Below are 57,671 nucleotides of genomic sequence, written 5' to 3'. Positions count from 1 at the left end.
CTTTTCTGCAACAATGGCGCCAGAAATTACAGAACTAACGAAACAATTTTTACATTCTCCCGTATCTGTTGAAGTTACAAAAGCTTCCTCAACAGCTACCACAATTACACAACGGCTTGTCAAATCTGGAAATAAATCATGGGATAAAAGAGCGGTTTTACGAGAGCTTATCCAAAATGAAGGTGCAGAGCTTCAAAATGCAATCATTTTCTGTAATCGAAAGAGAGATATTTCTGAACTTTTTAGATCGCTCATCAAACATAACTTTAATGTAGGGGCACTTCATGGAGATATGGACCAATATTCGCGCATGAACACCCTAGCTGATTTTAAAAATAATAAACTTACACTTCTTGTTGCTTCTGATGTTGCTGCCCGTGGACTCGATATTCCAGCTGTAAGTCATGTATTTAACTATGATGTTCCTACACATGCTGAAGACTATATCCATCGAATTGGTCGTACAGGGCGTGCAAATCGTAGCGGAAAAGCCTTTACAATCGTTACAAAAGCTGATCAAAAATATATCAATGCCATCGAGGAAATGAGTAATGAAAAAATTGAATGGCTCAATGGAGATCTCTCAACTTTAATAGCCGATGATCAAACAGAAGATATTGTTGTAAAGAAAAAATCTTCAAAACCATCAAAGAAAACTACTCCAAAAGAGACTGTTGCTCACACTAAAAAATCTGTAGAAGAGAATAAAACAGAATATATCAAAAATGCAAATAATAAGGAGAAGCCATCTGAGCAACAACGCTCACGAAAAAATAAGAATTACACACCTATTGGATTTGGTGATGATATTCCTGCTTTCATGCTTATAAAAACGTGTAAATAAACCCGTTCTCTACTCTCTTTTAGAGTGAAATGAACGAAATACTTTTAAAAAATCCGCTCTTATTTCCTAGAGAGCCTTTCCGTTACCTTTTCACGCCCTAAAAGCTGCAAAATTTTTCCCATTTCAGGTCCATGATCCATGCCCGTAAGTGCCTGACGTAATGGCATAAATAAAGCTTTTCCTTTTCGACCTGTTTTTTCTTTTAATGCTGTTGTCCAAATTTTCCAACTTTCCTCATTCAAAGCACCTTCAGGTAAGAAATCGAGTGATTGGTGCACAAAAGCACGATCCTCTAGTGCTACTGTATCAAAATTCTGTTCATCATGAATGATTTTCCACCAAAAAACAGCATCATTGACTTTATTAATATTGCTTCTTATCGCGTTCCAGAAATATTCCGCCTTATCTCCCTCAATAGAAAGTTTTTTAAGGCGCATTTTTACTTCCTCATAGGTTAACTCATGGACAAGATGACTATTCAAAGCAAGAAGATCAGCAATATCAAATTTTGCAACGGATCTTGACGTATCTTGGAGATTAAAATGCTCTAAAAGCGCAGCTTGATTGGGATAGGGATGCACATTTTGCGATGTCCCAATCAAAACGGCAAGGCATTGAACAGCTATAGATTCAAATCCTTCTTCCCGTAGAGAACGAATAGAAAGATCATTATTACGTTTTGAAAATCCTTTTCCTAAAACTGTCGCCAATAAATTGGTATGAGCAAAAACCGGTAATTCTGCATTAAGAGCTTTAAAAAGAGCAATTTGAGCGCCTGTATTTGTAATATGATCATCCCCACGAATAATATGCGTAATAGCCATATCTACATCATCAACAATAGACGGCAATGTATAAAGATAGGTTCCATCTTCACGAATAAGAACAGGATCTGAAAGAGAAGCTAAATCAATCGTCTGCTTTCCCTTTATTGCATCATTCCAGCAAACTTCTGTTCGCTTTGTGTGTAAAGGATCACTTTCAAAATTAGGAAGAAGAAAACGCCAATGGGGTTTACGACCTTGTGATTCAAAGTTTTTTCTCTCTTCTGTTGTCAACTTCAATGCTGCACGGTCATAAACAGGAGGCAATTTGCGTGAAAGCTGGATTTTACGACGCCGCTCTAATTCCTCTGTTGTCTCATAACAAGGATAAAGAAGGCCACGTTGTTTGAGAATTTCTGCCACTTCATCATATCGATTAAATCGCTTGGATTGGTAATAAATTGCATCTGGTTGAATACCAAGCCATTCAAGGTCAACAGCAATAGCATCGATATATTCTTGTTTAGAACGTTCAATATCTGTATCATCATAGCGTAAAATAAATTCTCCCTTATACGCTTGCGCATAAAGCCAGTTGAAAAGCGCAATACGGATATTGCCAATATGAATATAACCTGTTGGAGAGGGAGCAAAACGAACTTTAACCATAAAATAATACTCAATTTTTATCGCGAAAATGATTGACTATAGGATAGCGACGATCGCGTCCGAAATTTTTGTAACTGATTTTTACACCAGGCGCAGATTGACGCCTTTTATATTCGGCACCATAAAGAAGCTGTTCAACTTTCGCAACAGTTTCTCGTGAATGTCCACGTTTAACAATATCACAAATACTCATGTCATTTTCTACAAGATATTGTAATATATCATCTAAAATAGGATAAGGCGGAAGAGAATCTTCATCTTTTTGATTTTCCCGCAGCTCTGCAGAGGGTGCTTTTTCTATAATATTGGATGGAATGATCATTCCTTCTGGTCCTCTCAAATTGTGCAAGTGATTTTTATTGCGCCACTCCGCTAATGCATAAACCTGCATTTTATAAATATCTTTAAGAGGATTAAACCCGCCATTCATATCCCCATACAGTGTTGCATATCCCACAGCCATTTCTGACTTATTGCCTGTCGTTACCACCATTGAGCCGAATTTATTTGAAAGCGCCATTAAAAGTGTACCGCGTATACGACTTTGAAGATTTTCCTCTGTGACGTCAGAGGGTAACCCTGAAAAAACAGGTGCCATTGTCTTTAAAAAAGCCTCAACAGGTTGTGCAATCGGTATGATTTCATAACGACATCCCAAAAGATCAGCACATTCTTTGGCATCTTTTAATGATTCTTGCGAAGTATAATGATAGGGCATCATAATGGTGCGAACCCTCTCAGCACCAAGAGCATCCACCGCCATTGCCGTACACAGGGCTGAATCAATTCCTCCTGAAAGACCAAGAATAACATCCTTAAAGCCGTTTTTATTAACGTAATCTTTCAACCCCAAAACACAAGCTTGATAATCAGCCGCTAATCCATTGAGAAGTCTTTCATTAGGACCTGAAATACAGTGCCATCCCGTCGTTGTTTTTTGCCAATGGCTTAAAGCAATATGGCTATCAAAGTGTTTCATTTGAAATATCTTTTTGCCTTGTCCATTCAAGGCAAAAGACCCACCATCAAAAACGAGCTCATCTTGACCACCTACTTGATTAGCGTAGATAATTGGCACTCCAGATTGTAGAGCCTGTGTATGAACAACGTCTATACGTTTTAATGTTTTATTACGATAATAAGGAGATCCGTTAAGGACAAGAATAATTTCCGCTCCTTTATCTTTAAGCTCTGTACTAAGAGAGGAATCATTCCAAAGATCCTCACAAATGACTATTCCTAATTTAATTCCATGATAGACAATAGGCTGAGGACGTGGACCTGAAGAAAATAAACGCTTTTCATCAAATTCAGCATAATTAGGTAAATCAAACTTCAAACATTCGGCAATGACTCTCCCTTCATCAAGAACCATGACAGCGTTGTAAATATTACCATTGCGCCTTAATGGAAGACCAATGACAATTCCTGGTCCGCCTACGGTTATCTTTGCTAATTTCTCAACAGTCTCTTCACATGTTTTTGTAAAAGCAGGTTTTAGAACAAGATCTTCCGGCGGATAAGCACTTATAAAAAGTTCCGTGAATAAAACAAGATCAGCCCCCTCTTCTTTGGCCTTTTGATGCGCCATGACAGCTAAAGAAAAATTCCCCTCAATATCACCGACAATAGGATTTAATTGGGCAATTGATACCCGAAAATCATTTTTCATAAGCCTTTGTATCATTTCATCAGTTTAGCAACCACAACTTTATTCTTCATCATCGGAAACATCATTTTTTAAAATTCTTTTCTGCCATAATGACCTAAAAATATTAGGCAAATTTTTGCCTACCCCCCAGCAGCAATTGCTAACGATTCAGTCACGCGATTTTTTTTAAGGAGTTCAGCAACAAGAAAAGCCAATTCTAACGCTTGATCTGCATTTAACCGTGGATCACATTGCGTATGATAACGATCAGATAAATCGTCCACAGAAATGGCGTGCGCCCCTCCTGTACATTCAGTAACATCACGACCTGTCATCTCAATATGAATGCCTCCTGGATAAGTTCCCTCTCCACGATGCACTGCAAAAAAATTCTCTACTTCTTTTAAAACATAATCAAAAGGACGCGTCTTATAACCATTGGCAGTAATTGTATTGCCATGCATTGGATCACATGACCATATAACCGCACGCTTCTCGCGTTCAACAGCACGGATGAGTTTAGGCAGATAACTTTCAACTTTATCATAACCAAAGCGCGTAATGAGAGTAAGCCGCCCCAACTCGTTTTCAGGATTTAAAATATCAATTAATTTTAAAAGCTCATCAGGCTCAATGGAAGGACCACATTTTAATCCTATAGGATTCTTAATGCCGCGACAATATTCAACGTGAGCATGGTCAATCTGACGCGTACGGTCACCAATCCATAACATATGACCAGATGTTGCATACCAATTTCCTGAAGTTGAATCAATCCGAGTCAAAGCCTCTTCATAACCAAGCAACAGTGCTTCATGACTGGTATAAAAAGATGTTTCACGCAATGAAGAATGTGTTTTGGATGTAATCCCTATAGAACGCATAAAATCAATTGCTTCAGAAATACGCTCTGCCAATAATTCATAACGTTCTCCCTGCGGACTGTTAGAAACAAAACTCAACATCCATGTGTGAACATTTTCTAAATTAGCATAGCCACCTTGTGAAAAAGCACGCAATAGATTAAGTGTTGCCGCAGATTGGCGATAAGCCATAGACATCCGTTGCGGATCTGGAATACGAGAACCGGCTTCAAATTCAATGCCATTAATAATATCCCCACGATAAGCAGGAAATTCAACTCCCTCTTTTCTTTCAATATCAAAAGAGCGAGGCTTTGCAAATTGACCAGCAATACGACCAATTTTAACAACCGGTTTAGAACTACCAAAGGTCAAAACAATCGCCATTTGCAAAAATACACGAAAAAAATCACGAATATTATCAGCTTCATGTTCTGCAAAGCTTTCGGCACAATCACCACCTTGCAATAAAAAAGCTTGGCCTTTCGCAACGGCTGCTAATTCATTTTTTAAATCACGTGCTTCACCGGCAAAAACTAAAGGAGGATACCTTCTCAGTTTTCGCTCAACATCTTCTAACATAGACTTATCCGGATAAGTCGGAACTTGTTTAATTGGCCTTGTTCTCCAAGTGTCAGGCGCCCATTCTTTTATCATTACACTCTCTCTAAAGATTAATCTTACAGATTAGCATATCAAAAGCTTTTTACCGCAATATATGCTGTTTAACTTTCTATTTTCTTCCCATTTTCATATATATAACTTGGTTTATACATCGTTACCAATTCTTCTGCCATCGTTGGATGCACTGCCATCGTCTCATCAAAGATATCCTTCGTCAGCTTACCCTTGAGAGATATCCCTATAAGCTGAGCCATCTCACCAGCATTTTCCCCTAAAATATGAGCGCCCACAACAATACGGCTTTCACCATCAACAATGAGTTTCATAAGCATTTTCTCTGAACTACCAGAAAGAACATTACGCATAGGACGAAAAACTGTACGATAAATTTCAAGACGCTTATAACGCTTTACCGCCTCCTCTTCTGAAAGACCAACCGTTCCAATCTCTGGCTGTGAAAAAACTGCTGTTGTAATTAAATCATAATCAGGTGTTGTTGGAATATTTTCAAATGCTGTCTTAACAAAACACATTGCATCATGAATCGCAACGGGTGTTAATTGAATATGACCTGTTACATCACCAACAGCCCAAATATGGGGGATATTTGTTGTCATTTTCTCATCAACAACAACTGCACCAAATTCATTCACCTTAACACCTGCCCGCTCAAGTCTTAAACCCGTTGTATTTGGTACACGCCCCGTAGCCAACATAATCTGATCGGCTCTGATTATTTTCCCATTTGATAAAACAACTTCATAACAATTTTCTGCAGCCTGCACTTTAGAAATTGTTATGCCATAAAGAATAGAAATCCCTTTTTCAATCATTGCATCGCTGAGCAATTGCCGCAAATCATGATCAAAATTACGAAGGATTAAATCACCACGATGAAGGAGTGTTGTTTTTACACCTAATTCATGAAAAATATTAGCAAATTCAACACCAATATACCCTCCACCAACAATCACTATTGATTTTGGGAGTTGATTAAGGTCAAAAATCTCATTAGAAGTAAGGCAAAATTCACCGCCTTCTATGGACGTATTTGGTGCAAGTTTTGCCCCTGTTGCAATCAAAATTTTTTCTGCACTTACCCGCTCACCCGTGGCAGAAAGCTCTAATGTGTGATCATCTATAAAAGTAGCACGACTTTCATAAATATGCACATTGTTATTTTCTAATCCCTTACGATACAACCCTTCTAACCTTGATATTTCTTTATTTTTAGCTGCAACCAACTTTTCCCAGCTAAAAATTGGATCCGCATATTCCCACCCAAAACCAACACTTTTCTTAAATTCTTTTACATATTGTGATGCATAAACATAAAGTTTTTTGGGAACGCAACCACGAATAACACAAGTGCCCCCTATACGATATTCCTCTGCTATAGCGACCCGCTTGCCAAGACCTCCAGCAAGCCGTGCTGCACGCACTCCACCAGAACCACTTCCAATAACAAATAAATCAAAGTCAAAAGAGCCCACGAATTATTCCTTCTTATACATCTGCAAGAGTAGGCTAAGATCTTTTATTATCAAATGAAAGTCTTTTTTTCTTTTGAAGAAGCCTTTTTTATAAAGCAGTATTCTAAAAAGACTTATTCTCATTAAAATATTTAAAACGGCGGGAAAACCGCCGCTATAAAAAAAATCAGAAATTGCCCATTGTTGTCATGATATCGATCAAGCTATTTTTTATTTTCTGAAGATTCTGATTTTATAGGCATATTTGTAGGCATAGTAGAATTATTCAAATTAAGTGTTTCAGACATCTCTTTTTTCACATTTTCTACAAGATCCCGCATAAGAGCAGTACGCCATATATCAAATGCTGAATAAGAATCACGTGCAATATTGGGGACTTCTGTCAAAAACTTTTTACCGGTATCAGAATTATAAAATGTTGTTATCGCATCAAGCTCTTTTTGAGTAAAATATTTTGCATATACATGAGCAATCTCTTTTTCTAGATCAGAGCGCCTTTTAATTAAAGCAAGCGCCTGCTTATCAACAATATCAGAAATAGCTGTTGCCAAATTCGGATCATCGCTAATCAGTTCATTTTTGAAATCATGGACCGCATTTGGTAAAAAGCTATCAAATTGATCCGTTGCATGAATAGCTCTGATTGCCTTTCGCGCTGAATCTAAATGTTGATCACTCACACCTTGTGCATAAGCCATGCCAACATTCACAACAAAAATAGCAATTGCACTAAAATATACGACAAAACGCTGAAAAGAAAATATTATTTTCATTTAATGATTACCCCGATCGCTAATTATAATTTTAATTCGTTATTCTACCTAAAATCTTTAAGACCCTTTTTTACTGTGCTAACATATCATCATGTAAATGCCTTTTCTAAAAATCAAACGGTTCTAAAACTTTTATTTGACCATCAGCCATAGCGACAATTGCACGTGAAGCCAACCCCAAAAAAAGGCCATGCTCAACAACACCAGGAATAGCAAGAAGTGCATCCGATAATGGTTTTGGTTGCAAAATGCAGCCCCAAAATGCATCAAGAATAAAATGGCCACCATCTGTTTCAAAAGGATTTTTTCCATTCATTCGCAATGCAATTTTTCCAGAAAGCCCTAAATCATCAGCGACTTTTTCAATGGCTCTGCATGTTGTGTGGATACCAAATGGATTAACTTCAATTGGTAGTGCAAAAGCACCAAGTCTTTTTACCACCTTTGTTTCATCCGCAATGACAAGCATTGCACGAGATGCCGACGCTACAATTTTTTCATACAACAATGCTCCCCCTCCCCCTTTAATGAGCATCATCTCAGGACCAATTTCATCTGCTCCGTCAATATCAAGATCCAGCTCAGGTATTTGTTCTAAAGTGCTAACAGGCACTCCAAACTTATGACAGAGTTGTTCAGAATATTTTGAAGTAGCAACACCAGTCACCCGCAAACCATCCGCAACACGCTCACCTAGAAGATGAATAAATTCATTGACTGTCGAACCAGATCCGATACCAAGCCGCATACCATCTTCAACAAACTCAAGCGCTTTAATAGCTGCCATTTTTTTTAACTGCTGAACATTCATGAATGACTTTGCCTTCTATCCGTATAAGCAGCATTTATCACCCCTATTACCACCGATAATAATGATAATAAAAGATAACCTCTTGACGCAATCTATTTAAATTGACCATCATCTCTTGCTTGAAGAGATGTTACTCGTTATAGAAATATATGATAAGAATAAAATAGAATAATCAACAATTATCTTTTTTATTTCTTTGAGAATATTTGTTAGCATTTTTCTCATTCAATAAGAATTTTTGATTTATTTTGTGCTATCAATAGGATGCACAAAGATGCACATATCAATTTTTTTGAAAAAATTAAAATGATCAGATATAAAAAATCATCTATTTCTAGAAAACTGTAGATTATTATCTCGTTTCAATGACGTTGATAAACTTACGAATTTAAATACCGTAAAATATTATGAGAAAAGTCTTCTGTTATTTTTTGTTTTGTCATTATCCAAATGTGAAGCAAAATATGACTGATTATATGTTTTTATGAATGCTGTCTGTGCATATTCCATGGTCTATGAAACCCTAGCGAAGACCAAATAATATCTCCACCTTTGGTCATCATAACGCTTCCTCGTGATAACAATTGTTGAGGTATAAATACTATTTTTGCCTTCTTGTAACAAGTTGGATTATGCATCACAAATGTCTGAATGAGAATATCTGCCTCTACACATTGATCTGTTTCTCTCTGTAAAACGATCACTTTTAATCCATTATCCAATAAAGATGTACATACATGATAATCACAAATAAATTGTCCGTGTAACGAAGGACCATATTTTGTTGGTTTAATCGTTTCATTCACACGAAATGACTTTTTCCATATGGATGTCGTGAACTTAGAAATATGGTAACGATCAATATATAATTTTTTATCATGAATAACGCCCACGAGGCGCATATTATCTGCTATAATCAGTTGTACAGGTGAATGCAATACACAAATAGAAACACCTGCCAAAATAAACAAACTAAAAAAGAGCCGGATGGGTGTTTTGCAAAAAGTCAGTCCAACCAAGCCTATGCTCAATAAAACTAACGCTGATAACGGCATAAAACCAGGATTCAAATCAGGAGAAATAGCCTTGATAGCATGTGCAATCTTTATTACAAGATCAACTCCAAAACCCATAATTTGAAGAGGAAGCCATTCGAATCCTCCTAACATTGCAAGAACTGCGATTAATCCAAAGGGAATGACAAAAATTGAGATGACAGGCAAAGCAAAGGCATTACTGATAATGCTCAAAGATGCCATATTAGAAAAATGATAAGCAGCATAAATTCCACTTGCACTCCCTGCAACAAAGGAAGAAGCACATGTTGAAAGAATCGATAAGAAAACAAAATTTATCACTCCCCCTCCAACATAAGAGGGAGTTGTTTTTCTTTTACGAAAAAATGATCTTCCACTCCACCAATCAAAAAAAGCGATCAAAGCAGCAGTCGCAGAAAAGGACATTTGAAAGCTAGGACCTAATATTTCATGGGGTGTCATCGCCAGAGTTATCAACCCTGCAATGGAAAAATTACGCATTGTTATAGCAGAGCGATTACACAATATAGCAACCAACATAACAGCAATCATCACAAAACTTCTTTGCGCTGATATTGCTAAGCCCGACAATAACAAATAAAAAGCTGTTATCATAAAAGCAACGATAGCAGCAAATTTTTTACTGGAATAATAGGAAGAAAAAACTGGAAAAAATGCTAAAAAACTACGGATACTCAAAAGAACTATGCCGCTTAACAACGCCATATGTAAACCTGATATTGATAAAATATGAGCTAATCCAGCTGTACGTAATGCTTCATTTGTCTCATTTGAAATACCAGCACGCTGCCCTGTTATGAGGGCAGCTGCAACACTCCCCTTTTCTCCTTCAAGGGCTATACGGATTCTTTGTGTCATCTTCGTGCGTAAATTTTCAATTTTCTGTAGAATGATAGCGAATATTCCATCAGGCTGCGAAACGGATATTTTTCTTGGTTTTCCTAAATAAACGCCTTGTGCTCCAATTCTTTTAAAATAATTATGAAAACTAAAATCGTAGCCTCCTGGACGCACCGGCCCAGAGAATGCACGAATCTTAACTTTTCCATGCAATCCATCACCAATCGCTAAGCCAGATGGCAAATATCTTGCCGATAAACGAACACGATGAAGACTATGGCGTAATACGGGATTTTCTGTATTCAAAATATCCAAAACTAAACGAAATCCTCCTTTGGCACCTGACTCAATAGAAACAATTCTTCCCGTCAATGTAGTGACAATGTCACTGCTTAGCATGGGTGTTGCAATACGCCACGTTTCTATTTTTGCCGCTAAAGCACCCAATATAATACAAAACAGAAACCCCACGGGAATCGATATTTTTCGATAAAAACGTGCTACATAGAATATTCCCAGAAAAATACTGACCAACGCCCCCAATTGTCCCCAACTTGGTTCCCACTCTAAATGAAAATAGAAAATGATTCCTAGGGCAAAAAAGACTAAAATCAGCGAAAAAAGGATACCAAAAGAAACTTCTTTATTAATACAATCTTCTAACCATTTGCGAAAAAAAAATGATTACTTCTTTTAAGAGTGTCAATAAAAAAAGTTTTTGTTGATTATAGCTACTGTTCTTTGCATCATCATACCTAGAAAAAACACTCTGCCCTATCTGACATGGCTTTTTTCTTTCTGTAACAGATTTTTCGGATAAACCCTCTTTACTTTTATAAAACATCAGTCCCCCACTTTAACTCGCAATACGGCTATTGCACGCCCCATCACTTATGCTAACATGACTTTTCTATAAAATTCCATAAGTAATATCTTAGTTTAAAGGAAAATATTCGTGTCTGTTATTACTCGTTTTGCCCCTTCACCCACTGGCTTCCTTCACATTGGTGGTGCTCGTACTGCTCTTTTTAATTGGCTTTATGCAAAACATACCGGTGGAAAAATGCTTTTACGAATTGAAGATACAGACCGAGAGCGTTCAACCGAAGCAGCTGTAAAAGCCATTATAGATGGCTTGCACTGGATGGGTCTTAGTTATGATGGCGCCCCTATTTCGCAATTCGAACGAGCAGAACGTCACCGCCAAATCGCTGAACAGTTGGTCAAGAATGGCAAAGCATATTATTGTTATGCTTCACCTGAGGAGTTAGCTGAAATGCGTGAAAAAGCCCGTTCAGAAGGGCGCCCACCACGTTATGATGGACGTTGGCGTGACCGTGATAGTTCTGAAGCTCCTAAAGGTGTTAAGCCTGTTATTCGCATCAAAGCCCCTCAAGATGGAGAAACGATTGTACATGATCGTGTTCAAGGTGATGTCCGTTTTCCTAATAAAGATCTCGATGACTTCATTATTTTGCGTTCTGATGGTTCGCCTACCTATATGCATGCTGTTGTCGTTGATGATCATGATATGGGCATCACACATATTATACGTGGTGACGATCATCTTACCAACGCAGCCCGACAAACGATTATCTTTAAAGCAATGGGATGGGACATTCCTGTTATGGCCCATATTCCTCTTATCCATGGTGAAAACGGTGCAAAATTATCAAAGCGACATGGTGCGCTCGGTGTTGATGCCTACCGAACAATGGGATATCTTCCTGCTGCTTTGCGCAATTACCTTGTCCGTTTAGGTTGGAGTCATGGTGATGACGAACTGATGTCACTTAAAGATATGATTTCTTGGTTTGATATTGAGGATATTAACAAAGGTGCTGCTCGTTTTGATCTCAAAAAGCTCGATTCTATCAACGGACACTATATGCGTATGAGTAATGATCAAGAACTTTTTGATGCCGCTCTTAATATTCTACCAGAAACCGATAGGGGAGCACAAATTATTGAAAGACTTGATGAAAAACGCCGTGTTCAATTTTTAAAAGCAATCCCGCATTTGAAAGAACGTTCAAAAACACTGTGCGAACTGATTGACAATGCCTCCTTCATTTTTACGCAACGACCTTTACAACTTGATGAAAAAGCTCAAATGCTCTTAGATAAAAATGGACGAACCATTTTAAACGATCTTTATCTTGCTCTGAAAGCGTGCCCCTCTTGGGATACAAAAACTCTAGATGAAACACTTCGCTCTTTTGTCCAAACACAGAATCTCAAATTTGGATCTATCGCCCAACCACTTCGCGCAGCTCTTACAGGATGTGCAACATCACCAGGTGTTTTGGATATTCTTATTTTATTAGGACGCAATGAATCCCTTCATCGCATCAAGGACCAACTTATCACAACAATATGCCCATGATGTGCACTGAGTATATTTCCTCAAATAAGGATCTATACAGATATCTCAACGCGCCCTAAAAGAGTTTTTTATGTTATATCATTGAAATACATTTCTTATTGAGTAATAATGATCAATAAGGAAATATTTTTAGATTGCATGTACTCACTTTTAGAGGCAATCTACCCTTAAATAAGTAAGAAAAGCTTCAGTTATACATCCCCCACTCTGATGAAGCAGAGTCTTAATTTTTAGAAGTGAAGGATCTGAAAGGAATACCGAATGTCTGAGAATAACGCATATATTATTGTGAATGATAAAAAAGTAGAGCTTCCCTTGCGTAAAGGCACGAGTGGACCTGAAGTCATTGAAATTGCTTCTCTCTATAAAAAAACCGATATTTTTACTTATGATCCTGGTTTTACTTCAACAGCTTCTTGTGAATCAAAAATTACTTATATCGATGGTGATAAAGGCATATTGCTTTATCGTGGTTATCCTATTGATCAATTGGCTGAAAAAGGAGACTTTCTCGAAAGTTGTTATCTTTTACTTTATGGTGAACTCCCAACACAGCAAGAAAAAAATGAATTTGATCGATGTATTATGCAGCATACCATGGTCCACGAACAATTTGCACGCTTCTTCCATGGCTTCCGTCGTGATTCTCATCCTATGGCCGTCATGGTTGCCTGCCTTGGCGCTATGTCTGCGTTCTATCACGACTCTATTGATATTACAGATCCTCACCAGAGAATGATTGCTTCTGTTCGTCTTATCTCAAAAGTTCCAACGCTTGCTGCTATGGCCTATAAATACAGTATTGGACAAGCATTTGTTTATCCACGTAATGATCTTAGTTATGCTGCAAATTTCCTCCATATGTGTTTTGCTGTTCCTTGTGAAGAATATAAAACAAACCCTGTGCTTGCTCGGGCGATGGATCAAATATTTACCCTTCATGCAGATCATGAACAAAATGCTTCTACATCTACGGTACGTCTTGCTGGATCCTCAGGTGCTAATCCGTTTGCCTGTATTGCAGCAGGTGTTGCATGCCTTTGGGGACCAGCACATGGTGGTGCCAATGAAGCATGCCTAAAAATGCTACAAGAAATAGGTTCTATTAAAAGAATTCCTGAATTTATTGCACGTGCAAAAGATAAAAATGATCCTTTCCGCCTTATGGGCTTTGGGCACCGTGTCTATAAAAATTATGATCCACGTGCAAAAATCATGCAAAAAACCTGTCATAAAGTTTTAAAAGAACTCAACATTCAAGATGACCCTCTTCTTGATATTGCAATAGAGCTTGAAAGAATTGCCTTAAGTGATGAATATTTTATTGAGAAAAAGCTTTATCCCAATGTTGATTTCTATTCCGGCATTACATTAAAAGCTCTAGGTTTTCCAACTGAAATGTTTACTGTCCTTTTTGCATTGGCGCGCAGTGTCGGGTGGGTGGCACAATGGAAAGAAATGATTGAAGACCCTGCACAAAAAATTGGTCGTCCTCGACAACTCTACACAGGCTATGCTATGCGTGACTATGTTCCTATAGATGAACGTGCAAATTAAAAAAAGAAATCAATAAAGCTTCAATTTACTGAAGCTTTATTGAGAGTAATCAAAAAACATCCTTTAAAAATTTTTATAAAACGTGATTTTAAAACTCTTTCTACAGAGATAACATCATCATAAAAATTTACTAAAAAATTCTAAGTTTTAGCTCTGTAAAGAAATTGAGAATACTCTTCTGCAAATTAGCCAAACATTTAGCAAAAAGAAATTGAAAATTTTACCTTATAATCCTCATTATCTTTAATGGAAATGTATTCCCTATCATTCCCCCATGTTTAAAAGCCTTATTACATATTAAAATCTAGCAATGTCAGAATTTTTCTTTCTATCTTCTTCAGATAAAATTGCAAAAAGCTTACATTAAGTGCTTCTCTAATTAGAATAAAAACACTTTTACATTTTGTCCTGTTAAAAGCTGAAATTTTCTTTGTATTTAAGTTGATAGTTTTTCTTTTAAAGATAAATTATTGATTTTTAAATAAAATTATTAAAAATCACCCTATAACCAATAAGAGGTGACTTTCTTTCCTATATTTTTTATTCCCATACTTTATAAAAAGAAATTATTTTTTTGATAATGATATTCAGCATAATGATAGCAAAATGAACACAGATAAATTTTTTACATTGCTCCAAAAGAGCTTACAGATTATAAAAATTCATGATGGTTTCATATTTGCCAGCTTATCTAATAGGAGAACATAATGAAATTATTAGCAGGAGCTCTTATAATAAGCGCGACACTGTTTACCCTATCGGCCAATTCTCAAACGCTGAAAATTGCAAGCGATGCTTCTTATCCGCCATTTAGTTATATTGACTCAAATAACAAACTGCAAGGGTTTGATATTGATATATCTTATGCGCTTTGTAAAAAAATGAATGTTGAATGTACTATTGTCACACAAGACTTTGAGGGGATGATTCCCGGTCTTCTTGCCAAAAAATATGATGCTATCGTTTCTTCCCTTTCTCCTACAAAAGAGCGCTTACAAAAAATTGATTTTACAGATCCTTACTACAACACAGCACTCGCTGTTATCGTTACCAAAAATTCGGAAATTAAAGAAATCTCAACACAAGCCTTTAGAGGTAAAAACCTTGGTGTACAATCAAATACAACACAAGCTGCATATGCGGAAGATCATTATGCCTCTGAAGGAGTTAATATCAAACTTTATCCTACAGCAACAGAAGTTAATCGTGATCTTTTAAGCCATCGGCTTGATATCATCATCTTTGATAAATTAAAAGCATTAAATTGGCTTGAAAATGAAGGAAAAGACTGCTGTCTCCTCTTGGGAACTCTAGAAGAAACAAATTTTCCTATTGCAATTGCACTCCGTCAAAATAATAATGATCTTAAAAACAGTTTTAATAAAGCAATAGAAGAAATCCGCGCCGATGGAACCTATGAGAAAATTATGAGAAAATATTTTACTTTCGATATCAATTAGATAGTACTATGAATTAAAACTCAATCTGTATATTTAAGGGGTATCTTTAACTCTTTATTGAACATGCAGGTATAATTGGAAATTCGGCATTTTTATAAGAAAATTTACATTTATCAAAATAACTTTTAATTGCTCCTTGAGATCTAAATATTTTGTAGAATCTAATGACAACAATAAGGTTGTACTTTTACCGTATCAAAATCTAATTTTTTTATGTTCAAATTTAATAGCCTTATTTTCAAGAAAAATCCTCAGTTTTTACTCATGAAATGATTCAAATCAATCATTTCGTGAAAATTAAGCTATCATACAAGCAATAAGATATTTATTCTTTTTTTATCAATAATGCCCAACATAATGATCTAAAATAAACATCAATAAATTTTTGAATTGCTCCCAAAAAGCTTACAGATTATAAAAACATAATGATTTCATATTGCCCGCTTATCCAATAGGAGAACATCATGAAACTATTAGCAGGAGCTCTTATAATAAGCGCCGCACTATTCACCCAATTGGCTGATGCGAAAACATTAAAAATTGCGAGTGAAGGCACCTATCCTCCCTTCAGTTATATTGACTCAAATAATAAATTGCAGGGACTTGATATTGATATATCTTATGCACTTTGTAAAAAAATGAATGTTGAGTGTACTATTGTTACACAAGACTTCGAGGGAATGATCCCTGGACTTATTGCACAAAAATATGATGCTATCATTGCTTCCCTCTCTCTCACACAAGAGCGTTTACAAAAAATTGACTTTACAGATCCTTACTACGATACAGCACTGGCTGTTATTGTTACCAAAGCTTCGGGAATTAAAGAAATCTCGACAAAAGACTTTAGAGGTAAAAATCTTGGTGTGCAATCAAATACAACACAAGCTTTCTATGCAGAAGATCATTTTGCCTCTGAAGAGGTGAAAATAAAACTCTATCCTTCCACAATAGAAGTGAATCGTGATCTTTTAAATCATCGACTTGATGTGATCATTGTTGATAAATTACAAGCATTAAATTGGCTTAAAAATGAAGGAAAAGATTGTTGTCTCCTCTTGGGAACTCTAGAAGAAACAAGATTTCCTGTTGCAATTGCAGTCCGTCAAAATAATAATGATCTTAAAAATAAGTTCAATGAAGCTATAAAAGAAATCCGTTTGGATGGAACTTATGAAAAAATTATGAGAAAATATTTTACAAGTGATGTTTATTAAATATCAATATGATATTTTAATGAAACCCGTTGGTTATTGCTAAAAAATATTATCTAACTCTTTCATGAGGAATATAAGAATGATTGAAAATTTAGCATTGCTATCATTTAGCAATGGTGGATGGGGAGCAGTTATACTTTCCAGTGCAGGAATGACTTTGTCATTGGCATTATGTTGTGGACTTCTAGGATTTCCTCTAGGGCTTCTCAATGCAGTGATGATTCGATCCAATATTAAGATGGCCAAAGCTATGGCACGCCTCTTTTCAACGATATTTCGTGGGCTACCAGAGCTTTTAACTTTGTTTTTAGTTTACTACGGATTACAAAGCCTTATTCAAAATTTATTTGACTATTTTAGTTTTGAAATCATGTTCAGTATCAATGCTTTTGTTGCTGGTGTTCTTGCCCTTAGTATGGTTCTTGCAGCTTTTTCTTGTGAAGTTTGGCTTGGAGCATTTAATATTTTTGATAAAGGTCAATATGAAGCAGCTAAAGCTTTAGGACTTTCACGGTCAACCACATTTTTTCGTATTGTCTTCCCTCAGCTCATCCGAAATGCCTTGCCAGGACTTTCTAATAATTGGCTTACTTTACTGAAAGATACATCCCTTGTTTCTACCATCGCGCTTGTTGACCTCATGCGACAAACGAATCTAGCTGTCGCTGCTACCAATAAACCCATGCTATTTTATTTTGTAGCATGCTTACTCTATTTGTTATTTTCAGCGGTTTTTACTGCAATCTTACGCCATTTGGAAACATACACTCAAATAGGCTATAAAAAGGTGCTAAGTCAATGATTCCTGAGTGGCTTTATTTTCTTTTTAATCCTGATCTTTTAAGTCATTATGGACCCAAATTTATTAATGGCTTTATTGTTACTGTTGAACTTGTTTCTATTTCTTGTTCTCTAGGCCTTTTTCTTGGTATGATTATCGCTTTTGCACGTCTATCAGAGAATACATTTTTACAATATTTTGCAAATGCTTATGTCTATTTTTTCCGTGGCTCTCCTTTATTAGCTCAACTCTTTCTTTTTTATTATGGGCTTGGTTCAATGAACAGTTTTTGGCAACAAGTGGGGCTATGGTGGTTTTTTCAAAACGCGTGGTATTGTTGTCTTTTTATTTTTACACTCAATTCTGCTGCCTATCAATCTGAGATCTTTAAAGGAAGTTTTCTATCCGTAACAACTGGACAACGCGAAGCATCAAAAGCTTTAGGTTTAAGCAACTCTGTCACATTTTTTAGAGTTATTCTTCCACAAGCAATGATTGTAGCATTACGCCCCTTAGGAAATGAGTTGATTTTAATGATTAAATCCAGTGCTGTTGCCTCACTTATTACTGTTTATGATTTAATGGGGGTTGCTAAACTCGCTTATTCACGGACTTTCGATTTTCAAGTTTACGTTTGGGCTGCTCTTATCTATCTCTTTATCGTTGAACTCATTCATCGTTTTATTGTTTTTATCGAGCAGCGCCTCACTCGATATTTACGGTAAATAAAATGATCATAAAAAACAGTATCAAATCAAAATGTTGAATTAATCAAGTTCTTCATCAATGAAAGAATAAAATAAGATGAATTTGAAAAATAATAAATCGATCTCTCCCAGTAAAAACCCTGTGATCTCTATCCAAAATCTAAATAAATGGTATGGAAACTTTCAGGTCCTACATGATATCAACTTTAATGTTCAAGCTGGTGAACATATCGTTATTTGTGGACCATCCGGATCAGGAAAATCAACGTTAATTCGTTGTATTAATCAATTAGAACAAGCACAAAAAGGTTCAATCTGTATCCATAACGTTGATATCCATACTGCACCTATACAACAGCAAAAAAATGTTCTTCGTAAGATAGGAATGGTCTTTCAGAACTTTAATTTATTTCCCCACATGAGCGTTATACAAAATTGTATTTTAGCACCTATGACCGTTCAAGGGCTTTCCAAACAACAAGCACAAGAACGGGCAATTCGTTACTTAACGCATGTTGGTATTGAAAAACACTGTGAAAAATATCCTTTACAACTTTCTGGTGGGCAACAACAACGTGTTGCGATTGCCCGTGCACTTTGTATGGAACCCGAAGTCATGCTTTTTGATGAACCAACCTCTGCTCTTGATCCAGAAAGTGTGGGAGAAGTTTTGGAAGTGATGGCTCGATTAGCCGATACAGGGATCACAATGCTTTGTGTTACCCATGAAATGGGCTTCGCACGTAAAGTCTCAGAAAGAATACTCTTTCTAGAAAATGGAAAAATTGTTGAAGATGCAGCCTCTGAAGAATTTTTTACCAATCCTAAAAGCCAACGTGCTTGTAATTTTCTTGCTAAAATTAAATATTAATCATTAAAATATTGCTTTATTTATACAATTTTATTCCTGCTTTTTAAAAGAGTGATAATTGTTTGTGCGCCAACAACCCCCGATGGTACTTCAGTTTTCATTTTCTGTTCTACCATCTCAAAGGAATCAAGTTGTGCCTGTCGCAATAAAGGATTAGCCAAAAGTTGTTCTACCTGTCTTGCTAACATGCCAGGACGGATTAATTCATTCAAATATTCCGAAACAATAGGCTTATCAGCAATAATATTTGGAAGAGCAGCACTCCATAACATCATTTTAGGAAAAATAAATAATTTAGAAAAGAAATCAAGTTTATAGCAAAGAACCATAGGAACTTTTGCTAAGGCTAATTCAAGTGAAACAGTTCCATGTGCAGCAAGAGCAACATTTGCTTGTGCAAAAGCACGCCATTTTTCATCTTCACCAACTACAATTTCTATCTTGCTTTTCCAGCCCTGCACAAAGTCCCGGATTCTATCTACCAAATGAGGTAAGGTTGGTAAAATAATACGTAAATGAGGAATACGTTGTACAAGAATCTCTACTGTTTCTCGAAAAATAGGCATTAAGGAACGAATTTCTGAATTGCGTGATCCTGGCAAAATAACTAATGTAGGCGATAATGTTTGTGTATCGATCAAATTTCTTTGTTCTAATTGGCTTTTTTTTTCTGACTGAACTCTCAAAAGGGGAGGATATGTCAAAAGACGATGTCCAACATAAGTCGTGGCAGGGCCTCCCAAATCTTGCATAATCTTTTCTTCAAAAGGAAAAACCGCTAAAACATGATCAACAAATCCACACATAGCTTTTGCACGCTCTGGCCTCCATGCCCAAACGGTTGGTGCAATATATTTAATGATAGGAATAGAAGGCGCTAAAGCACGTACCTTTTTTGCAATACGATGCGTGAAATCAGGACTATCAATAATAATTAAACAATCAGGTTGTTCTTGTGCAATAAATTTGGATAAATTGCGAATATGTAGCAACAACAATGGTAGTTTTTTCAACACCTCCTTTAAACCTATTAAAGCAATATCATGGGAATCAAAAAAGCTTTTTAAGCCTAATGCCTTTAAATGGCTCCCCCCAACACCAATCAAATGAATATTGCATCCTATCTGTTGTGATAAACAAGAAATTAGATCGGCCCCAAGTAAATCACCAGATTCCTCACCTGAAACCACTGCAATCTTTAAGAAACAATTATTCATGACCAAACTTTTCAAATGTCTCTATAAATAAAGAATATTTGTTGGCTTTTTCTATTGTTGTTTTCACTGATAATATTAGACTTCTATTTGCCTCCACCGCAACACCAGATAAACCACTCTTTGCAATATTCATTATTGTCGCGGGCCCAATTGATGGCAAATCAACGCGATTATCCTGTTGTGGTTTTGCGCATTTTACAAGAATGCCACCTTTAAGGGGAATTTGCCCTCTTTCTCGCATTTCACAAATACGCCACAACATATTATCAGTTCCCTCAGCGCCCTCTAGAGCAACCACCCTTCCTTGGACAACGACAACGGCTTGCCCGATATCTAATTGACCTAAAAGCTTTGCTGCTTCTACTGCTAAAAAAATATCTTTTTTCTCTTTTGGAGTAGCGCGCCGTACTGTTAAATTAAATTCTATGGGAGCTAAAAGATCTGGGACTATTTCGTGAGCACCGATAACACAAAAACCGTGTGCTTCAATAACCCGTATAAAAGCTTTTAATAACGCATCGTCTCCCCTCTTCAAAGCTCCGATTAACTTAGGAAGAGCTAAAAATGTTGTCCAGTCCAGTCGCAATTGTTTAAGAAGTGGACGCTTTTTCACACCACCTGCCAAAACAACATTATATACACCAGCCTCTTTTAAAATTTTAACGAGTCGTGCTAACTCTACAATTGATAGCTCGCAATGCTCATAGCGATAAAGAACAGAATCTGCCTCACCATGCAAAAGCACAAGAAAAGGATTTTCTCCATTCTTCTCAAGAGTCTGCGCAACAGTAATCGGTAGAACACCATTTCCTGCTATAATAGCAGTACGGCCGGAAAGAAAACTTCTGGCTCCCCAAATAGGCATTTTTAATCCTTATGTTCTTTTATTCTAACACCTTCAAATTTTGGTGTGCAATAAAAACGCTTTCCTTCTTCTTTAATAAAATTAACAACTTCAGAAACAGACTGAGAAGAAGAATAGAAAGAAGCAACATCACTGACACGCTCTTTAAATGGTTTGCTATGATCAAAAAGCATAGCAACCGCATGACGGAGTGCATGAATATCTTGACGCTCAAGTCCTGCACGCTTCATGCCAATAATATTGAGTCCAGCAAGTTTTGCCTGCACACCAACAGCTGTTCCATAAGGTATCAGATCACCAACCAGTGCAGATACGCCGCCGATAAATGCATGATGTCCAACACGAACAAATTGATGAACAGCAGCACCACCACCAATAATCACATAATCACCAATAGTAACATGACCAGCAATCATTGCGTTATTGGCAAATGTTACATGATTGCCTACATAACAATCGTGAGCGATATGCGCATAACAAAAAAATTGGCAATTATCACCAACAACTGTCATTCCTACACTCGAATCGGACCCCCTATGCATTGTTACACCTTCACGAATCGTACAATTCTTACCAATAAAAAGAGTTGTAGCCCCTCCTTTATGTTTATTATTTTGCGGATCTGCCCCCAAAACGGCATGAGAAAATACTTTACTCTTGGCTCCTAACGTTGTCTTTCCCATTATTACAACATGACTTGTCAAACTACATTCATCACCAATAACAGCCTCTGAACTAATATGGCAAAATGGTCCAACGCGTACATTCTCACCAAGCTGCGCTCCCTTCTCCACAAGAGCAGTTGGATGGATTTTCGTACCGGACATTTTTAAATCCCCATCAAATATCGTTTATTCTTTTTCAACAATCATCGCAGCAATTTCTGCTTCAGCGACGCGGACATCTTCTACTTTTGCAACACATGAAAAACGTCTCATACCAGATCTTTTTTTCAAAAGCTGAACATGAATCTTGAGCTGATCACCAGGCATAACCGGCTTACGAAATTTCGCATTATCAACCGTCATAAGGTAAACTAAATTTGTTTGCTTATTGCCTAAATTTAAAAGTGCTATTGCTCCTGCCGTTTGTGCCATAGCTTCTAAAATCAAAACTCCAGGCATAACAGGCTTTGAGGGAAAATGTCCCATAAAATGTGGCTCGTTAATCGTTATATTTTTAATACCAATCGCTTCTTGTTCACCATCAATATCAACGATACGATCAATTAATAAAAATGGATAACGGTGCGGTAATATTGATAATAGTTTTTCAATATCGACAGCCTCTAAGTTTTTAGTTTTTTCACTGCTGATCATATCAGCGTTTCTCCTTTTTAACTTTTCCCATACTGCGCAATGCCGCTACTTCACGAAACCATTGTTTAAATGGTCGCGCTGGACTACCTCCCCATTTTTCGCCATCCGGAATGTCATTCATAACACCACTACGAGCAGCAATCTGAACAGATTTACCTATTATGATGTGATCCGCTACTCCCACACTTCCGCCAAGCTGAGACATATCCCCTATAGATGTACTTCCCGCAATGCCACATTGAGCGGCAATAAGACAATAGCGTCCAATTTTGACATTGTGGGCAATTTGTACAAGATTATCAATCTTGCTTCCTTCACCAATAACAGTATCTTGAAATGTTCCACGATCAATTGTCGTGTTCGCACCAACTTCTACACCATCCTCAATAATAACGCGACCAAGCTGTGGAATTTTCTCGATTCCAGAAACGCCCCCAACATAACCAAAACCATCTTGCCCAATGCAAACACCAGGATAAAGCTGAACCTTATCACCTATTATAGAACACTGAACTGTTACCTTAGGAGCAATATAGCAGTCACATCCAATACGGCAATTTTCACCGATAACAGCTGTGGATGAAATAAGAGTTCCTGCACCAATCTCAACATTTTTACCAATAACAGCTCCCGCTTCAATACACACATCATGTGCCAACTTAGCCGTTGGATGAATATGCGCATGCGATGAAATCCCCTTCTGCCCCAACCAAGGCATTGGCTTGACAGAATCTGGAAACAAAATACGACCAATCTGAGCAAAGTCACGCTGTGGTGTGGATGTCACCAAAATTGCCATAGTTTCGGGAACTTTAAAAACAATCTCATTCGTACACAAAACAGCAACAGCAGAACTGTCCAGTAAAGCATCAGAAAACTTCCGATGCTCTACAAAAACAAGCGAACCTTCCACAGCACTCTCAAGTGAAGAAAGAGTATTGATAACTTTATGAGAAAACTCTGGATTAAGAAGCTTTGCACCCGTCAACTCAGCAGCATTTGCAACTGTCAATCGTCGGGACGGCGTAAAAAAAAATGTATCCGCCATCAAAACACTTTCTCTCCCAGCTTAAGCTATTCTCTTCAAGTTTTTCCTTCTTAAAATCGCTCAAATCAGAACTTCGTAGAAATACCAAAGTTCAATTGTTGCAAACGATCACCTTCCTGCTTCGTTATTGGCCAAGCATAATCAAAACGCAAAGGACCAAACGGAGAATCCCACATCAAACTCACACCTGCAGATGAACGCCAAGCACTTTTGGTATTGGTAACAGACGGTTCACCCTTAAAAACGGCTTTATAATTATTGCCATAAAGCGTGGCAATATCCGCAAATAAAGCACCGCGCAACCCAAATCCTTCAGGCACGACAGGGATAGGGAACTGTACTTCAGCAGTCGCATTCATATATGTCGTTCCCCCCAAGAAATAAACCTCACCCTTACTGGAAACCTGACGCGGACCTATTCCATTATATTTGAACCCTCGAATCATATCAGAATTTACTTTAAACATATCGAAAATACGAACACCATCTCGGCCCATTCCGTGGATATAACCACCCCCAAAGGAAAGCAAACCAACGATATCCTTCTGGTCAGAAAGAGTCTTGTACATCATCGCCTTACCCGTGGTCTTCAAGAACTTTGCACTCCCACCAAGCCCTGCATATTCCTGAAGCAGATGCACGTACCACCCATCATGGGGGGATCTCATATCATCAATCGTATTATAGGTGAAACCATAACTAATTGATGAACGTTTCCAAGGGCTGTGTTTTGCAGCTTGAACAATCGCACCAGAATATTTCCCATATAATTCTATTATGTCACTCTCTTTGTCAAAATCATACTCTCCGCCAAAATCATATTCTTCCTGCACATAAGAATAAGCTACATTAGCAGATAATTGATTATTAATAGGTAACGAAAACCGCAGCGATCCACCTGTCTGCCGTACATCATAGGCTTTATCAGCACGATAAGTACTACGAAAAACATCAACACCAGCAGATAAACGATACCCTAAGAAATAAGGATCAACAAATGATAAATTATAATTACGAGATTTTTCTTGCCCCGCACCTAATCCTAAACGAACATATTGACCACGTCCCCCAAGATTACGTTCAGTAACAGAAACTTCAAGTGACATACCAGGACTTGTTCCCCCTGTTGTATACCCTCCAGAAAGAGAAAGATCTCCTGTTGAAGCTTCAACGACATCTATTACCAAAACAACTTGGTCAGATTGATCTGTAGGAACCATTGAAATATTAACGGCTTTGAAGAAACCTAAACTTTCTAGACGACGTTTTGCCCGCTGTAATAAAGTTTGATTGTAAGCATCTCCTTCGTTTAAATCAATCTCACGGCGAATGACGTAATCACGCGTTTTCTCATTGCCACGTATATCAATACGTTGAATATAAGCACGTGTACCCCGTTCAATATTATATAAAATTGAAATTGTATGATTTGCTAAATTACGATTTCCCCGCGGTTCAACTTTAGCAAAAGCATATCCCGAATCAGCAACTTTGTTATTAATAGTTGCAACAGACTGTTCAATATCTTCTGCACTATAAACATTACCTGGCTGGGTTTTAAGCATCCTTTTCACAGATTGAACGTCAATTCCATCAACATCACTTTCAACCTGAATATCGCTAATTTTATAGAGCGCACCCTCATCAAGAACGAAAGAAATTTTATACGTATTGCTTGCTGCATCAAAAGTTGCTTTAGAAGAGACTACACGAAAATCTGCATAACCACGGTTATAATAAAAGCGACGTAAAGCTTCTTCATCAACAGCGAGGCGCTCTTCACTGTAAACATCACCTCCCAACAACTTCGAAAAAATTCCTGAAGTTTTTGTTGAAATCACATCACGCAAACGACGACTTCCAAAGACATTATTTCCCTTAAAAGTGATATCACCAATCTTTGTTTTTTTCCCTTCAACGACATTAAATACCACATTAACCCGCCCTTTTCCAAGGTTAATCGTTTGAACGTTAACAGTGATATTATTACGACCAAGAGTTTTATAAGCCTCACGAATTGTATTTATATCAGCAGAAAGCTTAGCAGAATTAAAAGGCTCATTCGGTTTTAAAGAAATAAACCGCTTAAGATCTGGGTCTTTAAAAGATTTATTTCCTTGAAACAATATTTGATTGACAACCTCATATTCTTTTACGAATACAACCAATTTATCACCCACCGGATTTATTTTAACATCATAAAATAAACCCAATTCGAAAAGGTTCTTCACAGCACTATCAACATCACCACTGGAAACACCTTGCCCAACCTTAATCCCCATATTGTCTCGAATCGCCTGAGAACTTACAAACTTATTCCCACGAACCTCAATAGAGCGGACTACAGACGCTTGTATTTCTCCGACCGCAGCAATTGACATAAAAACCGTTGCTGGGGCAAACATCCCCATCTTTAACACCAATACAGATGCTGCATTTAAAAACTTTGAATTCGTAGTCATTGGCTTTTTTACCTTACTCTCGTTCCTTGGACATGATGCCTTAAAAGCTAACTGCCATAACAACCTTTTTACAGCGAGACTTTTCATTCCTTAATTACTCATTATAATGTACAACGCCACAACATTTTGTAGACATGGTAAACAACCTTCAATTTGTTTTTGCTATTATTACTTAATTTATAAAGCGTTTTCCATAATTTAATTAGCTAAACCAACAAAAATAATCATTAAAAAAGACAAAGATCATAAAAAGGAGAAGAATGGAAAAACCTAAACGAAAAACGATTCCCTGAATTTTAGCAGATATTTTCCTCCCAGTAATGACCTCAATGACATGCAATAAAAGATGCCCACCGTCAAGCGGTAGAATCGGAAAAAGGTTAATAAGCCCAACACTTATTGAAAGAAAAGCTGCCAAATTCAACAAAGAGATAAAACCTGTCTCGCTCACTTTCCAAGCAATTTTAACGGTTTTAGAAGGTCCACTTAGCCGACAACGATCCTCTTTGCCTCCTATTAAACGACTCATAAAAAGAACGGTTTGAGTGGCGATAAACACAGTACGGTCTGACGCTTTTCTTACAGCTGTTACAAAACCATAGCGAATATGTTTTATATAAGTTGGATCTAAACGTGCAGGATTATTTAAATCAACAGGAACACCTACACCTATCATAGCACTTCGTGTTCGATTACCAAATCCATCATCTCGCTCAACGACTTTCGGGGTAATCATCGTTGTAAAGACTCGCCCCATGCGTTCTATTTTAAACTCTATGGGTTCTCTTCCGTGAAAAGCTACATAATTCATCAAATCTTCAAAGCTTTCAACCCGTCGTCCATCCATTTCAACAAAACGATCACCTAATTCCAAACCGGATTGAAGAGCAGGGCTATCTTTTACCAAAGAACCAACAACGGGCTCAATGGCTACACGACCATAGATAAAGAAAAAAAATGTTAGAATAACAACAGTAAAAAGGGCATTGAAGAAAGGACCGGCAAAAACAGTTGCTGCTTTTTTCCAAGCATGCGCACTAGCAAATGAACCATCGACAATCAGAGATGATTGGGATGATTCCGTATCGATTTTTTCCTCATCCCCAACAAATTTTACATAACCTCCTAAGGGGATAAGTGCTAAACGCCACTTCGTGCCATGCTTATCTGTATAACTCGCTATTTCTGGTCCAAATCCAAGCGAAAAAATTAACGCCTTAATACCACACCACCGACCAATGAGATAGTGCCCAAATTCGTGCACAAAAATGATAATCATAATGATGAAAAGAATACTCAAACTTCTTAAAAGAAAATCACCCATAGTGACGATATGATTTAAAAGTTCCAAACTATCTTCTCCCAATTAGATCATACTAAAAAGATTAAAAGGCGCATCCATATCAGACATAAATGAACCAATTAAATAAAGAAGAAAAGCTGCCCCTACCAATCCATCTATACGATCCATAAAACCACCATGTCCAGGCAATAAAGAACTAGAATCTTTAACAGAAAACCGTCTTTTGAGCCATGATTGCCCTAAATCACTCAATTGTGAAACAATTGACAAAACAAGTGTAAGGAGTGGCACAAAAAAACTGGCTAAATTTATATCAAAAAATCCAAAAGCAACCCATATACCACCGAAAACTCCGACAAATGTACCACCAAGTGCTCCTGACCATGTTTTATTAGGAGAAAATTGTGGTGCTAATTTAGGGCCCCCTAATGCACGTCCGATAAAATAACCACCGATATCTGTTCCCCACACTATCGTAAATAAGAAAATAACAACTTGGAACCCCAACATTTCATGATCCCGTAGAAAGCATAAAGCAACAACAGGAAAAGATGCATATAAAAAACCACAAAAAACCCAACCACTCTTTTTTATAGATATAATAGCTAACACTGTAGCTAAAACGATTAAAACACAAAAAATCAATGAAGCAGATACACTCAATACTAAAAAAAAAGCCAAAGATTAAATAAAAGATACTTGCTAATATTTTTTGTAAAATACACCATTTCTCTTTAGTAATACTCATCCACTCATAAAGAACAAAACCGCCAATACACCATACACATAAAAAAAAGAAGTTTCCTCCCAACCATGTTAGATACAACGCAATAATGCCAAAAACAAAAGCTGTCAGAATACGATAAACCAAATTAGACAAAACAACATCCAAACAATAAAAATAGAAAATACAAGCTCTAAAATTAACGCAAGAAAAACTCCCCTACGCAGTATTTTTATCTCATACCTGTATAATTTCTCTTATAATTTATCATAAATAATTCAGTCTACTAAGATAGCGCTTATGAAACTAATAATCAATGAAAACAGCTTCAAAAATCTCCGTCAAAATTATAAAATATTTTTTTAATATTTTCTCAATATAAAATGAAAAAGCAGTTACCTCTGCCCCATACAAATTAACTAATATAGGTTTCGTATAAAAACACTTTTCTATCAACTATTCGTCATTAAAAAATGAATTACGCCACATAACATCTGCTTGATCAATTATACTCACATGTTTTATAATGAGAAATAAGAGAAAGGTTAGACTTGTTTTTTTGCATTATATTCTTTCCTCAACCTTCATCTTAGAATATTTGAATAATTTCTAATAATGCTTTCATTATGCATTTTAACAAAGACGTGCTCAACTAAAAACCCGCACCATGCTGTTAAATAGTGTCTCCCAGCAAAGGGCATGATTTATCACGCAGACTAAAAAATTAAAACATCTGCCCTTTCAAATCAGTCTCTCCCATATCAAAATGATAGAACACCTTCCTGCATCACACCTTGCTACCACAGAGCACACCACTCCCCACAATTATCCCTAGAAACAATTTACAGGCTGGGAGTAAATATCCTTTTTCTAGTGACAAAATCGTCTTAAACGTGCATAATTTCAGATTCTTTTACGGCTAAAATTTTATCAATATCAGCAATAGTTTCATCCGTGAGTTTTTGAACTTTTTCAGACAAACTATGGGCTTCATCTTGTCCAATTTCACCATCTTTTTCTAACTTTTTCAAATTGTCCAGACCATCCCGACGAACATGACGTGTAGCAACACGCGCTTGCTCTGCATAGTGATGCGCAATTTTTACAAGTTCTTTACGGCGCTCTTCATTCAATTCAGGCAAAGGAATACGTAGATTCGTACCATCAGTTATGGGATTTAAACCAAGACCAGAATCGCGAATAGCGCGCTCTACAGCTCCGACCATCGTTTTATCCCATACAGAAACAGAAAGCATCCGAGGTTCGGGAACAGAAATATTAGCAACCTGATTTATATGCACAACAGAACCATAAGATTCAACGGTCAACGGTTCTAATAAACTGGCCGATGCACGTCCAGTCCGCAAACCACCTAATTCATGTTTAAAAGCCGTAATGGCACCATCCATGCGACGTTTCAGATCATCCATAATTGATGTAACATTCATATTTCTGTCTCCTTCAATTGTCCTTTGAAGCTTACCCTTATTCCGATACTATTGTAAAGCGTCCTGTTCCATTCAAGACCTTAGCCAAACCGCCTTTTTCATGAATGGAATACACAATAATCGGTACATTGTTCTCACGTGCTAAAGTGACCGCCGTTGAATCCATAACAGATAATCCCCATTGCAAAACTTCAACATGTGTTAATTGGTCAAAACGCTTAGCCGTAGGGTCTATTTTTGGATCTGCTGAATAAATACCATCAACTTGTGTTCCTTTAAGAAGGACATCCGCACCAATTTCTGCTGCACGTAAAGTAGCAGCAGAATCAGTGGTAAAAAATGGATTTCCTGTACCACCTGCAAAAATAACAACTTTTCCCTGATTCATATAAGCTATTGCTTTACGTTGCGAGAAGCTTTCACAAATTTGTGGCATAGCAATCGCAGAGAGTACAACAGTTTCAACCCCTAATTTTGTCAAAGATGTTCGCAATGCTAAAGAGTTAATAGCAGTTGCAAGCATTCCCATATGATCACCTGTCACTCGGTCCCCACCATGCGAAGCAACAGCAACGCCACGAAAAATATTTCCCCCACCGATAACAACCGCAACTTCTATCCCCATTGTGCGCACTTCTGCAATATCAGCGGCAATACGGTCTACAACAGAAACATCAATGCCAAAATTCTGCCCTCCCATAAGAGCTTCACCAGAAGCCTTTAAAAGAATACGTTTATACGGAAGTGCTAATGCCATTCATAATCTCCCCAAAAGCACATTTATTTTCGCTTTTGACACCACGAAGGGCACCACTTTTTTCACGTGACGCCCTCTCAACAATTACATTGTTCCCCTCAGAGATTCTACAACCAACGATATGACTTTAAATCTCTGTTCAAGAGTTTGCAATAACTAGCCTTTTACAGCAGCAGCAACCTCTGCAGCAAAATCAGACTCCTCTTTTTCCACACCTTCACCTAATGCAAAACGAATAAAGCCTGTAATTTTTGCTGGAGCACCAATTGATTTCTCAGCATCCTTTAAAGCGGCCTCAACAGTTATATCAGGATTCATAACAAAAGCTTGAGAAAGCAAAACAACCTCTTCAAAAAACTTACGCATACGTCCTTCTACCATTTTTTCAATGATATTTTCAGGTTTTCCAGACTGACGCGCTTGATCTGAAAAAATTGCTTTTTCTCGCTCAACAGCAGCAGCATCAACATCTTGTGCTGTAAGTGCTAATGGATTGGTTGCCGCAATATGCATCGCGACCTGCCGACCAAAAGCAAGAGCAGCCTCTTTATTTCCTGTTGTTTCAATCGCAACCAAAACACCAAGTTTTCCAAGCCCATCAGCCACACTATTGTGTATATAAGTCGCAACAACACCATTCTCAACAGACAATTTAGCGGAACGACGAAATGTCATATTTTCGCCAATTGTACCAATTGCATCTTTAATCGTAAGCTCTACAGTCTTCTCAGAACCTGGATAAAGAGAAACAGAAACAGATTCAACATCCCCTAGCGTATCTAAGGCAGCAGTTGCTACTTTACGCACGATGTCTTGGAATCCATCATTGCGCGCAACAAAATCTGTTTCAGAATTAATCTCAACCAAAACTGCATGTGAATCTTTTGATACGACTCCGATTAATCCCTCAGCTGCTGTACGACCAGCCTTTTTATCTGCTTTAGCTATTCCTTTTTTACGAAGCCAATCAACAGCAGCTTCCATATCACCATTGGTCTCTGCTAGGGCGGCTTTACAGTCCATCATACCAGCGCCAGATAGTTCTCGAAGTTCTTTTACTTGTGCAGCAGTAATGCTCATATTTGCCTCTTTATTTTATAACAGTGAAAGCGTGCAAAATCCCTCTGCACGCCTATAACTTCTTCTTTAGACAATAAAAGTACCTTAATTAGGCATTTTATATTATTCAGAAACTTCTGAAACTGCATTTTCTTCCAAAATAGGCTCCACAGGTGCATCAACTTGAGCTCCTAAATCGACACCCATTGCTCCTTGCTGGCGTGCAATACCATCAAGAGCAGCACGGGCAAAAAGATCGCAATAAAGAGAAATTGCACGTGAAGCATCATCATTACCTGGTATTGGATGTGTTACGTCATCGGGATCACAATTGGTATCAATAATAGCAATCACTGGAATACCTAAACGCTTTGCTTCTTGGAGTGCAATATTTTCTTTATTCGTATCGATAACAAAGATAAGATCTGGAACAGAACCCATATCTTTAATACCACCAAGCGCACGATTAAGCTTTTCACGATCACGTTCAAGATTTAAACGTTCCTTTTTAGTAAAGCCTTGCGCTTCAGCAGCAAGAATTTTGTCAAGCTTCCGCAAACGATGGATCGAATTGGAAATCGTTTTCCAGTTTGTGAGCATGCCGCCAAGCCAACGTGCATTAACGTAATACTGAGCGGAACGATTCGCCGCATCTGCGATAATGTCAGATGCTTGCCGTTTCGTACCAACAAAGAGAATACGACCACCACGCGCTACAGTATCTGAAACAAGTTTAAGTGCTTGGTGTAAAAGTGGAACGGTCTGAGCAAGGTCAATAATATGGATATTATTACGCTGGCCATAAATATAGGGAGTCATTTTGGGATTCCAGCGATGAGTCTGGTGACCAAAATGCACACCGGCTTCTAAAAGCTGGTGCATAGTAAAATCGGGTAGTGCCATAAATCTTATCCTTTCCGGTTCAACCTCCGCGGAAAAAGCAGGAAGACCTGCTACCGGCGGATGCTTGCTAGAAGTTTCTCACAGATCATTTGCAAACACCCAGACTCCGCGTGTGGAATAGCGCAAACATACTAATATTTGATTCTTTTTCAAGTTATTTTCTTTAATCATTTAATATTTGCATTTTCGCATTGATTAAGATCTTTTCCAAGTTCCAAGAATTCGAGACTGTTCAATTTTGCACGCACTGAAAAAGTTCCATAATCTATATGAAGATCACGCATGACACCATTCTCATGTAAGAGAAAACTGCTACGATAAACCGGCAAACCATCTTTATTTTCTCCATCATCAAAATAAGAAATTGTAACAGGCCAATATTCTTCTTCATCCAATTTTCTTACTTTTTCCGTTTCGCTATCAGATAAAAGCGTCTTCTTTTCCCCTATGACGATACTTTCTTTTATAACTTTATCTGCTTTATTTGTCCCATCAAATACAGTAACATTGTAAAAATGATCTCCTGCTTTTGCATGGCGGATAATATTTTTTAGTTGCATCATTGGAAATTCAGCCATTGCAAGCTTATACTCTTTTTCCTTTGGCTTTTTTAAGGTAACTGTGATACCATCTTGCGTACGCTCCGCAACCCCCTCGGCACGATGCACAACCTCTTCTCCCTCTTGATCTGTAATATTAAAACGAAATGTACGGCTGTCTCCTGTTTCATAACTCGTCGTCTGTTGATCCGTCAAACGTACTGGCATATCTTCAATGTGAACACGGCTAATGAAACGAAAACGTGTGCTATAGCCTTGGCATGCCGAACCAGTAAGCTCGTAAACCATTCGTCCTGACATCGCAGAAATTGTCATTTCATGAGAAACACTATCGAGATGAAAATCATAAATTGCTCGATGAGGCACAATAAAAATGCGCTCTTCAGCTCTCGCAGTACATAAAAAAACAATATATAAAATTATTATAAATAATGATCTAATCATTCCCAACTTCCGAACTTTATCCCCGTTGCATAACATCATACAATAAGGCAAAAAAGGTTAATTTCTCAATTAACCACACATTTTCTTAAATCAAAAAATAGATTATGCAATGAATATATTATAGAGCAGCTATGGAGTTAAAATTATGACCAATATGATTGAAAAAAACTTAGAAAAATTCGGAATCACTCTTCCTGAAGTAATCTCCCCCCTTGCCAATTACATCACCACTTCACAAAGTGGCAATCAACTCTTTATTTCTGGACAACTCCCTCTTATTAATGGAAAACCAATAGCCATCGGTAAAGTTGGTGCAACTGTGAATACCGAACAAGCCCAAAAAGCATCTGAAGCTTGCGCTCTCAATATTCTCGCGCAACTCAAGGCAACTCTGGGTGACTTAAATAAAATAAAACGTGTGGTCAAAATTACTGTTTTTGTGGCTGTAGATTCTCATTTTACCGATATTCCTTTTGTTGCCAATGGAGCTTCTAATTTATTCGTCAATATCCTTGGTGAAATTGGAAAACACGCCCGTTCTGCTATTGGTGTTGCCTCTCTTCCTATGGATGTTCCTGTAGAAGTTGAAGCCATCATAGAAATCTAAACCTTCATTAAGACAGTGCATTATCCTAAATATAACTGAAGTCAAAATACTTCTTTGTCTTACACTCTGATAAACCTTGCATTTTTTCGTTTTTAAATTAGAATCTTAAACTTACGATAAAAGGAAATATTTGTATGAAACAAGCTTATGACAATAACAATATTTTTGCTAAATTGATTCGCAATGAAATCCCTTCTGTTCGGGTCTACGAAGATGATGATGTTATTGGATTTATGGATATCATGCCACAGGCACCAGGTCATACGCTGGTCATTCCTAAAAAAGGCTCTAGAAACTTACTTGATGCAGATCCTGAAACATTATTTCCTGTTATTAAAGCTGTTCAAAAAATTGCAAATGCTGTCAAAAAAGCCTTTCAAGCAGATGGCATAACTGTCATGCAATTTAATGAAGCAGCTAGTCAACAAACCGTCTATCACCTTCATTTTCATATTATACCACGTATGGAGGGAATAGAGCTTACCCCTCATAATGATATGGTAACGCCTCCAGAAATACTTGAAGAGAATGCAAAAAAAATTCGTGCAGCTTTATAACACACTCTTAAGTTGTTGTGCTTTTTTTTCCTACACGTTTTTTTGTAAAGTTTTCCATTTTACTTTTCTTTGAACTTACAGATATATCGGAAGATGAAATTTCTAACTGTAAGCTTTCTTTTTTACCATTTGATTTTTGTGTCAATACGCGAACGGTACCACCATTGCGTAACTTTCCAAATAAAATTTCATCAGCTAATGGCTTTTTAATATATTCTTGTATAACACGCCCTAATGGGCGTGCTCCCATCTGAGAATCATATCCTTTATTAGAAAGCCATAAAGTTGCAGAAGGGCTTAATTCAAAACAAATTCCCCGATCAGCTAATTGTGCTTCAAGCTGAAAAATAAATTTTTGCACTATCTGATTGATGATTAAATGAGATAAAGGTGCAAACGGAATAATTGCATCTAACCGATTACGAAATTCTGGTGTAAATAACCGATTGATTGCTTCTATATCCTCACCATCACGATGTACTTTCCCAAATCCAATAGCTGATTTTGCCATATCTGAAGCACCAGCATTGGTTGTCATAATCAAAATAACATTGCGGAAATCAATTTTCTTACCATTATGGTCTGTTAATCTACCATAATCCATTACCTGCAATAAAATATTAAATAACTCTGGATGCGCTTTCTCAATCTCATCTAGCAATAGAACTGCGTGAGGTTTCTGATCAACGGCATCTGTAAGGAGACCTCCTTGATCAAACCCTATATAACCTGGAGGTGCTCCGATTAAACGTGCTACCGTATGCCGTTCCATATATTCTGACATATCAAAACGCAATAATTCAATGCCTAAAGATGATGCAAGCTGTTTTGCAACTTCAGTTTTTCCTACACCTGTTGGTCCTGAAAATAAATAACTTCCTATTGGTTTATCCGGTTCGCGTAAACCTGCTCGCGCCAATTTTATGGATGAAACTAAGACGGAAATTGCCTGATCTTGACCATAAACAACATGTTTGAGTTCTCTTTCAAGCTTACTCAGTATCTTCTGATCATTCCGGGAAACTGTTTTTGATGGAATTCTTGCAATTGTAGCAACAGTCGCTTCAATTTCTTTAACACCTATACTCTTCTTGCGTTGTTTTTGTGGCAAAAGCTTTTGCGCTGCGCCACTTTCATCAATAATATCAATTGCTTTGTCAGGTAACCTACGGTCAATTATATAACGTGAAGATAATTCTACAGATGCCTTCATCGCCTGATCTGTGTATTTAATCTGATGAAAATCTTCAAAGTAAGGCTTCATCCCCTGCAAAATCTTAATCGCATCTGTAACAGAAGGTTCATTAATATCAATCTTCTGAAAACGACGCTCTAAAGCACGATCTTGTTCAAAGAATTTGCGATATTCTCTGTAAGTCGTCGAACCAATACATCGCATAGTTCCAGAAGATAACACAGGTTTCAAAAGATTTGCTGCATCCATATTTCCCCCTAATGTCGCTCCTGCTCCAATTAAGGTATGAATTTCATCAATAAATAAAATAGCATCTGGATACAGCTCAAACTCTTTAATAACTTGTTTTAAGCGTTCTTCAAAATCACCGCGATAACGTGTACCTGCAACAAGTCCCCCCATATCAAGAGAAAATATTGTTGCATTTGATAAAACTTCAGGCACTTGCCCATCAACAATACGCTTTGCCAACCCCTCAATTATAGCTGTTTTCCCTACTCCAGGATCACCAACCAAAAGCGGATTGTTTTTTGACCTTCGACATAAAATCTGTATCATGCGTGAAATTTCTATTTCACGGCCAATTAATAAATCAATTTTTCCATTACGTGCTTTACAATTGAGATCAACACAATAATTCGTTAAAGCACTTGTTCCTCTTTCACCATTATCCGAAATCTGCTGATCTAATTGCTCTTCAAGTCCTTCAAGTAACATGGATAACCCATCATCACGCGTGACACCCTGTGAAATAAAACGTACAGCATCGTAGCGTGTCATTCCCATCTCTTGAAGAAAATATGCTGCATGGCTTTCACGTTCAGAAAAAATTGCAACAAGAACATTTGCCCCCGATACTTCATCTTTTCCAGCTGATTGTGCATGAATCACCGCACGTTGGATAACACGCTGGAAAAAAGCTGTAGGCTTTGTATCCTCATCAGCTCTAATCTGTTCATCTAACTCTGAGCGAAGATAATTGGTTAAGCGCTCTCGCAATTCCTCCACATCTACTTGGCAAGCCTGAATAACGGAATTTGCATCGGCATCATCTAACAGCGCAAGTAGAAGATGCTCTAGTGTTGCATATTCATGCCGTGCTTGAGTAGCAATTGTTAATGCACGATGCAAAACCTCTTCAAGACTAGGTGTAAAAGATGGCATAGCTCCTCACTTCCATTCCATTACACATTGTAACGGATGTTCATTTTGACGCGCACATTCCCTCACTTGTAATATTTTCATTTCAGCGACTTCATAAGTGTAAGTCCCACATTCTCCTATCCCATTGTGATGAACATTTAACATTATCCGCGTTGCCTCTTCGAAACTTTTTTTAAAAAAGTTCTTCAAAACGAAAACAACAAAATCCATAGGTGTGTAATCATCATTAAGCAAAAAAACTCGACATAATTTAGGTTTTTCGAGTTTTTCTCTAGCCTTAGGCATTATAACCGCACCATGCCTACCTTCATCCCAATTCTTGCCCTTTTCATTATGCATAATATGAGCTATAGAGTTTATTATGAGCATCTGTCCCATTATCGTTTTCCATGCAGCACATTTTTATTAATTTTAAATTCTTTCATAACTATTGCAATACCTGTTTGTATTAGAAAAAAATTTCCCTCTATGGTTAGACTTCAATCACTCACTCATAAAATAACTTCTGTAAACAAATTAGTAATACCATTCGTCTAAACTGCATCAATAAATTACAGAAAAGGAAGCTTTATAGAAGTTTTTTAGGATAAATGGAGAAATAGGATACTGCAAGTGTATATTAATTATCAAAAAATTATGCGCTACTGTAAAACAATAGCAATTTCTTTTGTTATGTTAGCTTTTTCTTACTGTTGGGCATCCGCCACACCTCAAGGCGCCTATCCTGATAAGTATGCGGCTATTGTTATAGATGCTACTACGGGAAAAACTTTATTTCAAGCCAATGCAACACTGAAACGTTATCCTGCTTCTTTAACAAAAATGATGACATTGTACTTACTCTTTGAAGCTATGCAGATGCGTCGTGTGACACCAAATACACCAATTCCTGTTTCACATTATGCAGCAATGCGTCCACCGACAAAAATTGGATTTAAAGCAGGCCAAACAATTTCTGCAGAATCAGCAGCTAAAGCACTCATTACAAGATCCGCAAATGATGTTGCTGCTGCCATTGCAGAATATCTTGGAGGTAGTGAAAAAAAATTCGCTCAAATGATGACAGTAAAAGCTCGTAAACTTGGCATGAAACATACACATTTTGCAAATGCTTCAGGACTTCCGGATGTGCACAATTATTCTACAGCACGAGATATAGCGACTTTGTCATTAGCTTTACGTAAACATTTTCCCAAACAATATAAATTGTTCAAAACAAAAAGTTTTAATTTCCGTGGACATAAAATTAACAGCCACAATAAACTTGTTAAAATAATGAAAGGTGTCGATGGAATTAAAACAGGCTACACACAAATGTCAGGTTCTAATTTAGCAACTTCGATGCGTCTTGAGGGGCGCTCTATTGTCGCTGTTGTTATGGGAGGTAAATCATCTACTGCACGTGACGAGCATATGGCTAGCTTATTGAATCAATATTTGCCCAAAGCAAGCCAAATGAAAAGTGGTGAACGTTTAATAGCTTCTGTACGCTATCACTTACCCACTGGGGCCAATACTCCTATACCGACCATTAAAGCTGATTCAAGTAATTTTGACGATGAAATTTCGACTATGTTGACAGCATTTGCAGAACAACCTAAAAACTCCAATATCGCAATAACGGCTGTCAATAAGGTAATTATACCAATACCGAATCCTCAAAAAACTATACCGGCTGAGACTCATAAAATTGTAACAGTCTCTTTGTCCGAAAATGCCGGATGGGCTATCCAAATTGGTTCTCTTCCTAGTGAAGAACAAGCAAAAACTCTACTTTTAAAAGCAAAAAATATAGCTTTTTCTACTTTAAAGCACGCATCTTCACACATGCAACTGTTTGAAAAAAATGGGCGGCGTTATTACCGAGCGCGCTTTACAGGGTTTCAATCAAAAAAAGCTGCATTTGACGCTTGCTCTACATTAAAGAAAGCAAATTTTAACTGCTATACTGTAGCCTACTAAAAATTTTTGAATTCTGCGTTAAGGATAGTATTATGACAGATAATGCTTTTGCTTCATTCCATAAAAAAGAAATTTTATTGAAGCAATCATCCCTCCTTTCATTGCGTCCTCTTCACGATGCTGCCGCAAAACTTACTGGTTTAAAATATAATTCTACTGCATTAGATACACAGTCTCTTGTTAACCTTCTCATTTGCCAAACAATGCGCAACCGTCGTCTCATAATGCCTCCTGTACGCATTCATTTACGCGTTGCGAGCCAAACTGGTAATGTGCCTATTAAAATCCGTTTAGGAGCAACAAATATTTAATTCTACAGACCCTCTCTAAAAAATTATTTTATTATTAACCATTATCTACAACCTTAGAAAACCTTTTGATAAACATACTTTTTTCTTAAATTGTTGAATTTTCTGACAGCTTTTCCAACTATCCAATATCTCCAAGCTTTCAATAAAACATTGTTAAGGACATAAAAATACCCAATATTTTTCCACTTTTGGATTTAATATAAAAAATTATCCTTGATATCTTTCTGGAAAAAATGAATAGCTTCATTAGATGAAAGCTTATCATTTGGTGGGATTATTGTAAAAGTTCAATAAAGAAAATCCCTCTTAATAACGCTCCCTATACAACATAAACGCTGTAAAAAAAAACAATCTCACTTCTCTTACTTGTATTTATGTCAACAGGCACAGAAAATTGGAAAATACAAATACTATCGATGAAAAAACGTAAATAAATTATCAGATTAAATATTATGATAACGATTCCCATAAGATTTTAATTTATAATTATAATTTATTTTTTGCATATTGAACAAGAGATTTTCGTAAAATACTCTTATTTTACTTCTTATATTGAATCAGTCAAAATCGCTCGCTTGCTCATCACGAGCAAAATTGACATATAAACCATTTACAAAAGGAATCAAAGTATCCCTTATGAATCATTTCAAGTACTAGGATCTTTTGTAATATTGAACGTTGAAAAAAAGGATGATATTGCTGGTTTTCTCCCTTTATAAATAAAGATGCTAATACTCTATAGATTTTATACCATTCATGGAAAACTTACATTATATTATTCATATGCAAGATACTGATTTATAAAGATAATTAATTATTTTGTATGTTAGATGAGAATCTCGAATATCGTAAGATTCTCTCATTTAAAATCTGTTTATGTTGAATCAATCAAAACCGTCTCTTGCATGTTATGAGCGAGATTAGTGTGTAGCGTGAAACTGTACCAAAAAGACTAAAAATGCCTATAATGAACCGTTTCAAATGCCAAGTGCTTTAGTCCCCCTGTACAGAGGGGGGTTCTGGCAAAGTGTGTAACCATGCCAGCGTACTTCTTTTTATTAAGCATAAAGATGGAGACAGCTCAATGGATTTACCGTTATATCATTCACAGGTGCCATCGCGAAATGAGCTTGGGGGCACCTGAGAGATATTTTTTTAAAACGAACTCACGAACGCGTAACACGATAATGTTCTATCGTGTGCATTCTATTCTCATGAGAATTTTTATAAATATTTCTTAATGTATACGTTATTATTTATTTTAATTTTTTTGTCGGTACAAAATTTATAAATAAAAAAGATATTTCCAATATATCTCTTAATTATTGTAAATTAGTGTTTTTTTTCAAGGCATTTTTTACCATACTAGGTAGAAAAAAAACTTCACTTTTAAAAAATTAAAACCTTTAAAATTCTACTTTCTTCATCATAATTATTCAGACTTAAAACAAATTTTCCTTGGATACTCAGGCATAATCTTCCATTACTTAAAAGATATATGGCTATGGAAACTTTTTAAAGCCATAAAACCCAGCTAAAAATAATGGCAGATTGATCACTAATTTTACTTTACGCTTTCTTATTTTTTCCAAATTAAACTTTTTTCCTATTTTAGAGACAAATCAAACAGATGTAGAACACTCTCGCCTCCAAGCTTGCATGAAAAAGCTATTATTCGTTAAGAAAACACTGAATCATCTCAGATTTATTTCAAACTACTACTGCATTAAAGCGGAATTTTGATTTATAAGGAACAAAAAACATAAGCTTTATTAGGAAATACGATCTCTCTCCAAAAAGTCCAGTTATGGATTGAAAAATGTTCCAGCTCTTAACAAGATATCGCATTGACTGCAAGACCACCTTTACTTGTCTCTTTATAGCGTTCACTCATATCATGACCAGTCTGGCGCATTGTTTCTATACAAGCATCAAGAGAAACAAAATGATCTCCATTACCATATAATGCAAGAGAAGAAGCCGTTACCGCCTTAACAGCTCCCATTGCATTACGCTCAATACAAGGCACTTGTACAAGACCTGCAACAGGATCACATGTCATTCCCAAGTGATGTTCAAGCGCAATTTCTGCCGCATTTTCAATTTGAGCTGGTGTTCCACCTAACGCTGCGGTCAACCCTGCTGCGGCCATTGAAGATGCCGTTCCAACTTCACCTTGACACCCAACTTCTGCACCAGAAATAGAGGCATTATGTTTGATAACACCGCCTATAGCTGCTGCCGTTAATAGAAAATTATGTATTCCCTCTCGATCTGAATCATCATTAAACTGAAGATAATAACGCAAAACGGCTGGGACGACACCGGCTGCTCCATTTGTTGGTGCTGTAACAACACGACCACCCGCTGCATTTTCCTCATTGACTGCTATAGCATATACCGAAAGCCAATCATTTGCCCAAAGTGGATAATTGTAATTTTTCTTTTGTTTTTCCAAAAGCGTTTCATGCAGCTTTTTAGCGCGCCTTAAAACACGCAATCCACCAGGCAACTCACCTTCTTGTGAAAGACCTCTATCAATGCAATTTGTCATCGCTGAAAAAATTTCATCAAGCCCTACATCAAGAGAAGAACGCTCTATCTTTGTTTCTTCATTTAAGCGCTTCATTTCAGCAATTGAAAGCCCTGATTTTTCTGCCATTGATAACATTGTACAAGCAGAATCGAATGGATATGGTACCTCAAATGCTTCTGGTTGTATATTATCATTCATATGGCTTAATTCATCCTCAGTCACAACAAAGCCACCACCGATAGAATAATAAATCTGCCGCAACAGAACATTCCCATCAGTATCAAGTCCTTCAAAGGCTAGTCCATTTGTATGTCCAGGGAGGATTTGCTTTCGTTCAAAAATAAGATCACGTTGCACATCAAACTGATAAGCGGGATGACCTTCTGGTTGCACTTTTTTTCACGTATAACTTTTTCTAACAAAAACCCCATGCTATCAGGATCAACAGTAGAAGCTTTTTCTCCTAAAAGTCCTAATATGATAGCTCTATCTGTTGCATGACCAATACCCGTGAAAGCTAAAGAACCATAAAGATAAACACGTATACGAGAAACTTGAACATCAGACGACTGAGAAAAATCTCCTATCTTTTGCAAAAACATATTAGCAGCAGTCATTGGTCCCATCGTATGTGAGCTAGAAGGACCAATCCCAATTTTAAAAAGTTCAAAAACAGATAGAAACACGTATCACCTTAAACTATAGTACAGCTTGAGCATATATGCTTTTTCATAACGTTTCTTCCGTTTAAAATCAAATTGCGAGATAAACTAAAAAAATGACAACAATAAACACGAATGTCGCTCGTCTTGCTACCACCCAACACTTTCTTTCTATAGTGTTTTCCATTAGCCAACCTTTAAAACGGACAATGCCCCTAGAGTCACCACTCCCAATGTTCCAAACGTAGTAAAATAAGTGTTAATATGCAATATTAAAATTCAATAAGGATGAGAAATCTTATCGGAAATATTTTTCATAATGCACTAAGTTCTTCAAAACATATGCTTAATTGTATAAAATATTTTATGGGTATGTTTCAATGAAACGTACAAATTTTTCTAACGATTCTCGTTCTGTCTCAAAATTGTTTTCTGGAGCACTCATATCGCGATAACCAAGTGCCATACCACAGATAATATGGCGATCAGAAGGAATAGATAAAAGCGTACGAATCTGTTTATGATAATCAGCAAAAGCAGCTTGAGGACAGGTATCTAATCCAAATCCACGTGCAGCTAACATAATGGTCTGCATAAACATACCCAAATCAAGCCAACTCCCCATTTCCATGTCGTGATCCATTGTAAATAAGAGTCCTACAGGTGCATCAAAAAATAAAAAATTTCGCGCCTTTTGATGAAGTATTTTTTCTTCATCACCTTTTTGAATTCCAAGACTCTGATAAAGATCCAAACCAACTTTTCGACGCCTTGAAATATAAGGCTCACGCCACTGACGTGGATAATAACTATATTCACGCTCTCCTTTTACACCTGAAAGCACAAGTTGTGAAAGCTCTTGCCCTACTTTCTGTAATACACTTCCTGTAAGCACAATTACTTGCCATGGCTGAATATTTGTTCCAGATGGTGCACGTGCTGCAAGTTTTAAGATTTCTTTGATTGTTTCCAAACTAACTGGCTGATCAGTAAAAGCGCGAATTGACTTTCGTGACAATATAGATTGAAAAACACTCATAGGAGAAACTGTCATTGTTTTTACTTTCTTTATGAAAAATAGTTTTTTCTTATCAAGAATAATATACTGCGAAAATACCTTTGCAGCTTTTTCAAACACTCTATTTCTTTAAATGACTTACACATTTCACGCAGTGGTAAATATTCCCCTTAGAGACGGTATAATCTATCTCTTTTAAGAGAAAGAAATTAGTCTAAAAGAAGACAAAATAAATTTATAATCAATGACTACCCCCCAACTCCGCTAAGCTCTCAAAAAAACTCTCTTCAATTCGTTCTAAATCCTGTAGAAGATCATCAACATCATGCTGCATCTGCTTTAAATCAGTTCGTTTTTTATGAATTCCTGCAATTAATTTCTTAAGCTTTTTCTCATCATCAGGTGGTTTTCCAACCATTGTCAACATATCAGATATTTCAGACAACAAAAATTTTACTCTGTTAGCATACAGGATTTGTTTTAACTTATGACGATCCGTTTATGTATAAATCCGTGTACTTCCACACCGAAAAGGGATAAGAAGTCCCTCTTCTTCATAGCAAAGTTCGAGCTATTATTGAAAACTCACGTGTTAATTTTCCAATTGAATAATATTCGTACATTTTATTATTCTGTCTGCATAGATCACATTGTTATAAGAAATATGTCTATTTTTTATATAACTTAATAAGCACCCCAATCTCTACTTTCCTGCATTCTAATTTATAAGAAAATACATTCTTATCGTACAAGCATTGTATAATAGAGAATCAATTATTTTTTAGATTCCAGAAAAGACTATTGATTTTTCATTATAAGTCTTTTTAAAGCTTTGTAGAAGATATCAATCAAAAAATTTCCTCAAATTCAAAATCAATCATTATTTGATTTGTAGATAATCAACTCTTTTCCTTGAATATGATTTTTGAGTTTCACATATTTGGGAAAAAACTTTCTATACTGCTTTTAGAAATTAAGAAACTTTAAAATAAAGTAACAAAAAAGATAAGCATCATTACAAAACAATAAGCTACTAAAGATGTTTAAAATAACTATCGCCTTATAATTTTTGATATTTTTCAAGAAAATATACAACTTCTGTATTTCGAAATAAAAAAACGTCTGAACGTTCTATTCAGACGTTTTTTATTATGTGATGTTGTATTTAAATTATTCAGCAACGGCCCCAGTTGTCATATTTGTCAACATAGCCTTAGCCACTTCGTTATTACTAGACTTACGCTGCTCATCTACAATCAAATCATCACGAACTGCAGCAATACGACGGATTTGAGAAATTGTACCACCCGTACCTGCTGGAATAAGACGACCGACAATAACGTTCTCTTTAAGTCCTTGCAAAGTATCAATTTTACCAGAAACTGCGGCTTCAGTAAGAACACGTGTTGTTTCCTGAAACGATGCCGCCGAAATGAAAGAAGGCGTTTGAAGAGAAGCTTTTGTAATTCCAAGAAGAATGGGATTACCAGATGCAGGTTTCTTACCTTCTGCAATCAAATTATCATTGATTTCATCAAGTTCAATACGATCAACATTATCACCTGGAATATAACCAGAATCTCCAGATTCAGTAATTTCAACTTTTTGCAACATTTGACGAACAATCACTTCAATGTGCTTATCATTAATAAGAACTCCCTGCAAACGATAAACCTCCTGAATCTCATTAACAAGATAAGATGCCAAAGCTTCAACCCCCTTAATCGCCAAGATGTCATGAGGTGCTGGATTACCATCAAGGATATAATCTCCCTTTTCAATTTGATCGCCTTCTTGGAAGTGGAACAACTTACCTTTTGGAATCAAGTATTCTACTGCCTCAAGAGTTTCATCATTTGGTTCAATAATGATACGACGTTTATTCTTATAACCACGGCCAAATCGAATTGTACCACTAACTTCAGCAATAATCGCATGATCCTTTGGACGACGCGCTTCAAAAAGCTCAGCCACACGAGGAAGACCACCCGTAATATCTTTCGTCTTGGCACTTTCCATTGGCAAACGAGCAATAACATCACCAGCCTTAACATGAGCACCAAGCTCAACAGAAAGAATAGTTTCCACTGACATCATATAACGGGCTTCACCTCCCTTATACAATTTAGCAATGGATTCACCTTCTTTATCCGTGTGAATAATAATAGCTGGTTTAAGATCCGCACCACGTGGATTAGCGCGCCAATCAATCACCAAACGCTTCGTAATACCCGTAGATTCATCAGCTGTTTCAGTGACAGATAAACCATCAATCATATCTTCAAAACCCACATAGCCTTCAACTTCCGTTAAAATTGGACGTGTATAAGGATCCCATTCTGCTATACGTTGGCCACGTTTAACCACATCACCATCATCAACAAAAATATGAGCACCATAGCTAACACGATGTACAACGCGCTCTTTTCCTAATTCATCCTTGATAAGGATAGCCATATTACGCCCCATAACAACCAAATGGCCTTCAGAGTTACGAACCACATTACGATTACGAATCTCCACCTTACCTTCATAAGATGCCTCTAAATACGATGAATCAACAACCTGCGCAGTTCCTCCTAAGTGGAAAGTACGCATAGTAAGCTGTGTTCCCGGCTCACCAATGGATTGAGCAGCAATAACACCAACGGCTTCTCCCTGATTAACAGGTGTTCCACGCGCCAAATCACGACCATAGCATTTTGCACAAACACCAAGACGTGTTTCACATGTTAATGCAGAACGAATTTGAACAGATTGAATCCCAGCTGCTTCAATCTTCGCGACATCAGCTTCCTCAATCATTGCTCCACCTTCAAGGATAACCTCTCCAGAGACAGGATGTAGAATATCAACAAGCGCTGTACGACCAAGAATTCTTTGCCCAAGGGAGGCAACAATTTGTCCTGCATCAACAATCGGCTGCATGGTAAGCCCTTTTGCGGTACCACAATCAACTGCTGAAATAATAGCATCCTGTGCAACATCAACAAGACGCCGTGTTAAATAACCAGAGTTCGCCGTCTTTAACGCGGTATCAGCAAGTCCTTTACGTGCACCATGCGTGGAATTGAAGTATTCATTAACAGTTAGACCTTCTTTAAAATTTGAAATAATGGGTGTTTCAATAATTTCACCCGATGGTTTTGCCATTAATCCACGCATACCGGCCAATTGTCTCATCTGGTTAGCAGAACCACGAGCACCAGAGTGCGACATCATATAGATAGAATTCATCGGCCGTTGACGACCTGTTTTAGGATCAAAATCGACAGCTTGAATACGTTTCATCATTTCATCTGCGACGCGATCTGTACATTTACCCCAAGCATCTACAACCTTATTGTATTTTTCACCTTGTGTAATCAAACCATCATTATATTGCTGTTCGTACTCCTTAGCCAAAGCTTCTGTTTCTGCGACTAAACGCGACTTACTATCAGGAATAACCATATCGTCCTTACCGAATGAAATTCCTGCACGACAAGCATAAGAAAAGCCAAGCTGCATAATACGGTCACAAAAAATAACCGTCTCTTTTTGTCCACAGTGCCGATAAACATGATCAATCATTTTAGAAATGTTCTTTTTCGTCATCTCTTGATTGACAATATCAAATGAGATATCCGCACTTTTTGGCAAAAGCTCACCGATAATCAAACGACCAGGTGTCGTATCATAAAGTTTAGAGACTTCTTTTCCATCCTTCCCCATATTCTTAACACGGCCTTTAATCTTCGTATGAAGCGTTATAACCTTATTTTCCAAGGCATAATGAAGCTCACCTATATCAGAAAAGGCCATTCCTTCACCTGGTTCTTTTTCAGAAACAATTGAAAGATAATAAAGACCAAGAACCATATCCTGTGAGGGAACAATAATGGGAGCACCATTGGCCGGATGAAGAATATTATTGGTGGACATCATCAAAACACGGGCTTCAAGTTGTGCTTCAAGAGAAAGCGGAACATGAACCGCCATCTGATCACCATCAAAATCCGCATTAAAAGCAGTACACACCAATGGATGTAGCTGTATAGCTTTTCCCTCAATCAAGATAGGCTCAAAAGCTTGAATTCCCAAACGGTGCAATGTTGGTGCACGATTGAGCAAAACAGGGTGTTCACGAATAACCTCATCCAAGATATCCCAAACTTCTGGATGTTCTTTTTCAACAAGCTTCTTTGCCTGCTTTACCGTTGATGAATAGCCTTTTGCATCAAGCCGCGCATAAATAAAAGGCTTAAATAATTCAAGAGCCATTTTTTTGGGAAGACCACATTGATGCAATTTTAATTCAGGACCCGTCACGATAACAGAACGCCCCGAGTAATCAACACGCTTCCCAAGTAAGTTCTGACGAAAACGTCCTTGCTTGCCCTTCAACATATCTGATAAAGACTTAAGAGGACGTTTATTGGCTCCAGTAATCACACGCCCACGCCGTCCATTATCAAACAATGCATCAACAGCTTCTTGTACCATACGCTTTTCATTGCGTACGATAATTCCAGGAGCTCGCAATTCAATCAGCCGTTTCAAGCGGTTATTACGATTAATAACACGCCGATAAAGATCATTCAGATCTGATGTCGCAAAACGCCCACCATCAAGCGGAACCAATGGACGCAAATCCGGTGGAATAACCGGAATTGTTTTCATAATCATCCACTCTGGCTTATTTCCAGATTCAAGAAAATTTTCAACGATTTTAAGTCGTTTAATCAATTTTTTCTGCTTTAACTCTGAAGTTGTTTCAGCTAATTCAAGACGCAAATCATTAGCGATTTTATCTAACTCCATACTAGCTAAAAGCTCGTAAATAGCTTCAGCGCCAATCATAGCTGTAAACTGATCTTCTCCAAATTCATCAATAGCAAGCATATATTCTTCTTCAGAAAGAAGCTGATGGAGCTTAAGAGATGTTAACCCTGGTTCGGTTACAATATAATTCTCAAAATAAAGAACCCGTTCAATATCTTTTAAAGTTAAATCTAAAAGTGTAGAAATACGGCCTGGTAATGATTTAAGAAACCATATATGCGCAACGGGTGCCGCAAGTTCAATATGCCCCATACGCTCACGACGTACGCGCGAAAGAGTAACCTCTACACCACATTTTTCACAAATAATGCCCTTATACTTCATGCGTTTATATTTGCCACATAGACATTCATAGTCCTTAATAGGGCCAAATATACGTGCACAAAAAAGACCATCACGTTCTGGTTTAAAAGTCCGATAATTAATAGTCTCAGGCTTCTTAATCTCACCATACGACCAGGACAAAATTTTCTCAGGACTCGCAATAGAAATACGAATAGAGTCAAATGTCTGCGCTGGCGCTTGAGGATTGAAAAGATTCATGACCTCGTGGTTCATGCTGTTCTCCTTCAAAGATTCTTAGAACCTGTTGTAATATCTCATTTATTTTATAACAGATCTTCTTTAAAATACATTTACTTTTAAAAATGACCTGTATAGCCTTAATAAGGTTATTGAGCCTCTTAAAGTAATAAGAGCGCAGCCCTTTTCTAGTGCGCTCCTTGAATTATTATTCTGCCGTATCAGACAATGCCCGCTGTGCAATAAGTTCACGCGCATCATCAAGCTCCACATTAAGAGCAAGTGAGCGCATTTCTTTTACCAACACATTAAAGCTTTCGGGTATACCTGCCTCAAATGTATCATCACCACGCACAATTGCCTCATAGACTTTTGTTCGACCAGCCACATCATCTGATTTTACTGTTAGCATCTCCTGCAAAGTGTATGCAGCACCATAAGCTTCAAGCGCCCATACCTCCATTTCACCAAAACGCTGACCACCAAATTGTGCCTTACCTCCTAATGGCTGCTGCGTAACAAGTGAATAGGGACCAATAGAACGCGCATGAATCTTATCATCAACAAGGTGATGCAATTTCAACATGTAAATATATCCCACCGTTACTGGACGATCAAAAGGCTCCCCAGTACGACCATCATAAAGCGTAACCTGCCCTGAACTATCTAAGCCTGCGTCTTCCAGCATCATGTTAATATCAGACTCATGTGCTCCATCAAAAACAGGCGTTGCAATTGAAACCCCTTTCTTCATCTGCAATGCCAATTTGTAAAGGCTTTCATTATCATACTGACGAACTGGTTCATTATGATTATCATCAGGCATAAGATTTTCAATACGCTGACGCAACGGCAATATATCCCCAGTCTCTTGATATAACTCTAACAAAGCACCAATCTTCTTGCCCATCCCCGCACATGCCCAACCAAGATGCGTTTCAAGAATTTGTCCAACATTCATACGACTAGGCACACCCAGCGGATTCAAGACGATATCAGCATGGGTCCCATCTTCAAGAAATGGCATATCTTCTACGGGAAGAATACGTGAAACAACACCCTTATTCCCGTGACGTCCCGCCATCTTGTCACCTGGTTGGATTTTGCGCTTCACAGCCACAAAAACTTTCACCATTTTCATGACACCAGGAGGCATTTCATCACCTCTTTGGACCTTTTCAACCTTATCCATAAAGCGACGTTGTAATGCTTCTTTTGATTCATCATATTGCTTGCGCAAAGCTTCAATTTCATTTTGAAGCTTTTCATCCTCAACAGCAAATTGCCACCACTGGGATCGCGGATAATGCCCCATTACTGTACTATCAAGCTTTTTACTACCCGAAAAGCCTTTCGGACCTTCTACAGCAACTTTACCTGTCAACATATCGGTGAGGCGCGCATAAACATTGCGATCAAGAATAGACTGTTCATCATCACGGTCTTTTGCTAAACGCTCAATTTCTTCACGCTCAATTGCCATCGCACGTTCATCTTTTTCCACGCCATGGCGATTAAAAACGCGAACTTCAACAACAGTACCAAAAGTCCCAGGAGGCATACGCATAGAAGTATCACGAACATCGGATGCCTTTTCCCCAAAAATTGCACGCAGAAGCTTTTCTTCCGGCGTCATGGGACTTTCACCTTTCGGGGTAATCTTTCCAACTAAAATATCACCTGGTTGAACTTCAGCACCAATATAAATAATGCCAGCTTCATCAAGATTTCTTAACGCTTCTTCCGCAACATTAGGAATGTCGCGCGTAATTTCCTCAGGTCCAAGTTTTGTATCGCGTGCCGCAACTTCAAATTCCTCGATATGAATTGAAGTAAACACATCATCAGCAACAATGCGCTCGGATAACAAAATAGAATCTTCATAATTGTATCCATTCCAAGGCATAAAGGCTACGAGAACATTCCGCCCAAGAGCCAAATCACCAAGATCCGTGGATGGACCATCTGCAATGATATCACCTTTCTCTACCCTATCACCGACATGTACAAGAGGACGCTGATTAATACAAGTGGACTGATTAGAACGCTGAAATTTCTGTAAGCGGTAAATATCAACGCCTGATTTTGAAGGATCTAAATCTTCTGTTGCACGGATAACAATACGGGTAGCATCGACTTGATCAACAACACCACTACGTTTTGCACTCACAGCAGCTCCTGAATCGCGCGCAACAATAGATTCCATTCCCGTCCCAACAAATGGCGCTTCAGCGCGTACAAGAGGAACTGCTTGACGCTGCATGTTCGATCCCATAAGCGCACGATTCGCATCATCATTTTCCAAAAAAGGAATAAGCGCTGCTGCAACTGAAACCAACTGTTTTGGTGAAACATCCATCAAATCAACATGATCACGCGGCGCCATTAAAACTTCACCAGCATGACGGCAAACAACAAACTCTTCTATAAAACGACCTTCGTTATCTAATGAAGAATTAGCCTGAGCGACATAATGCTTTGCTTCTTCCATCGCTGAAAGATAAATAACTTCTTTTGTGACTTTTCCATCAATAATTTTTCGATATGGGCTTTCAATAAAGCCATATTTGTTAACTCGCGCAAATGTTGCTAAGGAGTTAATCAGACCAATATTGGGGCCTTCTGGTGTTTCAATCGGACAAATACGACCATAATGCGTAGGATGTACGTCACGGACTTCAAAACCCGCACGTTCACGAGTCAAACCACCTGGACCAAGAGCAGAAAGACGGCGCTTATGGGTAATTTCTGACAATGGATTGGTTTGATCCATAAACTGCGACAATTGTGAAGACCCAAAAAATTCACGGACTGCTGCTGCCGCAGGCTTTGCATTGATCAAATCCTGTGGCATAACTGTATCAATTTCAACCGATGACATACGCTCTTTTATCGCACGTTCCATACGAAGAAGACCAATGCGATATTGATTTTCCATCAACTCCCCGACGGAACGAACGCGACGGTTGCCAAGATTATCAATATCATCAATTTCACCACGTCCATCACGCAATTCAACCAACATCTTAACAACAGCAAGAATATCCTCTTGGCGTAAAATGCGAACTGTGTCTGGACAATCAAGATCCATACGTAAATTCATCTTAACACGCCCGACAGCTGAAAGATCATAACGCTCTGGATCAAAAAACAATGAATGGAACATTGCTTCTGCTGTATCGATTGTTGGAGGTTCACCTGGACGCATCACCCGGTAAATATCAAATAACGCATCCTGCCGACTTTCATTTTTATCCACCTTCAAAGTATTGCGGATGTAAGCGCCAATATTCATGTGATCAATATCAAGAATATTGACTTGATCAGCACTAACATCGAGCAGAACTTTTAATACTTTTTCGTCAATTTCATCACCAGCTTCAAGGTAGATTTCACCTGTTTCGTAATTGACGATATCTTCGGCTAGATAACAACCTAATAAATCATCTTCACTAACTTTAACCGCTTTAAGTCCTTTTTCTACCAAAGACTTCGCAGTACGAACTGTTAATTTTTTACCAGCCTCCGCAACGACTTCACCACTATCTGCATCTATAAGGTCAGAAATGAGCTTCATTCCTTTAAAGCGATCCACAGAATAAGGAACTCGCCATCCTTCTCCATCACGCTCATAAGTCACTTTATCATAAAACGTCGATAAAATATCCGACGCATCCATACCTAATGCCATCAAAAGACTAGTAACAGGAATCTTGCGCCGTCGATCAATACGCGCATAAATGATGTCCTTAGCATCAAACTCAATATCAAGCCAAGAACCACGATACGGAATAACACGAGCAGCAAAAAGAAGCTTTCCTGATGAATGGGACTTTCCTTTATCATGGTCAAAAAAGACACCAGGAGAACGATGCATCTGAGAAACAATAACACGCTCCGTACCATTAACAATAAAGGTACCATTCGTCGTCATTAAAGGCATATCGCCCATATAAACGCCTTGCTCTTTAATGTCTTTGATATCTTTGGAGCCAGTATCCTCATCAACATCAAAAACAATCAAACGCAATATGACCTTTAATGGGGCAGCATAAGTTAAATCACGTTGACGGCACTCTTCAACATCAAATTTTGGTAAATCAAATTCATAACCTACAAACTCAAGCATAGCTGTACCGGAAAAATCTGAAATAGGAAAAACCGATTTAAAAACAGCTTGCAAACCTTCATCTGGTCGCCCACCTTTCGGTTCCTCAACCATGAGAAATTGATCGTATGAGGCTTTTTGAACCTCAATAAGATTCGGCATTTCTGCTACTTCAGGAATCTTACCAAAAAATTTCCGTACGCGCTTACGACCATTGAATTGAGACATCATTGCGTGAGTCTGAGCCATCGTCGCTCCTTGATCTTTACTCTTCAAGGTAGACCAACCTTGAAAGCCTTATACCATTAACCTGCATATGCAGACCAGTTCACTTGACACTCAATAATGAGCATCATTAACTTTCCCCACCAACATAAGCCATTTATCTCTTTGACTCTATGATGAAGGGGTAAGTAATCCAAACCTATCCCATTCCTGTTACGAAACCATTGGGAAAAGTTTTTTACTCATTATTTTCCCTCTTTGTATTAAGAGAAAGAAAATCGGCGAACATAAATGCCCGCCGATAAAATTAAATTTACTTAAGTTCCACCTTAGCACCGGCAGCTTCAAGTTGAGATTTAATTTTTTCTGCTTCTTCTTTAGAAGCAGCCTCTTTAATAGGCTTAGGTGCACCTTCAACCAGATCTTTAGCTTCTTTAAGACCAAGTCCAGTAAGAGCACGAACTTCCTTAATAACATTAATTTTTTGTGCGCCACCTTCAACAAGAATAACATCAAATTCTGTTTTTTCTTCAGCAGCTGGAGCAGCAGCACCAGCAACAGCAGCGACAGCTACAGGAGCAGCAGCCGAAACTCCCCACTTTTCTTCAAGTAACTTAGAAAGCTCAGCGGCTTCCAAAAGGGTTAGATTAGAAAGGTCTTCTACGATCTTCTCTAGATCAGCCATTTTTAAATTCCTTCAATTAAAAGATTTGAACCATTATTAAATCTTATTCAAAAAAACAGAAAAGCATTAAAGCTCTTCCATAAACGTGAATACAAACAGCCTTAAGCCGCCTTATCCTCCTGAGCATATGCTCCAATGACACGTGCAACCTGACCAGCAGGGGCATTAACAACCTGTGCAATACGGGTCGCAGGGGTAGAAATCATACCCACAAGTTTTGCACGCAACTCGTTTAATGAAGGCAATGAAGCCAATGACTTCACAGCATCTACAGTTAAACTTGTTGCACCCATTGAACCGCCAAGTATGACAAATTTGTCATTGCTTTTCGCAAAATCAACAGCAACTTTCGGTGCTGTGATTGGATCTTCTGAATAAGCAATAAGTGTTTGTCCAGTAAACAAACCCACTATCGATTCAGATTCCGTGCCCTGAAGAGCGATTTTAGCAAGACGGTTTTTGGCGACCTTAACGGCACCGCCAGCTTCACCCATTTTCGAACGCAGATCATTCATCTGTGAAACTGTCAGACCGGAATAATGTGCAACAACAACAGAACCAGACTTCCGAAAAGCCTCGTTAAGCCATGTAACAAATTCGCGTTTTTCCGCTCTATTCACTGTCTCTCTCCATTTAACAGATTTGCTTAAAACAAACCTGTTGGTTACCTTTGATAACATAAAATACTTCATGTCACCGATGAGGATCCTGTCCCCTTTTTCACGCACAGCGTTCAAAGGCAACCTTGGCTCAAACCCTTTAAGTCTTTTAACTCTCAGTTTTTACCCCAGTCTCATGCAGGTTTTTTTGATTAAGATACTTAAAAGCATCACCTACAATCTCGGACAGGATATTCCGGAATTTCTCCCGGTACAACCTAAGCCCTATAAAGCTTAGATAGCGAGCTGATCAAAATCAGCATTTTAAATACAATTTTGATATTCCCATACCCCAAAACAAAATTATAAATCAGCTTATACTAGCTCTGAACGAACCGTTGCTGGATCAACTTTAACACCAATTCCCATAGTCGACGAAACAGCAACGCGCTTAATATACTCACCTTTTGCACCTTGCGGTTTGGCTTTAATAACTGCACTTGCAAAGGCTTTTATATTTTCTACGATTTTTTCAACACCAAAAGAAGCCTTACCAATACCAGCATGCACAATACCAGCTTTTTCCACACGAAACTCAACAGCACCACCTTTAGAAGCTTTGACAGCACCGGCGACATCAAGTGTTACAGTACCAACTTTCGGATTCGGCATCAAACTCCGTGGACCAAGAATCTTACCAAGACGACCAACAAGAGGCATCATGTCTGGCGTTGCAATACAACGATCAAAATCTATAGTCCCTCTATTAACGCTTTCAAATAAATCTTCGGCACCCACAATATCAGCTCCTGCCGCCTTAGCTTCCTCAGCCTTATCCCCACGAGCAAAAACGGCAACACGAATATTTCTCCCTGTTCCATTAGGCAAATAAGCAACGCCTCGAACCATTTGATCAGCATGACGAGGATCAACACCCAAGTTCATTGAAATTTCGATTGTTTCATCAAACTTAGCAACGGCACGCTCCTTAACCATTGAAACGGCATCTTTTAAAGCGTAGAGTTCATTAAAATCAATATCTTTTCGGATATTTTTTATTCTTTTTGCTACTTTTGCCATAATATTAGCCCACCACTTCCAAGCCCATCGAGCGAGCAGAACCTTCAACCATACGCATTGCTGCCTCAATGTCATTCGCATTAAGATCTTTCATCTTTGATTCCGCAATCGAACGAATTTTATCGCGAGAAATGCTTCCTACAGACACTTTACCAGGCTCTTTTGAGCCAGATTTCAGGTTTGCTTCCTTCTTTAAAAAGAATGATACAGGAGGCGTCTTGAGAGAAAAGGTGAAAGACTTATCTTGGTAATACGTAATAACAACTGGAATCGGTGCCCCCTTTTCCATTTCTTGTGTCGCTGCATTAAACGCCTTACAAAATTCCATGATATTAATACCACGCTGCCCAAGAGCTGGACCAATTGGTGGAGATGGAGTAGCAGCTCCTGCAGGAACCTGCAACTTAAGCTGACCTATACTTTTTTTTGCCATAACAATCTGCCTTTAATTTCACTGGTATACTGACAATTCATCTTGCCCGTTACCCGCTTGCAGTCACGTGGTTCGGATCATTAAGCCGACAAAAGCTATAAATCACCTCCCACTCCTTCCTTAAAGTAATTAAAACTACTCTAAGTTTAATCAGAGTTTTTCAACCTGACCAAATTCCAAATCAACAGGCGTAGGACGCCCAAAAATAAGCACTTCAACCTTAAGACGAGAGCGCTCTTCTTCAACCTCTTGAACAATTCCATTAAACGAAACAAAAGGACCATCAGCAACGCGAACTTGCTCTCCAACCTCAAACAATACAGAGGACTTTGGAGACTCAACCCTTTCCTGAACTTGTTTGAGAATTTGCTCAACCTCTCGATCAGAAATAGGAACAGGACGCGCATCCGACCCTAAAAAACCTGTCACTTTAGGCGTATTCTTAATAAGATGATAAACTTCATCTGTTAACTCAGCACGAACAAGAACATAACCAGGAAAAAATTTTCGCTCAGTATCAACTTTGCGTCCACGACGAACCTCTACAACACGCTCTGTTGGAACAAAAATCTTTTCAAAAAGATGATCAAGTCCCTTTTGCTTTGCCTCCTTATCAATAGCTTCCGCTACTTTCTTTTCAAAATTTGAATATGCCTGAACAATATACCAACGAGCTGCCACAGTCACACTTCCTTACATTCTCAACTAAAAAGATATTTCAGAAGATCAATAACCCGCCAAACACCAAAATGCATAACCTGATCCACAATAAAAAAGAAAGCTGAAGCCAATGCAGTTACCAACAAAACCATAATAGTAGAAATAACCGTCTCACGACGTGTAGGCCATTTCACTTTAATTGTTTCTGCATAAACCTGCTTCAAAAAGGTAATCGGATTGGTTTTAGATGCCATCGTCACACTATACTCTCTCTAGTCCTATTGTGTTTTATAGAACAAAATAAACAGGAAAAAACGCAAAAGCCAACTTTCAGACTTATGCAATTTCCTTACTTTCTATTCAATACCGTTTCACACACAAAAAAACAAGCCCCATATCAAAAAAAGCGAAAAAGGCAGCAAAATCCACTCCCTTATATGTAAAACCCCCCTTTGGCAGGGGCAGCAGGACTTGAACCCGCGACCTGCGGTTTTGGAGACCGCCGCTCTACCAACTGAGCTATACCCCTAACTCTCAAAACTAAAACACTTTTAACACCCCTTTAACAAGCATTATTTATTCAATGATCTTAGAGACGATACCGGCACCAACAGTACGACCACCTTCACGAATAGCAAAACGAAGTTTCTCTACCATCGCTATCGGAACGATCAACGAAACCTCCATCGCAACATTGTCACCTGGCATAACTATTTCCGTTCCTTCTGGAAGCGTAACAATACCTGTAACATCCGTCGTACGGAAGTAAAACTGAGGACGACAATTCGTGAAAAATGGTGTATGACGTCCACCTTCATCTTTTGTCAAAATGTAAGCTTCTGCTTTAAAACGTGTATGAGGTGTAACGGATCCTGGCTTCGCCAACACTTGACCACGCTCAATCCCTTCACGGTCAACACCACGAAGCAGAGCTCCTATATTATCACCCGCTTGCCCCTGATCTAAAAGCTTGCGGAACATTTCAACGCCTGTAACCGTCGTCTTAGACGTTGGACGAATACCGATAATCTCGATTTCCTCTCCA

Annotated in this window: 43 protein-coding genes, 1 tRNA gene and 3 pseudogenes (1 of these 47 running past the window's edge); 12 read left to right on the top strand and 35 right to left on the bottom strand. The window is 37.8% G+C overall.

All coding sequences use genetic code 11. From position 1 onward, the window contains the following. On the top strand, positions 1 to 844 hold the 3' portion of the coding sequence (locus ACFIMM_RS09060; protein WP_375682809.1) for a DEAD/DEAH box helicase. It extends 560 nt beyond the left edge of the window; only the last 844 of its 1,404 coding nucleotides appear in the window; the start codon falls outside the window, past its left edge; the stop codon is at positions 842 to 844. A gap of 59 nt (positions 845 to 903) precedes the next feature. On the opposite strand, the gene gltX (ACFIMM_RS09055) is transcribed toward ACFIMM_RS09060, so the two are convergent. From gltX (ACFIMM_RS09055) to ACFIMM_RS09025, 7 genes and pseudogenes are all read right to left on the bottom strand, one after another. Next, positions 904 to 2,277, bottom strand: coding sequence for a glutamate--tRNA ligase (gene gltX / locus ACFIMM_RS09055; RefSeq protein ID WP_273790689.1), 1,374 nt, complete (start codon positions 2,275 to 2,277; stop codon positions 904 to 906). A 10-nt stretch (positions 2,278 to 2,287) separates the two neighbouring features. After that, a complete protein-coding gene (locus ACFIMM_RS09050; protein WP_375629641.1) occupies positions 2,288 to 3,949 on the bottom strand; it encodes an NAD+ synthase in 1,662 nt (553 codons plus the stop codon). A 119-nt stretch (positions 3,950 to 4,068) separates the two neighbouring features. Continuing rightward, on the bottom strand, positions 4,069 to 5,448 hold the full coding sequence (locus ACFIMM_RS09045) for a class II 3-deoxy-7-phosphoheptulonate synthase (RefSeq protein ID WP_375620795.1): 1,380 nt from the start codon (positions 5,446 to 5,448) through the stop codon (positions 4,069 to 4,071). Positions 5,449 to 5,516: 68 nt separating this feature from the next. Next, positions 5,517 to 6,908 carry a glutathione-disulfide reductase gene (gor, locus tag ACFIMM_RS09040; RefSeq protein ID WP_375620794.1) on the bottom strand — a complete coding sequence of 464 codons (1,392 nt, stop codon included), beginning with the start codon at positions 6,906 to 6,908 and terminating at the stop codon, positions 5,517 to 5,519. A 203-nt stretch (positions 6,909 to 7,111) separates the two neighbouring features. Further along, entirely contained in the window at positions 7,112 to 7,681 is a 570-nt protein-coding gene (locus tag ACFIMM_RS09035; RefSeq protein ID WP_375612140.1) for a DUF2059 domain-containing protein, read from the bottom strand. Positions 7,682 to 7,787: 106 nt separating this feature from the next. Continuing rightward, positions 7,788 to 8,492 carry a ribose-5-phosphate isomerase RpiA gene (rpiA, locus tag ACFIMM_RS09030; RefSeq protein ID WP_375613478.1) on the bottom strand — a complete coding sequence of 235 codons (705 nt, stop codon included), beginning with the start codon at positions 8,490 to 8,492 and terminating at the stop codon, positions 7,788 to 7,790. A 405-nt stretch (positions 8,493 to 8,897) separates the two neighbouring features. Further along, a pseudogene (locus tag ACFIMM_RS09025) lies at positions 8,898 to 11,234 on the bottom strand (ComEC/Rec2 family competence protein). 111 nt (positions 11,235 to 11,345) lie between these two features. On the opposite strand from ACFIMM_RS09025, the gene gltX (ACFIMM_RS09020) reads away from it, so the two are divergent. The 7 genes from gltX (ACFIMM_RS09020) to ACFIMM_RS08990 all read left to right on the top strand — a co-directional run bounded on the left by gltX (ACFIMM_RS09020) (position 11,346) and on the right by ACFIMM_RS08990 (position 19,369). Next, positions 11,346 to 12,776 (top strand): glutamate--tRNA ligase, encoded by a 1,431-nt coding sequence (gene gltX / locus ACFIMM_RS09020; protein WP_375613476.1) that lies wholly within the window; start codon positions 11,346 to 11,348, stop codon positions 12,774 to 12,776. A 261-nt stretch (positions 12,777 to 13,037) separates the two neighbouring features. Further along, positions 13,038 to 14,333 (top strand): citrate synthase, encoded by a 1,296-nt coding sequence (gene gltA / locus ACFIMM_RS09015; protein ID WP_375612136.1) that lies wholly within the window; start codon positions 13,038 to 13,040, stop codon positions 14,331 to 14,333. 707 nt (positions 14,334 to 15,040) lie between these two features. Next, entirely contained in the window at positions 15,041 to 15,793 is a 753-nt protein-coding gene (locus ACFIMM_RS09010; protein WP_375612135.1) for a transporter substrate-binding domain-containing protein, read from the top strand. A 464-nt stretch (positions 15,794 to 16,257) separates the two neighbouring features. After that, positions 16,258 to 17,010, top strand: coding sequence for a transporter substrate-binding domain-containing protein (locus ACFIMM_RS09005; protein WP_375692703.1), 753 nt, complete (start codon positions 16,258 to 16,260; stop codon positions 17,008 to 17,010). Positions 17,011 to 17,089: 79 nt separating this feature from the next. Then, the gene (locus ACFIMM_RS09000) at positions 17,090 to 17,812 is read left to right on the top strand and encodes an ABC transporter permease (RefSeq protein ID WP_375612133.1); all 723 of its coding nucleotides are present in this window, start codon (positions 17,090 to 17,092) and stop codon (positions 17,810 to 17,812) included. Further along, positions 17,809 to 18,516, top strand: a complete 708-nt coding sequence (locus ACFIMM_RS08995; protein ID WP_375612132.1) for an ABC transporter permease — start codon at positions 17,809 to 17,811, stop codon at positions 18,514 to 18,516. The genes ACFIMM_RS09000 and ACFIMM_RS08995 overlap by 4 nt, the downstream gene beginning before the upstream one ends. A 79-nt stretch (positions 18,517 to 18,595) precedes the next feature. Further along, the gene (locus ACFIMM_RS08990; RefSeq protein ID WP_375612131.1) at positions 18,596 to 19,369 is read left to right on the top strand and encodes an amino acid ABC transporter ATP-binding protein; all 774 of its coding nucleotides are present in this window, start codon (positions 18,596 to 18,598) and stop codon (positions 19,367 to 19,369) included. A gap of 20 nt (positions 19,370 to 19,389) precedes the next feature. On the opposite strand, the gene lpxB is transcribed toward ACFIMM_RS08990, so the two are convergent. The 13 genes and pseudogenes from lpxB to ACFIMM_RS08925 all read right to left on the bottom strand — a co-directional run bounded on the left by lpxB (position 19,390) and on the right by ACFIMM_RS08925 (position 33,478). After that, on the bottom strand, positions 19,390 to 20,586 hold the full coding sequence (gene lpxB / locus ACFIMM_RS08985) for a lipid-A-disaccharide synthase (RefSeq protein WP_375612130.1): 1,197 nt from the start codon (positions 20,584 to 20,586) through the stop codon (positions 19,390 to 19,392). Further along, positions 20,579 to 21,451 carry an LpxI family protein gene (locus ACFIMM_RS08980; RefSeq protein WP_375612129.1) on the bottom strand — a complete coding sequence of 291 codons (873 nt, stop codon included), beginning with the start codon at positions 21,449 to 21,451 and terminating at the stop codon, positions 20,579 to 20,581. Before ACFIMM_RS08980 ends, lpxB begins: the two co-directional genes overlap by 8 nt. Before the next feature lie 2 nt (positions 21,452 to 21,453). Continuing rightward, positions 21,454 to 22,278: an acyl-ACP--UDP-N-acetylglucosamine O-acyltransferase gene (gene lpxA, locus ACFIMM_RS08975; protein ID WP_375609506.1), complete on the bottom strand. Its 825-nt coding sequence runs from the start codon at positions 22,276 to 22,278 to the stop codon at positions 21,454 to 21,456. Between the two features lie 24 nt (positions 22,279 to 22,302). Continuing rightward, positions 22,303 to 22,770, bottom strand: a complete 468-nt coding sequence (gene fabZ / locus ACFIMM_RS08970; RefSeq protein ID WP_375629629.1) for a 3-hydroxyacyl-ACP dehydratase FabZ — start codon at positions 22,768 to 22,770, stop codon at positions 22,303 to 22,305. Between the two features lies 1 nt (position 22,771). Beyond that, positions 22,772 to 23,818, bottom strand: coding sequence for a UDP-3-O-(3-hydroxymyristoyl)glucosamine N-acyltransferase (gene lpxD / locus ACFIMM_RS08965; protein WP_375612127.1), 1,047 nt, complete (start codon positions 23,816 to 23,818; stop codon positions 22,772 to 22,774). Between the two features lie 65 nt (positions 23,819 to 23,883). Next, a complete protein-coding gene (gene bamA, locus ACFIMM_RS08960; protein WP_375613471.1) occupies positions 23,884 to 26,280 on the bottom strand; it encodes an outer membrane protein assembly factor BamA in 2,397 nt (798 codons plus the stop codon). A 202-nt stretch (positions 26,281 to 26,482) separates the two neighbouring features. Further along, positions 26,483 to 27,631, bottom strand: a complete 1,149-nt coding sequence (locus ACFIMM_RS08955; protein WP_375613470.1) for an RIP metalloprotease — start codon at positions 27,629 to 27,631, stop codon at positions 26,483 to 26,485. A gap of 15 nt (positions 27,632 to 27,646) precedes the next feature. Beyond that, positions 27,647 to 28,463: pseudogene (locus tag ACFIMM_RS08950) on the bottom strand (phosphatidate cytidylyltransferase). Between the two features lie 731 nt (positions 28,464 to 29,194). Further along, positions 29,195 to 29,755 carry a ribosome recycling factor gene (gene frr / locus ACFIMM_RS08945; protein ID WP_273790667.1) on the bottom strand — a complete coding sequence of 187 codons (561 nt, stop codon included), beginning with the start codon at positions 29,753 to 29,755 and terminating at the stop codon, positions 29,195 to 29,197. 37 nt (positions 29,756 to 29,792) lie between these two features. Continuing rightward, positions 29,793 to 30,512, bottom strand: a complete 720-nt coding sequence (gene pyrH, locus ACFIMM_RS08940; protein WP_273790666.1) for a UMP kinase — start codon at positions 30,510 to 30,512, stop codon at positions 29,793 to 29,795. A gap of 156 nt (positions 30,513 to 30,668) precedes the next feature. Further along, a complete protein-coding gene (gene tsf / locus ACFIMM_RS08935; RefSeq protein ID WP_273790665.1) occupies positions 30,669 to 31,592 on the bottom strand; it encodes a translation elongation factor Ts in 924 nt (307 codons plus the stop codon). Between the two features lie 102 nt (positions 31,593 to 31,694). Further along, a complete protein-coding gene (gene rpsB, locus ACFIMM_RS08930; RefSeq protein ID WP_375682810.1) occupies positions 31,695 to 32,474 on the bottom strand; it encodes a 30S ribosomal protein S2 in 780 nt (259 codons plus the stop codon). A 167-nt stretch (positions 32,475 to 32,641) separates the two neighbouring features. Further along, positions 32,642 to 33,478, bottom strand: a complete 837-nt coding sequence (locus ACFIMM_RS08925) for a cell envelope integrity EipB family protein (RefSeq protein WP_375612121.1) — start codon at positions 33,476 to 33,478, stop codon at positions 32,642 to 32,644. 145 nt (positions 33,479 to 33,623) lie between these two features. On the opposite strand from ACFIMM_RS08925, the gene ACFIMM_RS08920 reads away from it, so the two are divergent. Together ACFIMM_RS08920 and ACFIMM_RS08915 are read left to right on the top strand one after the other, a co-directional pair. Continuing rightward, complete coding sequence (locus tag ACFIMM_RS08920) at positions 33,624 to 34,085, top strand: RidA family protein (RefSeq protein ID WP_375607219.1); 462 nt, start codon at positions 33,624 to 33,626, stop codon at positions 34,083 to 34,085. Positions 34,086 to 34,219: 134 nt separating this feature from the next. Then, positions 34,220 to 34,642 carry an HIT family protein gene (locus ACFIMM_RS08915; RefSeq protein WP_375607220.1) on the top strand — a complete coding sequence of 141 codons (423 nt, stop codon included), beginning with the start codon at positions 34,220 to 34,222 and terminating at the stop codon, positions 34,640 to 34,642. A 7-nt stretch (positions 34,643 to 34,649) separates the two neighbouring features. On the opposite strand, the gene clpA is transcribed toward ACFIMM_RS08915, so the two are convergent. Together clpA and clpS are read right to left on the bottom strand one after the other, a co-directional pair. Beyond that, on the bottom strand, positions 34,650 to 37,001 hold the full coding sequence (gene clpA / locus ACFIMM_RS08910; protein ID WP_375613468.1) for an ATP-dependent Clp protease ATP-binding subunit ClpA: 2,352 nt from the start codon (positions 36,999 to 37,001) through the stop codon (positions 34,650 to 34,652). A gap of 6 nt (positions 37,002 to 37,007) precedes the next feature. Beyond that, on the bottom strand, positions 37,008 to 37,379 hold the full coding sequence (clpS, locus tag ACFIMM_RS08905; RefSeq protein ID WP_375612119.1) for an ATP-dependent Clp protease adapter ClpS: 372 nt from the start codon (positions 37,377 to 37,379) through the stop codon (positions 37,008 to 37,010). A 234-nt stretch (positions 37,380 to 37,613) separates the two neighbouring features. Between clpS and ACFIMM_RS08900 the strand changes: the two genes are divergently transcribed. Together ACFIMM_RS08900 and ACFIMM_RS08895 are read left to right on the top strand one after the other, a co-directional pair. Next, positions 37,614 to 38,963: a D-alanyl-D-alanine carboxypeptidase gene (locus ACFIMM_RS08900; protein ID WP_375629618.1), complete on the top strand. Its 1,350-nt coding sequence runs from the start codon at positions 37,614 to 37,616 to the stop codon at positions 38,961 to 38,963. A gap of 32 nt (positions 38,964 to 38,995) precedes the next feature. Beyond that, positions 38,996 to 39,274: a hypothetical protein gene (locus ACFIMM_RS08895; protein WP_375629616.1), complete on the top strand. Its 279-nt coding sequence runs from the start codon at positions 38,996 to 38,998 to the stop codon at positions 39,272 to 39,274. Positions 39,275 to 41,105: 1,831 nt separating this feature from the next. On the opposite strand, the pseudogene ACFIMM_RS08890 reads toward ACFIMM_RS08895, so the two are convergent. The 13 genes and pseudogenes from ACFIMM_RS08890 to ACFIMM_RS08830 form a co-directional block, all read right to left on the bottom strand. Then, a pseudogene (locus ACFIMM_RS08890) lies at positions 41,106 to 42,496 on the bottom strand (L-serine ammonia-lyase). Between the two features lie 340 nt (positions 42,497 to 42,836). Further along, positions 42,837 to 43,526, bottom strand: coding sequence for a nitroreductase (locus tag ACFIMM_RS08885; protein ID WP_375612167.1), 690 nt, complete (start codon positions 43,524 to 43,526; stop codon positions 42,837 to 42,839). A gap of 205 nt (positions 43,527 to 43,731) precedes the next feature. Then, positions 43,732 to 43,935: a hypothetical protein gene (locus tag ACFIMM_RS08880; RefSeq protein ID WP_375613464.1), complete on the bottom strand. Its 204-nt coding sequence runs from the start codon at positions 43,933 to 43,935 to the stop codon at positions 43,732 to 43,734. A 725-nt stretch (positions 43,936 to 44,660) separates the two neighbouring features. After that, the gene (rpoC, locus tag ACFIMM_RS08875) at positions 44,661 to 48,872 is read right to left on the bottom strand and encodes a DNA-directed RNA polymerase subunit beta' (RefSeq protein WP_375613463.1); all 4,212 of its coding nucleotides are present in this window, start codon (positions 48,870 to 48,872) and stop codon (positions 44,661 to 44,663) included. Between the two features lie 172 nt (positions 48,873 to 49,044). Further along, a complete protein-coding gene (gene rpoB / locus ACFIMM_RS08870) occupies positions 49,045 to 53,193 on the bottom strand; it encodes a DNA-directed RNA polymerase subunit beta (RefSeq protein ID WP_375612113.1) in 4,149 nt (1,382 codons plus the stop codon). A gap of 289 nt (positions 53,194 to 53,482) precedes the next feature. Beyond that, positions 53,483 to 53,854 (bottom strand): 50S ribosomal protein L7/L12, encoded by a 372-nt coding sequence (rplL, locus tag ACFIMM_RS08865; RefSeq protein WP_273790654.1) that lies wholly within the window; start codon positions 53,852 to 53,854, stop codon positions 53,483 to 53,485. A gap of 101 nt (positions 53,855 to 53,955) precedes the next feature. Next, the gene (rplJ, locus tag ACFIMM_RS08860) at positions 53,956 to 54,474 is read right to left on the bottom strand and encodes a 50S ribosomal protein L10 (RefSeq protein ID WP_012755027.1); all 519 of its coding nucleotides are present in this window, start codon (positions 54,472 to 54,474) and stop codon (positions 53,956 to 53,958) included. Between the two features lie 354 nt (positions 54,475 to 54,828). Beyond that, entirely contained in the window at positions 54,829 to 55,533 is a 705-nt protein-coding gene (gene rplA, locus ACFIMM_RS08855) for a 50S ribosomal protein L1 (RefSeq protein ID WP_375612112.1), read from the bottom strand. 4 nt (positions 55,534 to 55,537) lie between these two features. After that, positions 55,538 to 55,966: a 50S ribosomal protein L11 gene (gene rplK / locus ACFIMM_RS08850; protein ID WP_273723157.1), complete on the bottom strand. Its 429-nt coding sequence runs from the start codon at positions 55,964 to 55,966 to the stop codon at positions 55,538 to 55,540. A 150-nt stretch (positions 55,967 to 56,116) separates the two neighbouring features. Then, on the bottom strand, positions 56,117 to 56,647 hold the full coding sequence (gene nusG, locus ACFIMM_RS08845; protein ID WP_273790740.1) for a transcription termination/antitermination protein NusG: 531 nt from the start codon (positions 56,645 to 56,647) through the stop codon (positions 56,117 to 56,119). Between the two features lie 20 nt (positions 56,648 to 56,667). Continuing rightward, positions 56,668 to 56,880 (bottom strand): preprotein translocase subunit SecE, encoded by a 213-nt coding sequence (secE, locus tag ACFIMM_RS08840; protein WP_273790652.1) that lies wholly within the window; start codon positions 56,878 to 56,880, stop codon positions 56,668 to 56,670. Between the two features lie 199 nt (positions 56,881 to 57,079). Then, positions 57,080 to 57,155 (bottom strand) — tRNA-Trp (locus ACFIMM_RS08835). Positions 57,156 to 57,202: 47 nt separating this feature from the next. Then, on the bottom strand, positions 57,203 to 57,671 hold a 469-nt coding region (locus tag ACFIMM_RS08830), incomplete at its 5' end, for an EF-Tu/IF-2/RF-3 family GTPase (protein WP_375692702.1).

The organism is Bartonella sp. AP258QHHD, assembly GCF_042196145.1.
In the GTDB taxonomy this organism is placed as follows: Bacteria; Pseudomonadota; Alphaproteobacteria; order Rhizobiales; family Rhizobiaceae; genus Bartonella.
Note: the sequence above shows the minus strand (reverse complement) of the source record. Positions and strands in the feature narration are given on the sequence as shown.

Coding starts and splice junctions, on each gene's coding strand:
- gltX (WP_273790689.1), bottom strand. CDS start 2,277: ATGGTTAAAGTTCGTTTTGCTCCCTCTCCAACAGGTTATATTCATATT.
- ACFIMM_RS09050 (WP_375629641.1), bottom strand. CDS start 3,949: ATGAAAAATGATTTTCGGGTATCAATTGCCCAATTAAATCCTATTGTC.
- ACFIMM_RS09045 (WP_375620795.1), bottom strand. CDS start 5,448: ATGATAAAAGAATGGGCGCCTGACACTTGGAGAACAAGGCCAATTAAA.
- ACFIMM_RS09035 (WP_375612140.1), bottom strand. CDS start 7,681: ATGAAAATAATATTTTCTTTTCAGCGTTTTGTCGTATATTTTAGTGCA.
- rpiA (WP_375613478.1), bottom strand. CDS start 8,492: ATGAATGTTCAGCAGTTAAAAAAAATGGCAGCTATTAAAGCGCTTGAG.
- gltA (WP_375612136.1), top strand. CDS start 13,038: ATGTCTGAGAATAACGCATATATTATTGTGAATGATAAAAAAGTAGAG.
- ACFIMM_RS09010 (WP_375612135.1), top strand. CDS start 15,041: ATGAAATTATTAGCAGGAGCTCTTATAATAAGCGCGACACTGTTTACC.
- ACFIMM_RS09005 (WP_375692703.1), top strand. CDS start 16,258: ATGAAACTATTAGCAGGAGCTCTTATAATAAGCGCCGCACTATTCACC.
- ACFIMM_RS09000 (WP_375612133.1), top strand. CDS start 17,090: ATGATTGAAAATTTAGCATTGCTATCATTTAGCAATGGTGGATGGGGA.
- ACFIMM_RS08995 (WP_375612132.1), top strand. CDS start 17,809: ATGATTCCTGAGTGGCTTTATTTTCTTTTTAATCCTGATCTTTTAAGT.
- ACFIMM_RS08990 (WP_375612131.1), top strand. CDS start 18,596: ATGAATTTGAAAAATAATAAATCGATCTCTCCCAGTAAAAACCCTGTG.
- lpxB (WP_375612130.1), bottom strand. CDS start 20,586: ATGAATAATTGTTTCTTAAAGATTGCAGTGGTTTCAGGTGAGGAATCT.
- ACFIMM_RS08980 (WP_375612129.1), bottom strand. CDS start 21,451: ATGCCTATTTGGGGAGCCAGAAGTTTTCTTTCCGGCCGTACTGCTATT.
- lpxA (WP_375609506.1), bottom strand. CDS start 22,278: ATGTCCGGTACGAAAATCCATCCAACTGCTCTTGTGGAGAAGGGAGCG.
- fabZ (WP_375629629.1), bottom strand. CDS start 22,770: ATGATCAGCAGTGAAAAAACTAAAAACTTAGAGGCTGTCGATATTGAA.
- lpxD (WP_375612127.1), bottom strand. CDS start 23,818: ATGGCGGATACATTTTTTTTTACGCCGTCCCGACGATTGACAGTTGCA.
- bamA (WP_375613471.1), bottom strand. CDS start 26,280: ATGACTACGAATTCAAAGTTTTTAAATGCAGCATCTGTATTGGTGTTA.
- frr (WP_273790667.1), bottom strand. CDS start 29,755: ATGAATGTTACATCAATTATGGATGATCTGAAACGTCGCATGGATGGT.
- pyrH (WP_273790666.1), bottom strand. CDS start 30,512: ATGGCATTAGCACTTCCGTATAAACGTATTCTTTTAAAGGCTTCTGGT.
- tsf (WP_273790665.1), bottom strand. CDS start 31,592: ATGAGCATTACTGCTGCACAAGTAAAAGAACTTCGAGAACTATCTGGC.
- rpsB (WP_375682810.1), bottom strand. CDS start 32,474: ATGGCACTACCCGATTTTACTATGCACCAGCTTTTAGAAGCCGGTGTG.
- ACFIMM_RS08925 (WP_375612121.1), bottom strand. CDS start 33,478: ATGATTAGATCATTATTTATAATAATTTTATATATTGTTTTTTTATGT.
- ACFIMM_RS08920 (WP_375607219.1), top strand. CDS start 33,624: ATGACCAATATGATTGAAAAAAACTTAGAAAAATTCGGAATCACTCTT.
- ACFIMM_RS08915 (WP_375607220.1), top strand. CDS start 34,220: ATGAAACAAGCTTATGACAATAACAATATTTTTGCTAAATTGATTCGC.
- clpA (WP_375613468.1), bottom strand. CDS start 37,001: ATGCCATCTTTTACACCTAGTCTTGAAGAGGTTTTGCATCGTGCATTA.
- clpS (WP_375612119.1), bottom strand. CDS start 37,379: ATGGGACAGATGCTCATAATAAACTCTATAGCTCATATTATGCATAAT.
- ACFIMM_RS08895 (WP_375629616.1), top strand. CDS start 38,996: ATGACAGATAATGCTTTTGCTTCATTCCATAAAAAAGAAATTTTATTG.
- ACFIMM_RS08885 (WP_375612167.1), bottom strand. CDS start 43,526: ATGACAGTTTCTCCTATGAGTGTTTTTCAATCTATATTGTCACGAAAG.
- rpoC (WP_375613463.1), bottom strand. CDS start 48,872: ATGAACCACGAGGTCATGAATCTTTTCAATCCTCAAGCGCCAGCGCAG.
- rpoB (WP_375612113.1), bottom strand. CDS start 53,193: ATGGCTCAGACTCACGCAATGATGTCTCAATTCAATGGTCGTAAGCGC.
- rplL (WP_273790654.1), bottom strand. CDS start 53,854: ATGGCTGATCTAGAGAAGATCGTAGAAGACCTTTCTAATCTAACCCTT.
- rplA (WP_375612112.1), bottom strand. CDS start 55,533: ATGGCAAAAGTAGCAAAAAGAATAAAAAATATCCGAAAAGATATTGAT.
- rplK (WP_273723157.1), bottom strand. CDS start 55,966: ATGGCAAAAAAAAGTATAGGTCAGCTTAAGTTGCAGGTTCCTGCAGGA.
- secE (WP_273790652.1), bottom strand. CDS start 56,880: ATGGCATCTAAAACCAATCCGATTACCTTTTTGAAGCAGGTTTATGCA.